The sequence below is a fragment of the Acidovorax sp. FG27 genome (assembly GCF_040365715.1).
In the GTDB taxonomy this organism is placed as follows: Bacteria; Pseudomonadota; Gammaproteobacteria; order Burkholderiales; family Burkholderiaceae_C; genus Paracidovorax.
Genome location: NZ_BAABVY010000010.1, coordinates 54,569 through 110,104 on the forward strand (window position 1 = coordinate 54,569; position 55,536 = coordinate 110,104).

Below are 55,536 nucleotides of genomic sequence, written 5' to 3' on the forward strand. Positions count from 1 at the left end.
GTATTGTGCTATCTAATCAATAGCAAGCGCAGGTATTCGACGCTGCAGGGGAACGCCGGGCCGCTTCGGGTGTCGCACTGCTGCGGCGGCTGCTGCCCGGATCGCCGCATCGACACCGCCGACCATGAAAGGACCGAGCCATGCCTGAACGCGAACCGACCGACCCCTACCGCCCCCGGCCCCGGCCGGCCTCCGGCTCCTGGGCGCTGCCGGCGGTGCTGGCCGTCGCTGTGGCGGCCGGCGCGGGCTGGTTGTTCTGGTGGCGGCCGGCGCATGCGCCCGTGGCGCCGCCCGTCGCCGCCGCGCCGCAGCCGGAGCCCGCCGCCGTGGCACCGCCTGCCGCCGCGCCCGCATCGGCGCCGCTCGCCGCGGCATCGGGCCCGCAGAACCGGGTCGATGCGCTGGCGCCGCCGGCGGCCGACCTGCCGGCGCTGGCGGATTCCGACGCGCACGTCGCCCGGGCGCTGGGCGACCTGCTGGGCAGCCAGAAGGTGGCCTCCTTCCTGCAGGTGGACGGCTTCGTGCGCCGCGTGGTCGCCACGGTGGACAACCTGGCGCGGCCGCAGGCCGCCTCGCGCCTCTGGCCCGTGCAGCCCGCGCCCGACCGCTTTTTGGTCGAAGGCCCGGCCGACGCGCAGACCCAGACCATCGCCCCGGCCAACGCGGCCCGCTACGGCGCCTTCGTCGCCTTCGCCGAATCGGTGCCCAAGGACGGCGCGGTCAAACTCTATGCGCAGCTCTATCCGCTCTTCCAGGCGGCCTACGAAGAGCTGGGCTACCCCGGCAAATACTTCAACGACCGGCTCGTCGCCGTGCTGGACCACCTCGTCGCCACGCCCGAGCCGCGCGGCCCGCTGCTGGTGCAGCTCACCCGCGTGCAGGGCGAGGTGCCTTCCACCCGGCCCTGGGTGCGCTACGAGTTTGCCGACCCGAAGCTGGAGGCGCTCTCCAGCGGCCAGAAGATGCTGCTGCGCATCGGGCCGGATAACGCCCGCCGGCTCAAGGCCGTGCTGTCGGACGTGCGCAAGCGCGTGGCGACCGGCGGCGCCGTGCCGCGCCCGGCACCGGCCGGCTGACCGGCGCGGGTCAGCCCGGGCCCGGCAGCGGCAGCGCGGTCTTGTAGCGCACCTGTTTCAGCGCGAAGCTGGAACGGATCTTCTCGATGCCGGGAATGGGCGTGAGCTGCTCCAGGATGAAGCGTTCCAGCGCGCCGATGTCCGCCACCGCCACGCGGATGAGGTAGTCCGAGTCGCCGCTCATCAAGTAGCACTCCATCACCTCGTCGTGCTCCGCGATGCGGCGCTCGAAGTCGGCCAGCGCCGTCTTGGCCTGCGACTTCAGGCTGATGTTGATGAACACGTTCAGCCCCAGGCCCAGCGCGGCGGCATTGGCCAGCGCCACGTAGCGGGCGATCACGCCGGCGGCCTCCAGCGCCTTGACGCGGGCCAGGCACGGCGAGGGCGACAGGTGCACGCGGCGGGCCAGCTCCACGTTCGACAGCGATCCGTCGGCCTGCAGCTCCGCCAAAATGCGCAAATCCAGTGCATCGAGTTTCATCTGCCGCATTTTAGGAATGGGGCGGCAGAAGATGCCGCGATCGCGGGTTAATCACAGGCTGCAACAGCCGCTCATGCCGCGCCGCCGCCGATACAGTGGCCGGATGAACGCACCGCTGCCGCTCCAAGCCCTGGCCCTCCCTCCCGAAGCCGCCCCGGACACCGACCCGCAGGAAACCGCCGAATGGCGCGACGCCTTCCTGGCGCTGGTGGCCGCCCACGGCCCGGAGCGCGCCCGCTTCGTGCTCGATGAGCTGGCCGCGCTGGCCCGCCAGCAGCGCACCGGCTGGCAGCCTACGCTGAACACGCCCTATGTGAACACCGTGGCGGTGGAGGCGCAGCCGGTCTTTCCGGGCGACCTCGCCATCGAGGAGCGGCTGGCCTCGCTGATGCGCTGGAACGCGCTGGCGATGGTGGTGCGCGCCAACCAGGCCGAGATGGGCGGATCGAGCGAGCTGGGCGGGCACATCGCCAGCTATGCCAGCGCGGCCGATCTGTTCGAGGCCGGCTTCAACCACTTCTTCCGCGCCCGGGAGGGCACGGCGCCGGGCCAGCACCGGGGCGACCTGGTGTTCTTCCAGCCACACAGCGCGCCGGGCGTCTATGCCCGGGCGTACCTGGAAGGGCGGCTCACCGAACGCGACCTGCAGCACTACCGCCAGGAGATCACCGCGCCGCAAGAGGGCGCGCAGGGCCTTTCGAGCTACCCGCACCCCTGGCTCATGCCCGACTTCTGGCAGTTCCCGACCGGCTCGATGGGCATCGGCCCGATCAGCAGCATCTACCACGCGCGCTTCATGCGCTACCTCACGCACCGCCAGTTGCTCGACTGCCAGCAGCGCAAGGTGTGGGGCGTGTTCGGCGATGGCGAGATGGACGAGCCGGAAAGCATGAGCGCGCTGACGCTGGCCGCCCGCGAGGGGCTGGACAATCTGGTCTGGGTGGTCAACTGCAACCTGCAGCGGCTCGATGGCCCGGTGCGCGGCAACGGCCGCGTCATCGACGAGCTGGAGCGGCTCTTCGCCGGCGCGGGCTGGAACGTGGTCAAGCTGCTCTGGGGCAGCGACTGGGACGGGCTCTTCGCCCGCGACCTCACCGGCACGCTCGCCCGCACGCTGGGCGGCACGGTCGATGGGCAGATGCAGACCTTCGCCGCCAAGGACGGGCGCTTCAACCGCGACCATTTCTTCGGCCAGTCGCCCGAGCTGGTGGCGCTGGCCCAGGGCCTGACCGACGAGCAGATCGACCGCCTGAAGCGCGGCGGCCACGACCTGGTGAAGATCCACGCCGCCTATGCGGCCGCAGCGGCCCATCGCGGCCAGCCCACCGTCATCCTGGCCCACACCAAGAAGGGCTACGGCATGGGCGCGGCGGGGCAGGGCAAGATGACCACGCACAGCCAGAAGAAGTTCGATGGAGGCGACCTGATCGAATTCCGCAACCGCTTCAACCTGCCGCTCACCGACGCGCAGGCCACGGGTCTGGCCTTCTACCGCCCGGCCGAGGACAGCCCGGAGATGCAATACCTGCACACGCGCCGCCAGGCCCTGGGCGGCGCGCTGCCGCGCCGCGAGACGGCCTGCGACACCGTGCCGGTGCCGCCGCTGGCGCAGTACGCGCAGTTCGCGCTGCAGCCGCAGGGCAAGGAGATGAGCACCACCATGGCCTTCGTGCGCATGCTGGGGGCGCTGCTGAAGGACGCGCAGCTGGGCCCGCGCATCGTGCCCATCGTGGCCGACGAGGCGCGCACCTTCGGCATGGCCAACCTCTTCAAGCAGGTGGGCATCTACAGCAGCGTGGGCCAGCGCTACGCGCCGGAAGACATCGGCTCGGTGCTGCCCTACCGCGAGGCGCTCGACGGCCAGATCCTGGAAGAAGGCATCAGCGAGGCCGGCGCCATCGCCAGCTGGACGGCCGCCGCCACCAGCTACAGCGTGCATGGCCTGGCGATGCTGCCGTTCTACATCTACTACTCCATGTTCGGCTTCCAGCGGGTGGGCGACGCCATCTGGGCTGCCGCTGACCAGCGGGCGCGGGGCTTTCTGCTGGGCGCCACGTCGGGCCGCACCACGCTGGGTGGCGAGGGGCTGAAGCACCAGGACGGCTCCAGCCACCTGGTGGCCGCCACCATCCCGAACTGCAAGGCCTACGACCCGGCCTACGCGGGCGAGCTGGCCGTGATCGTGGAGGCCGGCATGCGCCAGATGCTGGTCGAGCAGCAGGACGTCTTCTACTACGTCACGCTCATGAACGAGAACTACGCCCAGCCCGACCTGCCTGCGGACGCGGCCGAGGGCGTGCTGCGCGGTTGCTATGTTTTCAATAGCTGGATGCGTCCGACCGACGGGCGCGAGCGGCCGATTTCGCCTGAAGAATCCGTCACGCTGCTCGGCTCCGGCGCCATCCTGACCGAGGTGGTGCAGGCCGCACGGCAGCTGGCCGCCGAGGGCATTGATGTCACCGTGGTCAGCGTCACCAGCTGGAGCGAGCTGGCCCGCGACGGCATCGCCTGCGAGCAGCGCGCCCTGGCGGGCGAGGCCGCGCCCGGCACGCCCTGGCTGACCCAGGTGCTGGCCGGCACCCGCGGCCCCGTCATCGCCGCGACCGACTACGTGCGGGCCGTGCCGGACAGCGTGCGCGCCTTCGTGCCGGCGGGCCGCCGCTACCTCACGCTGGGCACCGACGGCTTCGGCCGCAGCGATACGCGGGCGGCGCTGCGCCGCTACTTCGGCGTGGAGGCCGCGCACGTCGCGCAGGTGGCGCGGCAGTGCCTGGGCGCAGCGCCGGCCTGATTCCAGGCCAAAAATGGCTCCAGCGCTTGATCTACCGGCGCATCATGCTATGTTTTTGCTAGCATCTTCGGCGCCGTCCGGCCGGCCGACCGAGCGCGTGATGTGCTCCACGAACAACTGCACGGCCTCGGCCGTGTTGTCGCGGCTCCAGACCACGCCCACCGGCCCGAAGCGGATGGCCCGGTCCAGCGGCAGGATGCGCAGCGTGCCGAGCGCCGCCTGGTACTCCGCCATCGCCTCCGAACACACGCCCACGTAGTCGCCCTGGTGCACCAGCGCCTGCAGGGTGGTGATGGCCGCGGTCTCCACCTTGGGCAGCAGCCAGGGCACGCCGCTGTCGAGCAGGGCGGTGTCCATCTGCGAGCGCATCAGCGTGCCCTTCGGCGGCATGATCCAGCTCTCCTGCAGCAGGTCGGCCAGCCGCACGGGGCCGGGCGCGTTCCAGAAGCGGCTGGCGCGGCCCACCACCAGGCAGACGTTGTCTTCGAACAGCTCGCGGTGCTGCAGGCGCGGGTGGTGCGCCCGGGCGTCGAGCGAGCCCACCACCACGTCGAGCTGCTTGTTCTCCAGCCCTTCCAGCAGGTGGCTGAACGGGCTTTCCGACACGGTGACCGAGATGTGCGGGTGCAGCGACTGGAACTGCGCCAGCGCCCCCGGCACGCCGCGCGCCACGCCCGCCCACACGCTGCCGATGTGCAGGCGTGCCGTACGGCCCTCGGCCACCGCGCCCAGCTCCATCTGCGTGCGCGAGATGTCGCCCAGCACGCTCACCGCCAGCCGCTTCATCACAACGCCCGCCGCGGTGAGCTGGATGCGGCGCCCGCGCGTGACCAGCGGCATGCCCACCAGCTCTTCCAGATCGGCCAGCCAGTGCGACATGGCCGATTGCGTCATGTGCATGCGGGCGGCGGCCTCGGTCAGCGTGCCGGCGTCGTCCAGTACCAGGAAGGATTCGAGGTGCCTGATCTTCAGGCGCCGCGCCCAGGCGACTTGTTCGTAGGAAACCATGAGCGAATGCTAATGGAACCATCGGGCGAATTCGCTGGTGCGGCAGGCAGGGGGCTCGAATAATGCAAGGAAGACGGTCGCTCTCCACGCATGGGCGGCTCCATCCTTCCTCTTGCATTGGAGATTGCCCACCATGAATAAACGTTCCTGCCTCGTGAAGATCGCGGCCACCGCGCTGGCCTGGGGTGCCCTGGGCGCGGCGCCGGTGCTGGCCCAGCAGGCCGCCACCGCCGGCTACCCCGGCACGCGGCCCATCCGCCTCGTCGTGTCGCAGCAGGCGGGCGGCAGCTCCGACACCGTGGCGCGCCTCTGGGCCGAGCATGCCGGCAAGGCGCTGGGCGCCAACATCGTGGTGGAGAACAAACCCGGCGCAGGCGGCATCATCGCCGCGCAGCAGGTGCTGGGCCAGCCGGCCGACGGCTACACGCTGATGTTCGGCGGCGTCTCGCAGATGGTACTCAACAAGTTCGTCTACAAGCCGCTGCCCTACGACCCGGAAAAGGACTTCACCGGCGTCGGCATGCTCAGCACCGTGCCCTTCGTGCTGGTCGCCAACCCGGCCACCGGTTTCAAGACGCTGGACGACCTGGTCAAGTACGCCAAGGCGCACCCGGGCCAGCTCAACTTCTCGTCGTCCGGCCTGGGCAATTCGACCCAGCTGGCGGTGGAGCTGCTGCAGAGCAAGCTCGCCATCTCGATGACCCACGTGCCGTTTCGCGGCGAGCCCGACGGCCTGATGGCCACCATCGGCGGGCAGACGCAGGTCATGGCGCCGGTGCTGGGCACGGCCCTGCCGCACATCAAGAGCGGCAAGGTGGTGCCGCTGGTGGTGCTGGCGCCCTCGCGCCTGGCCGAGCTGCCGGACGTGCCGGCCGCCAACGAACTGGGCGTGAAGGACTTCGACACCATGGGCTGGAGCGGCATCGTGGCGCGCGCCGGCACGCCGCCCGCCATCATCGCCAGGCTGCATGAAGGCACGCAGGCCTTCCACGCCAGCCCCGACGTGCAGGCCAAGCTGAAAGGCATGAACGCCATTCCGATGGCCGGCCCCGCCAGCCAGCTGATGGAAGTCGCCCGGCGCGACGCCCAGGCCTGGGGCCCGGCGCTGAACGCGCTGAACCTGAGCGCCCAACGATGACCGCGCTGCAGCACCGGGAGGCAATGGTCTCCTGCCCTCAGCCCGAGGCGGCGGAATCGGGCATCGAGATCCTGCGCGCCGGCGGCAACGCGGTCGATGCCGCCGTGGCCACCGCCCTGGCCCAGACCGTGGTGGACCCGCTGATGTGCGGCATCGCCGGCTTCGGCACGGCGGCCGTCTACATGCAGGGCGCGGGCGGGCCGGCGGCGCACGAATACTTCGACTTCCACGCCCCCGCGCCGCTCGCCTGCCGCGAGGACATGTGGGCCGACCTGCTGGAAGGCGAAACCAGGGACGGCTTCGGCTTCATCCTCGCTGGCCGCGTCAACGACATCGGCCCGCAGTCCATCGCCACGCCGGCCACGCTGAAAGGGCTGGCGGCGATGCACGGCGCCCACGGCCGCCTGCCGTGGAGCGAGGTGGTGGCGCCGGCCATCGCCTGGGCGACGGACGGCTTCTTCGTGCGCCCCGGCATGCACGCCTTCTGGATCGACGAGCCCACCATGGGCCGGGCCAGCAATCTCGACCGCCTGCGCTTCAGCGACGAGGGCAGGGCGCTCTACTGCCGCGCGGATGGCTCGCCCCAACCCATCGGCACGCCGCTCGCCAACCCCGGCATGGCCGGCGTGCTGGCCCAGGTGGCGCAGGAGGGCATCGCGCCGTTCTACGAGGGCGAGCTGGCGCGCCGCATGGTGGCGCACGTGCAGTCGCTGGGCGGCCTGCTGTCGATGGACGACCTGGCGCGCTTTCAGGTGCGCCGCACCGCCCCGCTGGTCGGCAGCTACCGGGGCCGCACCGTCACCACCAACCAGCCGCCGGGCGGCGGCGCCATGCTGCTGCAGATGCTGAACCTGCTGGAGAACTTCGCGCTGGCCGGCATGGAGCACAACGGCCCCGACTACCTGCGCCTGCTCAGCGAAGTGATGAAGCGCGCCACCACCGACAAGGACCGCCACATCGGCGACCCGGCCTTCGTGGAGGTGCCCCTCGAGGCCCTGCTGTCGAAGGACAACGCCGCCCGGTCGGCCGAGGCGATCCGCGCCGGCGAGCGCCACCGCGTCGAGCGCGTGAACCCGGGCGCGCCCGTGCCCCGCGACACCACGCACCTGAGCGTGGTGGACGGCGACGGCAACTGCGTGTCGATGACGCATTCGCTCGCCATGCCTTCGGGCGTCATCACGCCGGGCATGGGTTTCTTCTACAACGGCTGCATGGGCGTGTTCGACCCCCGCCCGGGCCGCGCCGGCAGCATCCAGCCGGGCAAGAGCCGGTTCACGTCGTCGTGCCCGAGCATCGTGTTCGGCGCGGACGGCCGGCCCGAGATCGTGCTGGGCGCGCCCGGCGGCACGCAAATCGCCATGGGCGTGCTGCAGGTGCTGCTGAACATGATCGACCACGGCATGGGCATGCAGGAGGCGGTCTCGGCGCCGCGCTTTTCGTCCACCAGCAATTCCATCGACGTGTGCAACCGCATCCCGCGCCACGTCACGCGTCGGCTGCAGGCCGAGGGATACGAGGTGTTCCGCAACCCGTACAACTACACCATCGGCTGGGTGCACGGCGTGCAGATCGCACCGGACGGCCGCCTGCACGGCGGCGCCGACCCGGGGCGCGACGGCGTGGCCTACCGCACGCGGGTGGCCTGAGACGCCGGGGCGGGGTGGTGGCGGTCAGCCACTCCGTCCACCGACGGTGGGGTCTGAGCCCGTCGAAGCCAGGGCGTGGCCCATGGTGGCCCCCAACCACCCCAGTGAAAGGCCCAACCTGACCCGGCGCGGCGTACCCGGTCAATCGCCGGTGCGGAAGAACGCGTCCAGCAGCGGCATGAGCGTGGGGAATTCTTGCGCGAACCGCTCGCGGCTGACGAAGTAGGCCTCGCAGGCCACGGCGAAGAATTCGGCCGGGGCGGTGGCGCCGTAGCTGTCCAGCCAGGGCTGCTCGCCGCCGAAGCGCTCGGCGATGATGACTTTCTCGCGGAAGGCGTCGTAGGCCGGGGCCCAGGCGTCGCGCCACAGCGTGCGGGCCTCGCGCGCGTCGCCCGCGCCCATGAAGCCGCCGGGCAGCGGCGGGCAGCCGTCGGCATGGCCGCCCTGCATGTCCAGCTTGTGCACGAATTCATGGATGACCACGCTGGTGCCGCTGCCCTGGGCGATGCCGGCGGCGTGGGCCAGGGGCCGGCCGGCGCCGTCCACCGCCGGCCAGCTGAGCATGACGGGGCCGCGTTCCATGGCTTCGCCCAGCAACACCTCGTCGTAGTCGTGCACCACGCCGGCTTCGTCCACCGCCTGGCGGCGCGCCACCGCCTCGCCCGGGTGCACGACGATGCCGACGAAATCGTCGTACCAGGCCAGCGCCTTCGCCGGGTCGCCCCAGTGCAGCAGGGGCAGGCAGGCCTGGGCGGCAATGGCCACGGCCACGGCGTCGGTCACTTCGAAGCCGTGGGCGCCGGTGAATTCCTTGCGCTGCAGGAAGAGGGCGCTCAGGGCGCGCAGCTTGGACTGGTCCTCCGTGCTCAATACCGCGAGGAACGGGTAGCGCCGCACGGTCTGCAGCCAGAGCGGCACGTCGATGTCGGGCACGGGTGCCAGGGTGGCGCGGACGCGGTTGGCCAGGCGGCGCAGGGCGCGGGGAAGGAGTACGGCGGGCATGAAGCCCTAGCTGGGGGCGAGCGCGATGCGTTCCAAGCCCTGGGGGGTGAGGCGCAGCACGCCGGCGCGGGCGGGGGCGGCGTCCAGGTCCCAATCGGTGAGCACGTGGCGGGTGAGGGCGGGAGCCGTGGCGGCGCCCTGGGGGCGCAGCACGTGGTCGGCCGGCAGGTGCGTGTGGCCGTGGATCAGCGCCTCGGCCCGGGCGGCCTGCAGCCAGGTGACCGCCGCGGCGGCGTCCACGTCGCCATAGAAGCCGGTGCCGGACTGCTTGCGCGCTTCGCTTTCGGTGCGCACGCTGCGCCCGAGCGCCCGGCGCTCGGCCAGCGGGCGCGACAGCACCTGGGCCTGCCACTGCGGGTTGCGCGCCGTGGCGCGGAAGCGCTGGTAGTCCACATCACCCAGGCACAGCGCATCGCCGTGCGACAGCAGCCAGCGCCGGCCGGCGAAGCACAGCACCGTGGGGTCGTCCAGCACGGGAATGCCGGTGCGGCGGGAAAACCCTTCCGCCACCAGGAAGTCGCGGTTGCCGTGCATGAAAAAGAGCAGGGTGCGCAGCGCCGTGCGGCGCAGCAGTTCGCCGCAGTCGGCCTCGAAGCTGGCCGGTTCATCCAGCGCATCGTCGCCCGGCCAGACCTCGAACACGTCGCCCAGCAGAAAGACGGCGTCGGCCGGCGTGGCGGCGAGATACCCGGCAAACGCCCGCACCGTGGCGGGGTGAGCCGCGTCCAGGTGCATGTCGGAGACGAAATCCACCATGCGCCAGCCGGCGGGCGCGACGAACTCGCGGGCGTCTGGCACGGGCGGATTCATGGGATGGAAATGGGGAGGCGCTCGCGCCGGGCCAGGGCGGCGTCCCCCGGCGGGGGAAGGCGCGAAGCGACTCAGGGGGGCTTAGACGATCACGGCCTTTTCGATGATCACGTCGTCCTTCGGCACGTCGTCGTGGAAGCCCTTGCGGCCCGTCTTCACGGCCTTGATGGCGTCCACCACTTCGGTGCCCTTGACGACCTTGCCGAACACGGCATAGCCCCAGCCCTGGGCGGAAGGCGCGGTGTGGTTCAGGAAGCCGTTGTCGGCCACGTTGATGAAGAACTGCGCCGTGGCGGAATGCGGGTCGCTGGTGCGGGCCATGGCCACGGTGTAGTTGGCGTTCTTCAGGCCGTTCTGCGCCTCGTTCTGGATCGGCGCGTCGGTGCCCTTCTGGTTCATGCCGGGCTCGAAGCCGCCGCCCTGCACCATGAAGCCGGGGATCACGCGGTGGAAGATGGTGTTGTCGTAGTGGCCCTTCTTCACGTAGGCGAGGAAGTTTTCCACCGACTTGGGCGCCTTCTCGGCGTCCAGCTCGAGGGTGATGACGCCGTGGCCGGCGATGTGGAGTTCGACTTGGGGGTTGCTCATTTCAGGTCCTTTGCGTTCGGGGTCTGCACGGGGCAGTTCTGCGGGTGGAGGGGAGCCGGCGGTCCGCCGGCCGTCACTTCACGACCGTGGCGGAGGTGATGATGACGGGCGTGACGGGCACGTTCTGGTGCGGGCCCTTGTTGCCGGTGGCGACGGCCTTGATCTTGTCCACCACGTCGGTGCCGGACACGACCTTGCCGAACACGGCGTAGCCGTTGCCTTCGCCGTTGGCATTCAGCATGGCGTTGTCCTTCACGTTGATGAAGAACTGCGCCGTGGCCGAATCGGGGTTGTTGGTGCGCGCCATGGCGATGGTGTACGCGTCGTTCTTCAGGCCATTGTTGGCCTCCAGCGCGATCGGTGCCTTGGTGGGCTTTTGCTGCATGTCGGGGGTGAAGCCGCCGCCCTGGATCATGAAGCCGTCGATGACGCGGTGGAACACCGTGCCGTCGTAGTGCTTGTCGTTCACGTAGCTCAAAAAGTTGGCGACCGTCCTGGGGGCCTTGGCCGGGTCCAGCTGCACGGTGATGTCGCCCATCGACGTGGCGATCTTCACGCGGGGCGCGGCCGCGCCCTGCGCGTGGGCGGGTGCTATTGAAATCATAGCTGCCAGCGCAGCACCGGCGAGCGCCAACGCGGTATTTCTTCTGGAAATCATCCAATCACTCCTTCGAAAAAGATCTGCCACTGGTTGCCCTGGCGCATCCAGTACTGGCGTTTGACGGGGCCGGTGCGCGCCCCGGCCGCGACCTCGCCGAACGTGACGACCATGGTGTCGGCCGTGTCGGTCCAGCGCAGGTAGGACTTGTCCTTGAGCTGCAGCTCGCGCCCGCGCAGGGCGCGGGCCTCGGCTTCCAGGCCGCGGCTCCAGTCGGCCAGCGGCATCTTGCCGTAGCTCTCGAAGCCGGGGGCGTAGAAGGCCAGCAGCCGCTGCATGTCGCCCCGCGACTTGGCGCTGCGCCACGCGTCCAGCACGGCCTCGAACTTCTGCCGCTCGGGCTGCAGGCTCTGGGGCTGCACCCACTGCAGCTGGCGGGCGATGACCACCGGCGTGGTGCGCGGCTCCACCGTGCGCAGGATGCGTTCGAGGTCGGGGTTGGACAGGGCCAGGCAGCCGTCGGTGGCCATCGGCGCGCGCGAGAACTGGTCGGGCGGCGTGCCATGCAGCCAGATGCCGCTGCCGGTCTTGCCCCGGCTCAGGTCCAGCGGGCTGGGGTAGTTGATGGGCAGCGCGCCGGCGCCGTAGAAGTCGGACAGCTTGGCCGCGTCGAGCCGGCTGGTGATGTAGTAGATGCCGAGCGGCGTGCGCTGGTCGCCTTCGATGGCCTTTTCGATGCCGAGCTTGCCCACCGAGGCGTAGTAGTCGGCGACCAGCTCCAGGCCCTTGCCGGTGTTCTCGAACAGATAGAGGCGCGAGCGCGATGCGTCCACGGCGATGGCGTGGCGCGAGCGCGGCGCGATCTCCAGGAACTGCGCCGGCACGGCACCGGCGGGCGGGCGGGCGCGCAGGGCGTCGGTGCGCTGGCGGGATTCGGCGCGCAGCTCGCCCAGCACGTCGGCCACGGGGCGCGGCGCCGCGGCGTCGCCCGCCGCACGCGGCGCCGCAGCGTCGCCCGCCGCGAGCGCGGGCACGTCGCCCATCTGCCGCAGCGGCCGCACGCGGGCGGCGAGCAGGTCGCCCAGCGCCAATTGCGCCAGCTGGAAGTTGGGGTAGTCGCGCGCCAGGCTCTCCGCCTTGGCGAGCGCCTCGCGGGTGCGGCCCTCGCCGGTCAGGCGATAGACCTCGACCAGCCGCGTCTCGGCCAGGCCGTCACGCAGCACCGCGGGCGGGGTGGCGGCACGCGCCGTCTTGCCGGGCTTGGCCTGGCCGATGTGGCGCAGCTTCTCGCCCTGCGCGTGCGCGGCAAGGGACGTGGCCGCGAGCGTGAAGGCCAGGCCGGCGGCATGGCGACGCAACGCGCTGCCGCCGGGCACGCCGGAGCGATCCGGCCGTCTAGCGGAAAACATGAAAGTCAGAAACCGGGCAGGAAGAGGGCGCCAGCGCCCGAGATACCGCAGCAACCGGAATCAACCGCCGGTGGACTCGCGCACGATGACCCAGCGGCCGCCGTGGTTGACCAGGTCCAGCGTCTTGCGGCTGTTCACGTTGTAGCTGCCCGAGCTGTAGCCCTGGCGGAACTTGGCCTGGGCCTTGTTGCCGTTGACGGTGACGCGCAGGTCGTTGACCGAGACGTTGATCTTGGCGCGGCCGACGATGCGGTCGCGCCGCTCCTTCTCCCAGGCGGCGCGGGACTGCTTGCCCGGGGCGTAGCTGCTGTCATAGGCACCCAGGTAGCCGGCCATGTCCTGGCTTTCCCAGGCGCTGGCCCACGCGTTGACGGCGCGGATGACGTCCTTCTCGGCAGTCGCCGCCGGTGCGGCAGGCGCGTTGGCGGTCGACGGGGCGGGCGCTGGAGCCGGGGCCGGGGCGGGCGAAGCAGCCGGGGTCGGTGCGGGTGCGGGGGCAGGTGCGGGGGCGGGGGCAGGTGCGGGTGCCGGTGCGGGCGGCGCCGCCTTGGGGGCCGGGGCCGCAGCAGGTGCAGGCGCGGGAGCGGGCGACGCAGCGGGCGCGGGTACAGGTGCAGGGCGGGCGGCCGTGGCGGCGGGGCGCGCGCCACTGGCAGAAGCCGCCTTGCCATCCGCCGAGAACAGGTCGCGGATCAAGGCCAGCTTGGGGCGCACCGAATTGGCGTTGCTGCCATCGAGCTGCAGCGCCTGGTTGTAGGCCTGGCTGGCGAGCTTGGCGTAGATGTCGCCCAGGTTCTCGTGCGCGGTCGAATAGCTGGGGTTGGTGCGGATCGCCATTTCCAGCGCCGTGCGGGCCTTGTCCAGCTGGTTCTGGCTCGCGTAGAGCACGGCCAGGTTGTTGTAGGGCTCGGGCAGCTCCGGATAGTCTTCCGTCAGCCGGGTGAAGGTGGTGACCGCTTCGGCCTGCTTGCCGGAATCGGCCTGCGCCACGCCGCGCAGGAAGCGCAGCTGCGGGTCTCGCGGGTTGGCCGACAGGCGCTGGTCGGCCTTGGCCAGCGCATCGGCCGGCTTGCCCGCGCGCAGCAGCTGGGTGATGTCGGCGTAGTCGTCGGCATGAGCGAGCGGCGCACCCAGCGCGGCGGACAGCGCGATCCAGCGCAGGAGACGGGGAAGGGTGCGAAGGACAGGCTGCATGGGCGTTGCGGGGGAGTTGGAGCGGTGTCAAGCCGTAACGCGGCTTATACTGCGGCGGATTGTAGCTGAGGGGTTTGTCATGCCGGTACGCTGTCGCCGCTCCTGATCGACGCGGCGCACGCGGTGCCGCCGCCGCCTTTCAACAGGCCCGAAACCACCCCTGCGCGCGCCGCTCGCCGCCGCCGGCTGCATCCCCCACACCTCACCGATATCCCATGAGTTTGCGTATCTACAACACGCTGTCGCGTGCGCTGGAAGACTTTGCCCCGCTGGAGGCGGGCCATGTCCGCATGTATGTCTGCGGCATGACCATCTATGACCTGTGCCACATCGGCCACGCCCGCATGATGATGGCGTTCGACGTGGTGCAGCGCTGGCTGAAGAGCAGCGGCTTGCGCGTGACCTACGTGCGCAACATCACCGATATCGACGACAAGATCATCCGCCGCGCCGTGGAGCGCGGCATCACCATCCGCCAGCTGACCGACGAGATGATCGCGGCCATGCACCAGGACATCGGCGCGCTGGGCATCGAGCCGCCTTCGGTGGAGCCGCGCGCCACCGAATACGTGCCGCAGATGCTGGCGCTGATCGGCAACCTGCAGGACAAGGGCCTGGCCTACCAGGGCAGCACCGGCGACATGAACTACGCGGTGCGCAAGTTCCCGGGCTACGGCAAGCTGTCGGGCAAGTCGCTGGACGAATTGCGCGCCGGCGAGCGCGTGGCCGTGCTGGAGGGCAAGGACGATCCGCTCGACTTCGTGCTGTGGAAGTCCGCCAAGCCCGAGGAGCCCCCCGAGGCGAAGTGGGACAGCCCGTTCGGCGCGGGCCGCCCCGGCTGGCACATCGAGTGCTCGGCGATGAGCTGCGCAACGCTGGGCGAGAGCTTCGACATCCACGGCGGCGGGGCCGACCTGCAGTTCCCGCACCACGAAAACGAGATCGCCCAGAGCGAAGGCGCCACGGGCAAGCCGCTGGCGAAGTTCTGGATGCACAACGGCTTCGTGCGGGTGGACAACGAGAAGATGAGCAAGTCGCTCGGCAACTTCTTCACCATCCGCGACGTGCTGGCGAAGTACGACGCCGAGACCGTGCGCTTTTTCATCGTGCGGGCGCACTACCGCAGCGCGCTGAACTACAGCGACGCGCATCTGGACGATGCCCGTGGCGCCCTCAAGCGCCTCTACACCGCGCTGAGCCAGGTGCCCGCCGAAGGCCTGCCGGCCATCGACTGGACCGACCCGTTCGCCGCCCGATTCAAGGCCGCGATGGACGAGGACTTCGGCACGCCCGAGGCCGTGGCCGTGCTGTTCGACCTGGCGGGCGAGGTCAATCGCAACCGCTCGCCCCAGGCCGCCGGCCTGCTGAAGGCGCTGGGTGGCTGCCTGGGGCTGCTGCAGGGCGACCCGCAAGCCTTTCTGAAGGCTGGCGCCGGCCTGCAGGACGCCGACATCCAGGCCCGCATCGCCGCCCGCGCCGCCGCCAAGGCCGCCCGCGACTTCGCCGAAGCCGACCGGATCCGCAACGAGCTGCTGGCCCAGGGCATCGTGCTGAAGGACTCCGCCGCCGGCACCACCTGGGAGGCCGCGCAGTGACGGGTTTCGAGTCAAAACAGCCTCCGGCGCAGGTGGAATAAGCGGTGGCTGCTATCAAGAAAATAGCGGACTATCCGCTGACCCAGCCGCCCGGCGTGCCGGTGCCCGCGTACTGGGCCGAGGCCTGCCGCCACCTGATGAAGAAGGATCGGGTGATGAAGCGCCTGATCCCGCAACTGGGCGACGTCGCGCTCACTCAGCGGGGCGACGCCTTCACGACCCTGGCGCGCAGCATCGTCGGCCAGCAGGTGTCGGTCGCGTCGGCCCAGAAGGTGTGGGACGCCTTCGCCGCGCTGCCGCCCAGCATGACGCCCGCCAACGTGCTCAAGCTCAAGATCGACGACATGCGCGCCGCCGGCCTGTCGGCCCGCAAGGTCGACTATCTGGTGGATCTGGCTGTGCACTTCGACACCGGCCGCCTGCACGTCAAGGACTGGGACGCGATGGACGACGACGCCATCACCCGCGAGCTGGTCGCCATCCGCGGCATCAGCCGCTGGACGGCGGACATGTTCCTCATCTTCCACCTGGCGCGGCCCAACGTCATGCCGCTGGACGACGCCAGCCTCATCAGCGGCATCAGCCAGCATTACTTCTCGGGCGACCCGGTCAGCCGCAGCGACGCGCGCGAAGTGGCCGACGCCTGGAAGCCCTGGTGCAGCGTGGCAAGTTGGTATATTTGGCGATCTCTCGCCCCCTTGCCGGTGGACTACTGATTTCCGTGGTCCGGCGCGCCCGTTGCGGCGTTCCGGGCGCCTCGGGCGCGCACCGCAGACCGACACTGGGCACACCCCGCCCAAGGAGAAACCAATTGGCGAAAAAGACATTTCTGGACTTCGAACAGCCCATCGGCGAGCTCGAGTCCAAGATCGAAGAGCTGCGTTACGTCCAGACCGAAAGCGCGGTCGACATCTCCGAAGAGATCGACCAGCTGAGCAAGAAGAGCCAGCAGCTCACCAAGGACATCTACGGTGACCTCACGCCCTGGCAGATCACCAAGATCGCGCGCCACCCGGAGCGTCCGTACACCATGGACTACCTGCGCGAGATCTTCACCGACTTCGTGGAGATGCACGGCGACCGCCACTTCGCCGACGACCTGTCGATCATCGGCGGCCTGGCGCGCTTCAACGGCCATGCCTGCATGGTCATCGGCCAGCAAAAGGGCCGCGACACCAAGGAGCGCGCCGCCCGCAACTTCGGCATGAGCCGCCCGGAGGGCTACCGCAAGGCCCTGCGCCTAATGAAGACGGCCGAGAAGTTCAAGCTGCCGGTCTTCACCTTCGTGGACACGCCCGGCGCCTACCCGGGCATCGACGCCGAGGAGCGCGGCCAGTCCGAGGCCATCGGCCGCAACATCTTCGAGATGGCGCAGCTGGAAGTGCCCATCATCACCACCGTGATCGGCGAGGGCGGCTCCGGCGGCGCGCTGGCGATCAGCGTGGCCGACCAAGTCATCATGCTGCAGTACTCCATCTATTCGGTCATTAGCCCGGAAGGCTGCGCCTCCATCCTCTGGAAGACGGGCGACAAGGCGCAGGACGCGGCCGACGCCATGGGCATCACCGCGCACCGGCTGAAGGCCCTGGGCCTGGTGGACAAGATCGTGAGCGAGCCGGTCGGCGGCGCACACCGCGACGTCAAGCAGATGGCGGCCTTCCTGAAGCGCGCGCTGGGCGACGCCTTCCGCCAGCTGGCCGACCTGAAACCCAAGGAACTGCTTGACCGCCGTTACGAGCGGCTGCAGAGCTATGGCCGCTTCACCGACACCAAGGCCGAGAGCCGCTGACGCGCACGCCGGTCGGGCGACTGCCGTGCGGCCCTGCGGGGCCGTTTTTCATGGGCGGCTCCGGGGCGCGCCATGCAGCGGCCCACGGCCATGACCCAGTCGTTCGACGCGGCGCTGCAAGCCTTCGCCCCCCAGTTGCCGCTGGGCGTGGGCCTGAGCGGCGGTGCCGATTCGACCGCCCTGCTGCTGGCCTGCCATGCGCGCTGGCCCGGGCAGGTGGTGGCGCTGCACGTGCACCATGGGCTGCAGGCGGCGGCCGACCATTTCGAGGCCCACTGCCGCACGCTGTGCGACGGGCTGGGCGTGCCGCTGCGCGCCGGGCGGGTGAATGCGCGGCCACGGCCGGGCCAGAGCCCGGAAGACGCGGCCCGGCGCGCCCGCTATGCATGTTTCGAGGCGCTGGCGCTTGATCCATCAGCACAGGTTGCTATTAAAGATATAGCAATCGCGCAGCACGCCGACGACCAGGCGGAAACGCTGCTGCTGGCGTTGTCGCGCGGCGCCGGTGCGCCGGGGCTGGCCGCCATGCCGGCGCAGTGGGAGCGCGCCGGCCTCCGCTGGCACCGGCCTCTCCTGCGCGTGGCGGGGCGCGACGTGCGCAGCTGGTTGCAATCCCGGGGCGTGGCCTGGATCGAAGACCCCACCAACGCCGACGAGCGCTACACCCGCAACCGCATCCGCCGGCAACTGCTGCCCGCGCTGGAGGCGGTCTTTCCGCAGTTCCGCGAGACGTTCGCGCGCTCCGCCGCCCATGCGGCGCAGGCCAGCGCGTTGCTGCACGAACTGGCCGAGAGCGACCTGGCCGGCGCCGGCAACCCGCCGCGCATCGACGCCCTGCGCGCCCTGAGCGCGCCGCGCCAGGCTAACCTGCTGCGCCACTGGCTGCGGCAGGCGCACGGGGCCGTGCCGTCCGCCGCGCAACTGGCGGAACTGCAGGCGCAGCTCGCCGACTGCGCTACGCGCGGGCACCGCATCCGCATTCGGGTGGGCGCGGGCTTCGTGGTGCGCAAGGGCTCAGTGCTCGGTTGGTACAATTCCTAGGTTTTGGTATCAACTTCCTTCTGCACGAACCGGCGGCGCGCCAAAACGCCTTTTTCTCCTTTTCCCGCGCCCTGTCAGTCATCGGTTCGTCCTTCCACATATCCAATGGCACTGATCGTTCATAAATACGGCGGCACGTCGATGGGCTCCACGGAGCGCATCCGCAACGTCGCCAAGCGCGTGGCCAAATGGGCTCGGGCCGGCCACCAGATGGTGGTGGTGCCCAGCGCCATGAGCGGCGAGACCAACCGCCTGCTAGGGCTGGCCAAGGACCTGGCGCCCTCACGCGCCACGTCGGCCTATCACCGTGAACTCGACATGCTGGCCGCGACCGGCGAGCAGGCATCGTCGGCGCTGCTGGCCATCGCGCTGCAGGCTGAAGGCATGGAGTCGGTCAGCTACGCCGGCTGGCAGGTGCCCATTCGCACGAACAGCGCCTACACCAAGGCCCGCATCGAATCTATCGACGACCAGCGCGTGCGCGCCGACCTGGCGGCCGGCAAGGTCGTGATCGTCACCGGCTTCCAGGGCATCGACGAGCAGGGTCACATCACCACGCTCGGCCGTGGCGGCTCCGACACGTCGGCCGTGGCCGTCGCCGCCGCCATGAAGGCGGCCGAGTGCCTGATCTATACCGACGTGGATGGCGTTTACACGACCGATCCCCGCGTGGTGCAGGAGGCCCGCCGCCTGGCCACCGTGAGCTTCGAGGAAATGCTGGAGATGGCCAGCCTCGGCAGCAAGGTGCTGCAGATCCGCTCGGTCGAGTTCGCGGGCAAGTACAAGGTGCCGCTGCGCGTGCTGTCGAGCTTTACGCCCTGGGACATCGACATCGACGAAGAAGCCCGCTCCGGCACGCTGATCACTTTTGAGGAAGACGAAAAAATGGAACAAGCCGTCGTATCCGGCATCGCTTTCAACCGCGACGAGGCCAAGGTCTCCGTGCTCGGCGTGCCCGACACGCCCGGCATCGCCTACCAGATCCTGGGCCCCGTGGCCGACGCCAATATCGATGTGGACGTCATCATCCAGAACCTGAGCCGCGACGGCAAAACCGACTTCAGCTTCACGGTGAACCGCGGCGACTACGCCCGCACCGTCGAGCTGTTGAAGGAGAAGGTCTTGGCGCAACTGGGCGCGCAGGAAGTCGTGGGCGACGCGAAGATCTGCAAGGTCAGCATCGTCGGCATCGGCATGCGCAGCCATGTCGGCGTCGCTTCCAAGATGTTCCGCGTCTTGAGCGAAGAGGGCATCAACATCCAGATGATCTCCACCTCGGAAATCAAGACCTCGGTCGTCATCGACGAGAAGTACGTCGAGCTCGCCGTGCGCACGCTGCACAAGGCTTTCGATCTCGACCAGCCCGCCGCGTGATCGGCTGAATGCCTCTGAATCTGAGGCATAATAGCGGGATTGGAAACGTGACCGAGTGGCCGAAGGTGCTCCCCTGCTAAGGGAGTATGGGGTGTAGAGCCTCATCGAGGGTTCGAATCCCTCCGTTTCCGCCACGACAATAAGCCCCAAGTAGGTGATCTGCTTGGGGCTTTTTTCATTTTTTGACCCGCGCTTGAGCGAGCTCGACTTGGTTTGAACCTAACGGTGTTCTTTGCGCTGGCCAAACCTATTTCTAGCGCTTCAATGACTGTCGCCAGTTTGCTGCCGAGGTCTGCGTTCGGGATCCATTTCGCATAGTCCTTCAGCATCAACTGCACGCTGTGCTTGTACTGGTTGGCAATCCGCTGGACCGACACCGAGGTCGAGCCTGGGCATATGCGTGGGTCAGAAAGATGACCTAGGCATGCGCGCCAAGGGCGCCGTCCTGCGTCTGGGGCCGCCGCAAGCTTCCTGGTGATGTGCGAGGGTTATGCGACGGGGTGGTCCATTGAGCTGGCGGTGCGGCAGATGCAGCTCAACACCGCGGTGCTGGTGTGCTTCCCGCAAAGGCGTGGACTACTGATCGCCGCGGGCAAAGGTGCCGCATTCATCGGCTGCCACATCTACCAGCTCAGGAGCGACTGGGACGGCTGCCCCAAGCCGCGCACCTTCGCCGCAGCCGACATCGAGCAACGGGCCCAGCACCTGCCCCCGCATCAAGGCGCAGAAGCGGAGCACGCGCGGCGTGAAGGATGTGGAGGCGCTCGACTGGGCCGGAGCGCGTGCTGAGGCGGATGCCTGGACCGACGCGGAGTGCTGCCGCGTGATCCCGCGGCTGCCCAGCCTGCGCCAACTGGTTGAAGAGCACGCCGGCCTGCTGTCATGGGTCGCCGCCCTGGGCATCAAACAGTCGCCAACCAAGCTACTGGACGTGCAGGCCTGGTGGGCCGGCGGCCGCCCGGCATGCCGGGGCGCAAAGGAGCGGGCAGGGCGCACCTGCAAGGCCTGCCACCGCGTGCGCGAGCGCCCCATGCCGCACTGTCAGGAAGGGTTGCGGATCTCCCGGCAACTCGCCCACCACCTGCACCGCGCGCAGCTCCTTAAGGGACGTGCTGCGCCAACTGCCACGCCGGAACCACTGCGCCGCAAACCGCTGATGCTGTGTGTACTGTGTACCTAGAGCGCAGGCGCATCCAACCGCCATGCCATACGCGAAGCGGTTTCTGGGCGGTGGGGCTGGAATGTTCTGAGGTGTTGTAGGAGTGCGCGCGGATGTGAGAAAGCCCCGAGGCGGTGATGACCGGGGCTTCTGCTGTTGGTGCGCGTGAGTTTGAAAGCGTTATTCACGGAGATCGTTGACGTCGAGCCCGTACTGTTCTGGCCTGCAGCGACTGGGAGATCCGAGGTATGGTCCGTTGGACTGACAGGTAGCGGTGTAGTACCGATACTGCCCGCTGGAGTAGTAGAGCCGGGCGTTCAAAACGCCGTACTCGTCGACCTTCAGGTCTGTGATGCGATAGGACATCCGATCGCCCGCCCATGAACCAGGCTTGTCGCAATTCGCCGCTCCATCAGAGGCAAAACCCTCGCCCGCGGCTCGCAAGTTGCCCGCCAACGTGCAGGTTACAGGGTCCCCGTTAGACCGGAAAGTCCGCTCGGTGATGTAGAGCTCGGTCCTATTGGAAGAAAGCTCGAGATACACCGGCTGGAGGTATACGGATAGTGCCGGGACTTCCACACTGCCGACGAAACCACCGTTGATCCGTACTGAGTGGTCCTCGAATTGGAAGCGGGAGAAGCGTTGAGGGGGCTCTCCTGGCAGGGTGATGGAGCCGGTGGTGGAGGTGTCAAACTCGATGGAAATCGGGCCCGCGACCTGGGCGACCTGGCCGCTGCGTTGAGGCCCGGCCAGTGCCCGGCCGTTCTTGAATTCGCTGAGCTCGCCGGTGAAGATGTTCCCGTCTTTCAATGCTCCGCTTGCCTGCAAAAACATGGAGCTTCCATCAGGCCGGTATCCGAAGTAGGTGACGATGACCGTCCGCCCTCCCTGCCGGTCGATTTGGACGCCGCGCCCAGGCCTGCCGTCGAGTTCAGACCCGATGGTCCACATCCCCTGCTCGGGAAAAAGAGCAAAGGCGTGGGTTGCGCTCAACCACACGGCTGCGGATACGAGGGCATGCTTCAGTTTAGTCATTCAGATTTCCGGGTTTAAACGGGGCAGGCGGGCCGATAGTTACCGCGAGGGTATCGAGGCTGGGTGGACCCAATCAACCGGGGTGTTGTCACCAACGCCGAGTTCGAGGGGCCTGCACCGGGATCTGCTTCCGTCTGCAAACTCAGGGCCTTTGGTAATGCAGGTCCCATGCATGTGCTTCATTTCCACTGCTTGCTGCAGGGGGTCCGCGTCGCTCATGTAGAGCCGAGCCGAGAACATCCCCCGCTCATTCACCTTGAGGTCGACAAGCTGGTACTGCCAGGTCACCGGCGTATACGAGTTCACATCCTTGCAGGTCGCAGTTCCTCTGGATGTAAACGTCTCCCCGGTGGGGCGAAGGTCTCCTGTGTAGCTGCACTCGATGCTTCCTCCGGTGGTAGGAGTCTTCTCTGTCATCGAGAATTTGCCGGGCTGGGCCTGAATGGTCGCAGTGGTATTTGTGTAGAGCGACGAATTGGCTCTGTAAGAGCGATACTCGAATCCGAAATTCAAGCGGGCGAGGTGATCTTCGTACTGGTAACGGCTGAAGCGCTGCGGCTCCTCGCCAGGCAACGTCACGGTGCCGGAACTGGTGCTGTCGAATTTGATGGCGATGGGCCCGACTACCTGGGCCAGTTCGCCGTCCCGTGCTGCGCCTCCGAGGAGTCGGCCGTTCTTGTACTCAGTCAGATTCCCAGAGAAGAACATGCCGTCGGTCATCTTGCCACTGGCCTGCAGAAACATCGACGAGCCGTCGGGACGGTAGCCGATGTACGTGAGGATCAGATAGTCGCCGCCCTGGCGGTCTAACTGAATGCCGCGGCCAGGCTTGCCATTGACCTCTGAACCAATGGACCACATGCCTTGTTGGGGAAGGATGGCGAAAGCAGGCGCTGCCAAGGTGAGCATTGCTGCGGCCAAGCAGGCGCGAGGGAACTTGATCATTCGAGTCTCCAGTGTTGAGGCGGACCTGACACTTTAACGGCGGCGCCTGAAAGAAAACGTACTTGAGATCGCACGATGTCTGCCTGCGCCCGCACTCCCGGAGGCGCCACCCGCATGCTCATGGCCCAGACCACACGGACGCAACATACGCCCCACATCGGAGCCACGCACCGTGGCCGGGGGCGAGCCAGGCAGGAAGCCCGGCTGCGCATTTGGCTACGCATCGACCGCATGCAAGGGCTTCGAGTAGTTGATCGGCATATCCTGATCGCTGCGCAGTGCAACGCCGATAGAGCAGTCGCCCGTGCGCGAAAGGTCCACGCCGCAACTCTAGCCGCTACCCTGAAAGGGTTCAAGGATTCCGTTTTGACGAGAGCCCAGGGCTGGCCGACGCCGGTTGGCGGGTAGGACTGTGCGTAAAAGTGAAGCGACTTTGGCTAGGAAACTAACCTGTCCGTTGAATTTTCACGCCCGTGAAAAATGAAATCCAGGAGCGCGCATGATGGCCGCCCAACCGACATAAAACATCGGACGGAGCGGAATGCAGGCGACGAAGCTCAAGCCCCGTTCATGGCTCTGCTGCGCGACCGCCTGGATCAGCTCGAATTTCCTGGCTTGCATGCGCCCGCTTTGCAGGCCCGAGCGCGGTCGCCAGCGGGGAATGGCGAGCGGACCGGGCCTGAAAGCCAGAGACCACCGGTGCGCTGGAAGGCCACGGCCAGACTACCTCGTCAGGCGACCCGACTACCGCAGTGAATGTAGACGGCCTGCAGCAGTTTCTCCGAATGCTCTTTGGATAAAGTGGGCCAATCCACATCAGAGCCTATGCTGCATGCGGATTCCGCAGAGAGAACAGAGGTTGGAGGCGCCGGAGTGTCAGTCGGGACGGGCCGGATACAGGCCATCGAACACGATGCACCAGTTCACGGCGACAAAAGGATTGCGGATATTGACAGGCAGGTTCTGCCCGGTCACGCCCGTCATTCCAGTCGCTATCTGCGTATTCGGGGTTGCTTCGACGTAAATCCCGGCGTTTTGTGCCGTGCCAAGGGTTCGGCCCGAGGCGGGCGTGGCATGGGTTGCCGGCAGGGTACTAACGCTCGACATCACCGAATGGTTGTGTGCGGGCAAATTACCGGTAAAGAGGGTCTGTTGTTCATCGCCGCCCGCCTGGCCCAAGCTGTACGAACTCAAGCCCGGTCCACTCCCTTCGCCGATGGGTGAACGGCCTTGCATGTCAGGGAGCCGAAAGTTGCTCGATCCATTCCCGCCGTACGTTATTCCAATGACTGCGAACAATGGGGTGTATTGCTGGATGCTCAGAGTCTGCCCCTTGGCGGCGATCGTCCCCCGGGGGCAGAAGGTGCCAGCGGTCGCAAAGAGTTCGCCGACGTATTTTTCTTGGGCGTGGGCGGTGCCGACGCAAAGGCCCGTCAGCACAAAAAAGCTAGCGTGCAGGGCCGCTTGAGCGTGTGTCATGGGATTCTCGTCCGAATGAGTGAGAAGAGTGAGAAGAGGCCGCCGCCTCACTGGGCGGCTATGAAGCAGACATAAGCCAGCGTCTCAGTGGCCTCGAGCCAGCCGCCTGCAATGGCGACGCCATTGGCGGAGCTTTGCGAAGCCACCAATCCCACCGCACGCCCATTGCTGGAGCGGCCATCCAGAAGCAGGGAATAGGTGGCTGTCGACAAAGGCGGCTGGAACTGCACGGTGAACACATTGCCCGCTTTGGTCACCTGAAACTGTGCGCCGCTCACGACGGTGGGCGTGCTGTTGAAGCACCCGTGACGGACAGCGGCGAGCCCCGACACCGAACCGCCTGCCGGGCCGACAGGCCCGGTGGGCCCTGCTGCGCCGGTCGCTCCCGTGTCGCCTTTGGGGCCGGTGGCACCGGTCTGGCCCTGCGGTCCCTGGGGTCCGGTCGGCCCCTGAGCGCCTGTGGCACCCGTAGCACCCGCGGGGCCCTGAGGTCCCGCAGCTCCCCCCACCCCGGGTGAACAGGTGGTCAACTGCCCGGCGGCGTCATGGCAGGTCAAGCGGCTGTTGCCTGGGGTCGCCGGCAAACCCGGCACCTTGACCTCGCCCGTCCCGTCGACTCTGAACCGCTCCTGACCGCCCGGGTCCTTGACGACAAAACCCCCGCCGGGAGGCGGAGTCAGCGATATGTCGGCGGCACAGGCACCCGTCGATAGCATGGTGAGCGCGACGGTGTGGATGAACGTCTGACCGTGAAGCCGGAGAGCAGCGGTGGGGTTCATGGGATCTCACGAATGGGGAGGCCGCTCCTGGCCTGGGCTGTCAATGCAGGGCGGATCGCCTGGGAACAATCCGCACGGCCACTTGACAAGAGCAGGCGGCGATTGGACCCGCGTTCACCTTCGTTTGCAATTGTTCGTCGGGCCGGTCCTGAACGAATTTCGACCTTTCCACAGAACACCACCTGCCCACGCGAAGGGAGCCACGGACAGCGCTGCCGCCATCGACACCCTGCGGCCACGCCATCTTGGTGTGAGAAGAACGGCATTTGCGAGATGCGGCGCCATTCCGCATCTGCCCGATTCGTGAGGTGACGAAGCGACCCGCGTGGGGGACAGGTGCGGAGGCACCGTCCAAGCGTTTCCCAGTCTCCGTGTGGAGGGGTCGAGAAGCCGTCCTCGCAAGGAAAAGCCCCAAGCGATGGCTCGCCCAGGGCTGAGGGGCCGGTTCGTCATCCCGGCCATCGATCCCATACACGGCGTGGGTAGCGTAATCGGGCCAGCGCCCGCGTGAAGGGTCTCACTGATGGGCTACCGCAGCCCGCGTGTTGCGGGCGCGCCAGCGCCTGGAGTCGTCAGCGGCTGCCAGATTTCACCAGCCCGTCGGCATGTTCCTTGTGCCCCTTCAGCGTCGGAATGGTCTTCGCGGCAAAGGCCTTCAGTTCCGCGTCATCTGCGTTCTTGCTGGCCTTTTCGAAAAGCGCGATGTCCGTTTTGTGATCCGCCTGGCCCACTTGCTTGACGAACTGCCTGTCAAAGTCTTTCGCGCCGCCCATCTTCTCGAGCTTGCGTGTCTTGTCCGCCGGCAGCGCGGATGGAAGCGTCGCGCCCTTGGCGGTAGCCAGCGCCTTCAGCTCATCGTTGGCGGCGGTGTGGTCGTTCACGAGCATGTCGCCGTATGACTTCACACCCTCGGAAGTGCCCTTGGCCTTCGCCAGCTTGCCCGCCTCGACTTCATACATGCCGCCCGCGGCGGCCTTGGTGATGAAGTCCTGATCCTTTTTGGATACATCGGCGTGGGCAACACTGGCCAGACCCATGATGGCTGCGGCGACGAAATGGATGGTTTTCATGCGTTCTCCTTGGAAAAAAAACCAGCCTCTGCGCCCACCTGGACGCTTCGCGTGAGCCGGCATGCGTGCCGCTTGCAGGGCCAGTCCTACGCACACGCCGCCCGATCAGGATGCGCTGGCGACGGTCTGGCTGACGGAGCGGCGGGCCGAAGCAGGTGCAAACTCGACACCGAACCAGCCCACAATGCACCCCATGAAAACCATCGACGAGATGCTGAACCTTGATCTGCTGACACACGAACAGCACTCCGAAATCAGTGCGTGGATAGCCCGATCGGCTTCGCCGGACGACATCCTGTCCATGCCCCGCGCGCTGTGGCAGGCGGTGGAGCGCGCCAGTCAGGTCATGGGAGTGAATGAAGACCTGCTTCGTCCGCCGGCGCTGGATGCGGGCAATCTGTTGCCGCAATAGGCATCCGGCCCTGCAGCGACATTGCGCAGGGCCGCTCCAGCCACCGGCACCGGGCGGGGCAGCGATGGCCGGGGCAAGCGGCGCTCATCGGTCGGCGCCGCCGTTCCGTCAGGCCGAACTGAGCCGGCCCAGCGCGAACACCGAGTTCGGCACGTTGCGTGCGGGTAGCTGCGTGCGCACCGACTTGCGCGGGGCGGGGCGCGATTCCCGCTCCGTGGTTTCCCACGCGCTCGCCTGCCACGTCTGCTGCTGGAGCAGATCGGCGACGGTGATCGACTGCAGGTAGTCTTTCACGCGCGAGTGGAACGACGTCCACAGCTCCTCGGTCATTTCCGCCGACGGCAGGGCCTGGCCGTCCGCTGCGGCGTCAGCTGCGTCTGCGGCGGGGCGCGACATGAATTTCTCCGATGCAGCCACGATGTCGGCCACCGACAATTCGTGCGGTCGCCGCGTGAGCGTGTAGCCGCCCCCGGGGCCACGGATGCTGGTCACCAGGCCCGCCCGGCGCAAGGCGCCGAAGATGTCCTCCAGGTACGACAGCGAAATGCCCTGCCGGGCGCTGATGCCCGGCAGGGCCACGGGGCCACCGTGGGAGCGCAGGGCCAGGTCGGTCACGGCGGTCACGGCCATCTTGCCTCGGGTGGTCAAACGCATGATGAAAAACTCCTTGCAATAGCGCTGGCCCAGCATCGCCGCAGGGGTGCGGCATCGGTGGCCGGGCGGGCGTCACGACAGGCACGCCCGGGACCGACGCTGGGTCAGCAGTGCCCGAAGGCACGAAACGAGAAAAAAGGGGAAAAGAGGCGCTGGCGAGCGCAGGGCGTGCAGCCCGAGGGGCCTGTGGCGGCCACGGCGCGCGAGCGCCGCACGGCCGCAGCCCTCAGGCGACGAGGCTGGCGCGGGGGGGCTTGCGCGGCGTCGCGGGGGCGTGCGAAGCGGACTGTGGCGGGTCCACCTGCATCGGCGAATAACTCTCGCCAGGTTGACGCAGGACCGCCGAGGGCGGGGTCAGTTCATCCGGCAGGTCGTGCAGATCGTCCGCCAGGGCATGGCCCGGCCGGTCGGGCACCGTGTCGGCAGGGGCCTGCGCCGGCGACTCGGCGAGAGACGCCAGCGCGGCGTGATGGAACGCGGGTTCGTCGGTGGCCGACATCAGCGACTGAGCAGCGGTGGCGCGCTGGTCCGAACCCAGCGGCGTGGCCACGCCCACGGCCGACACTCCTACGCTGAGGAAGAAGTGCAGAGTGAAGACCGTGATAAACCACCGTAGCATCGTGGGTAAATTATAGCCAGGGAGCCACTCAACCAGCGGCAGCAGGCTCCAGGACGAGGCGATAGCCTACACCTGTCTCCGTCAGCAGATGCCTGGGCTGCGTAGGGTCGGCCTCCAGTTTGCGCCGCAGATGCCCCATGTGGATGCGCAGGTAGTGGCTGCGGTCCACATGGCCCGGACCCCACACGTCGATCAGCAACTGGCGCTGCGTCAGCACCCGGCCGGCGTTCGCCGCCAGCACGGTAAGCATGCGGTACTCGATGGGCGTGAGATGCACCGGCTGCCCGGCCCGCAGCACCGTGCGGGCGGCACGGTCCACCTCCACGTCCCCGAAGACGAGGCGCGGCTCGGGCTCCGCAAGCCCGTCGCTTCGCCAGGGGCGGCGCAGCGTGGCCCGCACGCGCGCCAGCAGCTCGCCGGTGCCGAAGGGCTTGGTCAGATAGTCGTCGGCGCCGGCATCCAGCGCGGCGATCTTGTCGGCCTCGTCCACGCGGGCAGACAGCACGATGATCGCAGCCGGCGACCAGGCGCGCGCGTCGCGGATCAACTCCAGCCCATCGCCGTCGGGCAGGCCCAGGTCGAGCACCACTAGATCCGGCCTGCGGGTGGCCACAGCCGCCAGCCCCGCCTGCAGCGTGGCGGCCTCGTGCACCTGCCAGCCTTCGCTCTCCAGCGCCGAACGCACGAAGCGGCGGATCTGCGGCTCGTCTTCGATCACGATCACGGTACGGGGCGGGTGCATGGCGGGCATTGTCGGCGACCGGCTCAATCGGCCACCATTGAATCGGCCGCCACTGCCGGCGGCTCCCGCCGCGGCAAGGTCAGGTGAAAGAGCGCGCCGCCGCCGGCGGCCGTGTCGGCGGTGATGTCGCCGCCATGCGCCCGTGCGATGGCCTTGCAGATGGCCAGCCCCAGCCCCACGCCAGGAATGGCCGACTCCAGATGCCCCCGCGTGAACTTGTCGAACGGGGTGGCCCCGGGGCCGCGCAGCGAGGCCGGCAGGCCCGGGCCATGGTCGGCCACCGTCAGGTGCAGCAGCGCATCGTCGGTCCACGCACGCACTTCGAAAGGAGGCGCGCCATACTTGGCCGCGTTCTCCAGCAAGTTGACCAGCACGCGCTCCACCAGCACAGCGTCGAATTCGACCAGCGGCAGCTCGGCGGGCACCTGCGTGCGCACCGGCAACCCGCCCAGCGCCGCCTCGCTGGCGCGGATGGCCGAGCCCACCGCTTCTTCCACCGACTGCCAGTCGCGCCGCAATTGCGGTGCGCCGCCCGGCAGGCCGCCGTCCAGCCGGGCCATGTCGAGAAGGTTGGTGACCAGCGCATGCAGCGCCCGGGTCTGCTGGGCGATGGCCCGGGCCGTGTCCGCGTGTTGCGCGGCGGGCTGGCCGGGCAGGCCCTCGGCCAGGCCGCGGAGCACCGTGAGCGGCGTGCGGATGTCGTGCGACAGCGCGCCCAGCAAGGTATTGCGCAGCCGTTCCGATTCCATGTCGACGACCGCCTTCTGCGCGATGTCGACGTAGTGCACCCGCTCCAGGGCGATGGCGATCTGGCGGGCGAGCGTGTCCAGCTGCCGCGCATGCTCCGGCACGGCCAGCAGGCCGGGGTCGGGCAGGGTCAGCGCCAGCACGCCGCGAACGCGCATGGGCGCCTGCAGCGGCACGTAGCGCCAGGCGCGGGCGGACAGCGTCGCCGTGCCCAGCCCGGCGGCCTCGCCGTGGCGAAAGGCCCACTCCGCCACGTCGCCGTCCCAGCCGGGCGGCGGCGCGGCGGGCGGCGCGAGGCGGTCGGCCGTGTCGGTCAGCACCACCACGGCCTGGCCGCCGAAATAGGCCCGGATCGCTTGCTCGCCCAGCGCGGACACCTGCCGCGCTTCCAGGGCGCCCGACAGTTCCCGCGTCAGCTCAAACAGCGAATGCGTGCGCCGCTCGCGTTCGGCGGCTACTCCGGCCGATGAGCGCAGGCCGGCGGTAAGCTGCCCGATCACCAGCCCCACCGCCAGCATGACGGCGAAGGTGACCAGGTACTGTGCGTCGCTCACCGCGAACGACATGCTGGGCGGCACGAAGAAGAAGTCGAACGACAGCACATTCAGCAGGGCTGCCAGCGCGGCGGGCGCACGGCCCCAGCGCAACGCCACGCCCAGCACGCCCAGCAGGAACAGCATGGCGATGTTCACCTGATCCAGCGTGTCGTCCAGCGGCAGGGTCAGCAACGTGAGCCCGATGCTGACCGCCGTGGCGCTGGCGAAGCCCCACCCGGCGGCTGCACGGCGATGCCGGCCCGCGCCGAGCCCGGCGCCGTCGGCCGCGGGCGATGCGGCCGTGGCGCGCGCCAGCGCCCGGTGCTGCGGCGTCGGCGCGACCTGCACGATGTCCACCCCGGGCAGTTGCCGGCTCAGCCGGGTGTGCAGGCTGGGAGCCAGCCACCACCGGCGCCAGGCGGGCAGGGCGGTGGATGCGCGGCCGACCACCAGGGTGGCGCAGTTCAGGCGCGCCGCCTGTTCGGCCAGGCACTGGGGCACGCTGGGCGCGGTGGGCACGGCCGTCTCCGCGCCCAGGCTCTGCGCCAGCTGCAGGGTGGCCAGCGCCTGCTCGCGCCGAGCCGTCGGCAGGCGCCGCTGCGGCACCTCGACATGCACCGCATGCCAGCGCACGTTCAGCTGCCCCGCCAGCCGGGCGGCGGTGCGCACCGTCTGCGCCGAGGCGGGCTCGCTGCCCACGGCGACGAGCAACGCGCCGGAGGTGTTCCAGGCCTGGGCCACGCCGCCCGCCGCGCCGGCGCCGGAATGCTCGACGCGCCAGTCGCGCATGTCGTCTTCCACGTGCTCGGCCGTGCGGCGCAGGGCGATCTCGCGCAGCGCGATCAGGTTGCCGGTGCGAAAGAAGTTGCGGGCGGCCTGCTGCGCCTGCGTGGGCACATAGACCTTGCCGGCCTTCAGGCGGGCCAGCAGTTCGTCGGGCGTCACGTCCACCAGCACGACTTCGTCGGCGTCGTCCAGCACGGCGTCGGGCACCGTTTCGTGCACGCGGATGCCGGTGATGGTGCCCACCGTGCCGTTCAGGCTCTCCAGGTGCTGCACGTTCAGCGCCGTCCACACGTCTATGCCGGCGGCCAGCAGTTCCTGTACGTCCTGCCAGCGCTTGGCGTGGCGCGAGCCGGGCGCGTTGGAGTGGGCCAGCTCATCGACCAGCAGCACCTGCGGCCGGGCCGCGAGGGCGGCGTCCAGGTCCAGCTCGTACAGCGTGCGGCCCCGGTAGGGCACCTCCCGCAGCGGCAGCACCGCCAGGCCGTCCAGCAGCGCGGCGGTTTCGGCGCGGCCATGGGTTTCGATGACGCCCACCCGCACATCGCGGCCCGCCTGGCGCTCGCGCTGCGCCGCGCTCAGCATCGACCAGGTCTTGCCCACGCCCGCATTGGCGCCGAAGTAGATGCGCAGCCGCCCCGTGCGCTGCTGGGCCTCTTCGGCGCGCAGCTGGGCGATCAGGGCGTCGGGGTCGGGACGGTCGATGTCGGGCATGTGGCGCAATGATGACTCAGCGCGCGCCGCGCGCCGCCGCCCCGGCCTGGGCCAGTGCCAGGTTCAGCGCCAGCACGTTCACGCGTGGCTCGCCGATCAGGCCCCAGAGCGGCGCCTCGGTATGGCGCTCGACCAGCGCCTGCACCGTGGCCTCGGGCAGGCCCCGCAGCCGCGCCACGCGGGCGGCCTGGTAACGGGCCGCGGCGGGCGTGATGTGCGGATCGAGGCCGCTGGCCGACGCGGTTACCAGATCGACCGGCACCGGGGCCGTGTTGCCGGGGTCGGCCGCCCGCAGGGCCTGCACGCGGGCCTCCACCGCTTCGGTCAGCGCGGGGTTCAGCGGCCCCTGGTTCGACCCGCCCGAGGCCGCGCCGTTGTTGGGCATGGGCGCGGTGGCCGAGGGGCGACCCCAGAAGTTGCGCGGGTCGGCGAACGGCTGGCCGATGAGCGCGGAGCCGACCGTGCGGTCATCGCGCTCCACCAGGCTGCCCTGGGCCTGCCACGGGAACAGCGCCTGCACGGCGGCGGTGACGGCAGCGGGGTAGAGCAGCCCGGTGAAGCCGCTCAGCAGCGCCAGCAGCACCAAGGCGGGACGAAGGCTGGACTGAAAAAAGGTGGTGAACATGGAAATGGCTCCCGGGTGTGGATTTAGAAGGTGTGAATGAATCCGGCGCGCCCGAGCGGGCCGCACAAACGCGTCCCGTCAAGGCGCAAAGCGCAGCCATAGCTCGAGCTATGGCGAGCATTTGTAACGCTGAAGGGGCGTGTTTTTGCGGTGCGAGCGGGCATGACGGGTTCGTTCATACCTTCTCAGGCGAGGCCGGCGGCTGCCAGAAGCATGTCGATCAGCTTGATGCCGACGAACGGCACGATGAGCCCGCCCAGGCCGTAGATGGCCAGGTTGCGGCGCAGCAGGGCCGCTGCGCCGACCGGCCGGTAGCGCACCCCCTTCAGCGCCAGCGGAATCAGGAACACGATGATCAGCGCGTTGAAGACCACCGCCGACAGGATGGCCGACGAAGGGCTGGCCAGCCGCATAACGTTCAGCGCGTCGAGCTGCGGGTAGGTCGCGGCGAACAGCGCCGGCACGATGGCGAAATACTTCGCCACGTCGTTGGCGATGGAGAAGGTGGTGAGCGAGCCGCGCGTCATCAGCAGGGCCTTGCCCGTCTCCACCACCTCCAGCAGCTTGGTCGGGTTGGAATCCAGGTCCACCATGTTGCCGGCCTCCTTGGCCGCCTGCGTGCCGCTGCCCATGGCGACGGCCACGTCGGCCTGCGCCAGCGCGGGCGCGTCGTTGGTGCCGTCGCCCGTCATGGCGACCAGGTGGCCGTCTGCCTGGTACTTGCGGATGCGGGCCAGCTTGTCCTCGGGCGTGGCCTCGGCCAGAAAGTCGTCTACCCCGGCCTCGGCCGCGATGGCGGCGGCCGTGAGCCGGTTGTCGCCGGTGATCATCACCGTCTGGATGCCCATGCGGCGCAGCTCGGCAAAGCGGTCCTTGATGCCGGCCTTGACCACGTCCTTGAGCTCGACGATGCCCAGCACGCGCCCGCCTTCGGCCACCGCCAGCGGCGTGCTGCCGCGCCGGGCCACGTCGTCGGCCGTGGCCTGCACCGCCGCAGGCACCGGGCCGCCCAGCGACTCGACGTGGCGCAGCACCGCATGCACCGCGCCCTTGCGCACGGCGACGGCGGCAGCGCCGGGGCCGGCGGCCGGCAGGTCCACCCCGCTCATGCGGGTCTGGGCGGTGAAAGGCACGAAGACGGCATCGGCCGGCGCCTCGGCGCGCACACCCGCCTGGTGGGCGAGCGCGACGATGCTGCGGCCCTCGGGTGTTTCGTCGGACAGCGAAGCCAGCAGCGCCGCGCGGGCGAGCTGAGCGCCGTCGCAGCCCGGCGCCGGCATGAAGGCGCTGGCCTGGCGGTTGCCGTGCGTGATGGTGCCGGTCTTGTCCAGCAGCAGCACGTCCACGTCGCCCGCTGCCTCCACCGCCCGGCCGGAGGTGGCGATCACGTTGGCCTGCATCATGCGGCTCATGCCGGCCACGCCCACGGCCGACAGCAGCCCGCCGATGGTGGTGGGGATCAGGCACACCAGCAGGGCGATCAGCGCGGCCAGCGGCACGGCGCTGCCGGCGCCCGCGGCCTGCACGCCGAAGAGCGAAAACGGCAGCAGCGTGGCGGTGACCACCAGGAACACGATGGTGAGCGCCACCAGCAGGATGGTGAGCGCGATCTCGTTGGGCGTCTTCTGGCGCCGTGCCCCTTCCACCATGCCGATCATGCGGTCGAGGAACGACTCGCCCGGGTTCACCGCGATGCGCACGATGAGCCAGTCCGACAGCACCCGCGTGCCGCCCGTCACGGCGGAGAAGTCGCCGCCCGACTCGCGAACCACCGGAGCGGACTCGCCGGTGATGGCGCTCTCGTCCACCGATGCCACGCCGTCCACCACCTCGCCATCCAGCGGAATGACGTCGCCGGTTTCCACCAGCACCATGTCGCCGCGGCGCAGGTCGCTGGCCTGGGCGGGCAGCCAGGCGCGGTCGGCGCTGGGCCAGCCGGCCTTGAGCTTCTTGGCCCAGGTGTCCTTGCGCAGCCCCTTGAGCGACGCCGCCTGCGCCTTGCTGCGGCCTTCGGCCAGCGCCTCGGCGAAGTTGGCGAACAGCACGGTGAACCAGAGGCCCAGCGCCACCGCCAGCACGAAGCGGGGCGACATGCCGCTGGCCTGGGCTGCCTGCGGCGCGGCAAGCGCCTGCGCCCAGAGCAGCGTGGTCATGATGCTGCCCACATAGACCACGAACATCACCGGGTTGCGCCATTGCGCCGCCGGGTGGAGCTTGGTGAGGGCGCCGATCAGTGCCGGCTTGAGCAGGGCCGCGTCCAGCAGCGAGGGTGCCGAGGGTTTCAGCGACGCGGGCAGGGGCGCTCCGGCAGCCGTGGCGCCGGGCGTGGAGGAGGGTAGGGGATGGGACATGCTTGTCTTTCTTGGTGCGCTTCAGGCCGCCTGGCCGGAAGCGGACGGGCAGGGCGATCAGCGGGCGGGCCAGAGCATCAGGTGCTCGACCACCGGCCCCAGCGCCAGCGAGGGCACATAGTTCAGCAGGCCGACCAGCAGCACGGTGGCCACCAGCAGCGCCACGAACAGCGGGCCATGCGTGGGCAGCGTGCCGCTGGTGACGGGCAGGCGCTGCTTGGCCGCCAGCGCGCCGGCGATCGCCAGCACCGGCACGATCACGCCGAAGCGCCCCAGCCACATCGCCACGCCCAGCAGCGCGTTGTAGAAAGGTGTGTTGGCCGACAGGCCGGCGAAGGCGCTGCCGTTGTTGTTGGCGGCCGAGGTGAAGGCGTAGAGCACCTCGGAAAAGCCGTGCGCCCCGGGGTTGGCGATGCCGGCGGTGCCCGCGCCGGTACTCACCGCCACGGCCGTGCCCAGCAGCACCACGATAGGCGTGACCAGAATGGCCAGCGACACCAGCTTCATCTCGCGCACCTCGATCTTCTTGCCGAGGTATTCCGGCGTGCGGCCGATCATCAGCCCGGCGATGAACACCGCCAGAATGGCGAACACCAGCATGCCGTAGAGCCCGCTGCCGACGCCGCCGAAGACCACCTCGCCCAGCTGCATCAGCACCAGCGGCACCAGCCCGCCCAGCGGCGTGAGCGAATCGTGCATGGTGTTCACCGCGCCGCACGACGCCGCCGTCGTCACCGCCGCGAACAGCGCCGACGCGGTGATGCCGAAGCGCACTTCCTTGCCTTCCATGTTGCCGCCAGCGGCCAGCGCGCTCGCCGTCTGGTCCACGCCCAGGCGGGTCAGCAGCGGGTTGCCCGCCTGCTCGGCAGCGGTGATGGCGACGACGGCGGCCACGAACAGCACCGTCATCGCAGCCAGCAGCGCCCAGCCCTGGCGCGCGTCGCCCACCACGCGGCCGAAGGCGAAACACAGGGCCGTGGGGATGAGGAAGATGGCCAGCATCTCCATGAAGTTGGCCAGCGCCGTCGGGTTCTCGTACGGGTGGGCCGAATTGGCGTTGAAGAAGCCGCCCCCATTCGTGCCCAGCATCTTGATGGCCTCCTGCGACGCCACCGGGCCCATGGCGATGGTCTGGGTGTCGCTGCGCGCCGCCTCGGTGATGGGTGCGCCGGCCGCATCCAGCACGGGCTGGCCTGCGGCGTCCAGGCGCGGCGCCTGGTAGACGGTGGTCTCCAGCGTGCTCACCGTGGCGTCGGGTCGGAAGTTCTGGATCACGCCCTGGCCCGCCAGCAGCAGCGCGGTGGCGAACGACAGCGGCAGCAGCACCCAGAGGGTGATGCGCGTCACGTCGGCCCAGAAGTTGCCGACCAGCCCCTGCTTGTCCGCACGCCGGCCGGCAAAGCCGCGCGAGAGCGCGAACACCACCGCGATGCCGGTCGCGGCGGAGAGGAAGTTCTGCACCGTCAGGCCCAGCATCTGGGTGAGGTGGCTCATGGTGGCCTCGCCCGCATAGCCCTGCCAGTTGGTGTTGGCGACGAAGCTCACCGCAGTGTTGAAGGCCGAGTCGGGCGCCACCGCGGCGCGTTGCATCGGGTTCAGCGGCAGCCGGTCCTGCACGCGCTGCAGCGCATAGAGCAGCAGCGTGCCGACACCGTTGAAGGCGATCAGGTTCAGTGCGTAGCGGTGCCAGGGCATGGCCACGCCGGGCTGCACGCCGGCCAGGCGGTAGAGCGGCGCCTCGATGCGCTCGAGCAGGCGCGGCATGCGGCCTTCGCACAGCGCGGCCAGCAGGCGGCCAAGCGGCCAAGCCAGCAGCGCCAGCACAGCCAGGAAGAGGGCGAGCAGCCCCCAGGCGGATGCGGTCATGTCAGAACTCCTCCGCGCAGATCAGCGCGAACACGAGGTAGGCGAACAGCAGCACCGCCACCATGCCGGCCAGGCCATACAGCACGTCGGTGGCCATCACGCACGCTCCCCGGCAGGCGCGGCCGATCGGTACAGCCACCAGGCCACCTCGGCCGCCACCACCCACAGCACCGCTATAGCGGCCAGCCAGATCGCATCCATCGCATCGCTTTCGTTGTCCAACATGGCGGCGATTCTGGAAATTCGGGCGCAAAGACGGTGCAGAGATGCCGGGGCGCGATGTAAAAAAGCCATAAAGGCCGCGCATGCATGCCTGACCGACTGACATGCTATTGATTTGATAGCTGGCTGCGCAGGTGGGATGGGCGCTGGCGGCCTGAAACACCCTCAAAACAGGTGGCAAGCAGCGCGCCACGCCGGACAAGACATGCCTATACAGGTTGGCCCGCGTCTTGCATAGATGACCGCGCAGCCGCAGCGCTGCACCGGCCGGGTGCACGGCGCACGGCACGTGCGTCAACTATCACCGGCAGTACGTGGTGTTTTCCCTGTATAGACAGCAGTGCGGCGCGCGCATCATTCCGCCGCGGTGGACATTCGATGGATCTCAAAGGAGCTGATCACATGAACCGAACGATGGGTTGCAAGATGGCGTCGCTGATGGCGGCGGGGGTGTGTCTGCTGGGCGCGGCCACGGCCGCGCAGGCGCAGGACACGAAGATCGCGCTGGGCATGTCGGGCTGGACGGGCTTCGCTCCGCTCACCCTGGCCGACAAGGCGGGCCTCTTCAAGAAGAACGGCCTGGACGTGGAGCTCAAGATGATTCCGCAGAAGGACCGCCACCTGGCGCTGGCTTCCAAGGCCATCCAGTGCGCGGCCACCACGGTGGAAACCCACGTCGCCTGGAACACCAACGGCGTGCCCATCGTGCAGATCTTCCAGATGGACAAGTCCTACGGCGCCGACGGCATCGCCGTGCGCAATGACGTCAAGAGCTTCGCCGACCTGAAGGGCAAGACCATCGCCGTCAGCGCCCCGGGCACCGCGCCGTACTTCGGCCTGGCCTGGATGCTGTCGAAGAACGGCATGAGACTGAAGGACGTGAAGACCGTGTCGCTGGAGCCGCAGCCGGCGGCGCAGGCCTTCGTGGCCGGCCAGAACGATGCCGCCATGACCTACGAGCCGTACCTCTCCACCGTGCGCGCCAACCCGCAGGCCGGCAAGATCCTGGCCACCACCATCGACTACCCGATGGTGATGGACACCGTGGGCTGCGCGCCCGACTGGCTCAAGGCCAACCCCAAGGCTGCGCAGGCGCTCACGCAGTCGTACTTCGACGCGCTGGAGATGATCAAGAGCGACCCGGCCAAGGCCAACGAGATCATGGGCGCGGCCGTCAAGCAGACGGGCGAGGCCTTCGCCAAGTCGTCGGCCTTCCTGCGCTGGCAGGACAAGGCGGCCAACCAGAAGTTCTTCGCGGGTGAGCTGCAGCAGTTCATGAAGGACGCCGCCGCCGTGTTGCTGGAGGCGGGCGTCATCCGCAAGCAGCCGGACAACTTCACCGCCATGTTCGACGACAGCTTCATCAAGTGATGGCCGAGCTGCGTTCGACCTCCGCCCGCCGCGCGCTGCGCCCGCTCGAGCCCGTGGGCGCGGCCACGCGCTGGCTGCTGGGCACGGCCTTCTTCGTGCTCTTCTTCGCCGTGTGGGCGGTGGCCACGCTGGGCGGCTTCGTGTCGCCCACCTTCCTGGCGAGCCCCGTCACCATGGTGCAGGAAGGCTGGCTGCTGTTCACGCAGTTCAACTTCCTGCACGACATCGGCATGACGGTTTGGCGGGTGCTGGGTGGCTTCATCCTGGCGGCCATCGTCGCGGTGCCGCTCGGCATCGGCATGGGCGCGCACAAGGGCTTCGAGGCCTTCCTCGAGCCCTTCGTCTCGTTCTGCCGCTACCTGCCGGCCTCGGCCTTCATTCCGCTGCTGATCCTGTGGGCGGGGCTGGGCGAGCTGCAGAAGCTGCTGGTGATCTTCATCGGCTCGGTGTTCCAGATCATCCTGATGGTCGCCGTCATCGTGGGCAGCGCGCGCCGCGACCTCGTCGAGGCGGCCTACACCCTCGGCGCCACGCCCACGGGCATCGTGCGCCGCGTGCTCATTCCCGGCGCCGCGCCCGACATCGCCGAGACGCTGCGCCTCGTGCTGGGCTGGGCCTGGACGTACGTGATCGTGGCGGAGCTGATCGGCTCGTCGTCGGGCATCGGCCACATGATCACCGACAGCCAGGCGCTGCTGAACACGGGGCAGATCATCTTCGGCATCATCGTGATCGGCGTCATCGGGCTGGTGTCCGATGCGCTGTTCAAGGCGCTTAACCGCCGCCTCTTCGCCTGGAGCACCATCTGATGAGCGAGCTATCCATCCAGGGCGTGTCGCGCACCTTCACATCTGCCAAGGGCCCGGCCACGCAGGCGCTGCTGCCGGTCGACTTCCACGTGGCCGACAACGATTTCGTGACCATCCTCGGCCCCTCGGGTTGCGGCAAGTCGACCATGCTGCGCATCGTGGCGGGCCTGGACCACCCCACCAGCGGGCAAGTGCTGCTGGACGGCCGCCCCGTGGACGGCCCCGGCGCCGACCGGGGCATGGTGTTCCAGAGCTACACGCTGTTCCCCTGGCTCACCATCGAGCAGAACATCCGCTTCGGCCTGCGCGAGCGCGGCATGGCAGAAAGCGCGCAGAAGGAGCGGGCGGCGTACTTCATCGCCAAGGTGGGGTTGCGCGGCTTCGAGCAGCACTATCCCAAGCAGCTCTCGGGCGGCATGCAGCAGCGCACGGCCATCGCCCGGGCGCTGGCCAACGACCCGAAGATCCTGCTGATGGACGAACCCTTCGGCGCGCTCGACAACCAGACCCGCGTGCTGATGCAGGAGCTGCTGCTCGGCATCTGGGAGGCCGAGCGCAAGACCGTGATGTTCGTCACCCACGACATCGACGAAGCCATCTTCATGGCCAACCGCGTGGCCGTGTTCAGCGCCCGGCCCGGGCGCATCAAGACCGAGCTGGCCGTGAACCTGCCGCACCCGCGGCACTACACGATCAAGACGTCGCCCGAGTTCATGCAGCTCAAGGCGCGGCTGACAGAAGAGATCCGCGCCGAGTCGATGGCCGCGGATGCGCACTGACGATGCCTCGCCCCAGGCCCGCGCCATGAAGACATCCGAACGCCCACGCACCGCCAAGGCCCCCGAAGCGCCGGCCGTGGCGCTCTACCAGCAGGTCAAGGACCACATCGTGCGCCGCATCCAGGACGGCTCCTGGCGCGCGGGCGACCGCCTGCCGTCCGAGAACGAGCTGGTGCAGCAGTTCGGCATGTCGCGCATGACCGTGAACCGCGCGCTGCGCGAGCTGATGGAGCAGGGCCGCATCGTGCGCGTGGCGGGCGTGGGCAGCTTCGTCGCGGAAGACAAGCCCCAGTCCACGCTGCTGCAGATCGCCAATCTGGCCAGCGAGATCCGCCAGCGCGGGCATGACTACCGCTGCGACGTGCTGACGGTGGAACGCGTCGCCGCGCCGCTGGACATCGCCGCCGCGCTCGATCTGCGCACCGGCGAATCGGTGTTCCATTCGCTCTGCTTGCACCGCGAGGACGGCGTGCCCGTGCAGCTGGAAGACCGCTACGTCAACCCCCGCGCCGTGCCGGAGTTCGGCGCGCAGGACTTCACCCGCCTGCAGCCTTCCGAATACCTGGTGCGCAACGTGCCGTTCGATCAGATGGAGCACGTGGTCGATGCCGTGCTGGCCACGCCGGAGCAGGCCCGCCTGCTGGACATGGCGACCACCGACCCCTGCCTGCTGCTCACGCGGCGCACCTGGTCGCGGGGCATGCCGGTCACGATCGTGCGCTGCCTGCACCCGGGCTCGCGATACCGGCTGGGCAGCCGCATCAGGGCGGACGGGCACCCACTGGTGGGTTGATCGCGGCAGGGCTGCTACCTGTCTATACAAGATGAGCTTTCCGTGGTCCAATCGGCGCATCGACTCCTGAAACCAAGCGTATTTTTCTCAAACATAGTTGTATAGACAGGATGCACACATGACTGCCACCCCGACTTCCATCGTGCTTCGCCCGGGCCATGTCACGCTGGCCGATCTGCGCGCCATCGCCGCCGGCGGTGTGCGGCTGACGCTGGATGCGGCCGCGCTGCCCGCAATGCAGGCGGCCCAGGCGGCGGTGGGCGGCATCGTGGAGGCCGACGAGGTGGTCTATGGCATCAACACCGGCTTCGGCAAGCTGGCCAGCACCAAGATCGCGCATGACCGGCTGGCCGAGCTGCAGCGCAACCTGGTGCTGTCGCACAGCGTGGGCACGGGCGAGGCGCTGGGCGACGACGTGGTGCGCATGGTGCTCGCCACCAAGGCCATCAGCCTGGCGCGTGGCCACTCGGGCGTGCGCCCGGCGCTGGTCGATGCGCTGCTGGCGCTGGCCAACGCCGACGTGCTGCCGGTGATTCCCGCCAAGGGCTCGGTCGGCGCCTCGGGCGACCTGGCGCCCCTGGCGCACCTGGCCTGCGTGCTGATCGGCGAGGGATTCGCCAAGGTCGGCGGGCAGGTGGTGTCCGGAAGCGAGGCCATGGCGTCCATCGGCCTCGCGCCCTTCGTGCTCGGCCCCAAGGAAGGGCTGGCGCTGCTCAACGGCACGCAGGTCTCCACCGCGCTCGCGCTGGCCGGCCTGTTCGGCGCCGAAAGCGTGTTCGCCGCCGGGCTGGTGGCCGGCTGCCTGACGCTCGAAGCCATCAAGGGCTCGGTCAAGCCGTTCGATGCGCGCATCCACGAAGCGCGTGGCCAGGCCGGGCAGATCGCCGTCGCTGCGGCGGTGCGCGGCCTGCTGGAAGGCAGCGCCATCGACCCGTCCCACCCGAACTGCGGCCGCGTGCAGGATCCGTATTCCATCCGCTGCGTGCCGCAGGTGATGGGCGCCTGCCTGGACAACCTGACCCATGCCGCCCGCGTGCTGCAGATCGAGGCCAATGCCGCGTCGGACAACCCGCTGGTCTTCACGGACACGGGCGAGGTCATCTCCGGCGGCAACTTCCACGCCGAGCCGGTCGCCTTCGCGGCCGACATCTTGGCGCTGGCGCTGGCCGAGATCGGCGCCATGTCCGAGCGCCGCCTGGCGCTGCTGCTCGACACGGGGCTCTCGGGCCTGCCGGCCTTTCTCATCCGCGACAGCGGCGTCAACTCGGGCTTCATGATCGCGCAGGTCACCGCCGCCGCGCTGGCAGCCGAAAACCAGTGCCTTGCCAACCCGAGCAGCGTGACCAGCCTGCCCACCTCGGCCAACCAGGAAGACCATGTCTCCATGGCCACATACGCCGCCCGCCGGCTGCTGGACATGGCCCGCAACACGGGCGTCATCGTGGGCATCGAGGCCATGGCGGCCGCGCAGGGCATGGAGTTCGACAGATCGTTGAAAAGCTCGGTGCTGGTCGAGGCGCAGTTCGCCGCCATCCGCGCGCGCGTCGATTTTCTCGAGCAGGACCGCTACCTCGCGCCCGACATCGAGGCCATGCGCATCTGGGCGCAAGAGGGCTCGTGGCCCGACCCACTCGTCGCCTGCCTGCCCAGCTACCAGTGATCGCCCGACCCAGTCATAGCCTGACCGTACCGCCCCTTTTTCCAGGAAGGACCAATGCCATGAACGCCAACGTCGCCATGCTCTCCACCGCCGCATCTTCGCCCGCCGACCCGCGCCACGACCCCACCCGCGTCATCCGCGCACCCCGGGGCAGCCAGCTCCACTGCAAGAACTGGCTGGCCGAGGCCGCGTACCGCATGCTGCAGAACAACCTCGATCCGGACGTGGCCGAGAACCCGCAGTCGCTGGTGGTGTATGGCGGCATCGGCCGCGCCGCACGCAACTGGGAATGCTTCGACCAGATCCTGTCGTCGCTGAAAGATCTGGAGGCCGACGAGTCGCTGCTGATCCAGTCCGGCAAGCCGGTGGGCGTGTTCAAGACGCACGAGAACGCCCCGCGCGTGCTGCTGGCCAATTCCAACCTGGTGCCCAAGTGGGGCAACTGGGAGCACTTCAACGAACTGGACCGCAAGGGCCTCTTCATGTACGGCCAGATGACCGCCGGCAGCTGGATCTACATCGGCAGCCAGGGCATCGTGCAGGGCACGTTCGAGACCTTCGTCGAGGCCGGCCGCCAGCACTACGGCAACGACCTGTCGGGCAAGTGGATCCTGACGGCCGGGCTGGGCGGAATGGGCGGCGCGCAGCCGCTCGCCGCCACGCTGGCCGGCGCCTGCTCGCTGACCATCGAATGCAAGCAGAGCAGCATCGACTTTCGCCTGCGCACCCGCTACGTGGACAAGCAGGCCCGGGACATCGACGACGCGCTGGCGCTCATCGCGCACCACACGGCGAAAAAGGAAGCGGTCTCCATCGCCCTGCTGGGCAACGCGGCCGAGGTGCTGCCGGAGCTGGTGCGCCGCGCGAAGGCCGGTGGCCCGAAGCCCGACATCGTGACCGACCAGACCTCCGCGCATGACCTGGTCAACGGCTACCTGCCGGTGGGCTGGACGGTGCCGCAGTGGCAGGCCGCCGCGGCCGACCCGGCCCAGCACGCCCGCCTGGTGCAGGCGGCGGCCGAGGGCTGCGCCGTGCACGTGCAGGCCATGCTCGACCTCCAGGCACTGGGCGTGCCCACGGTCGACTACGGCAACAACATCCGCCAGGTGGCCTTCGACCAGGGTGTGAAGAACGCCTTCGATTTCCCAGGTTTCGTGCCGGCCTACATCCGCCCGCTGTTCTGCGAGGGCAAGGGCCCGTTCCGCTGGGTGGCCCTGTCGGGCGACCCGGAAGACATCTACAAGACCGACGCCAAGATCAAGGAGCTGTTCCCCGAGAACAAGCACACCCACCGCTGGCTCGACATGGCCCGCGAGCGCATCGCCTTCCAGGGCCTGCCCGCGCGCATCTGCTGGCTGGGCCTGGGCGAGCGCCACCAGGCGGCGCTGGCCTTCAACGAGATGGTGAAGAACGGCGAGCTCAAGGCCCCCATCGTCATCGGCCGCGACCACCTGGACACCGGCTCCGTCGCCAGCCCCAACCGCGAGACCGAGGCCATGAAGGACGGCACTGACGCCGTGAGCGACTGGCCGCTGCTGAACGCGCTGCTCAACACCGCCGGCGGCGCCACCTGGGTCAGCCTGCACCACGGCGGCGGCGTGGGCATGGGCTATTCGCAGCATGCCGGCGTGGTGATCGTGGCCGATGGCACGCCCGAGGCCGCGGCGCGCCTGGCCCGGGTGTTGTGGAACGACCCAGCCAGCGGCGTGATGCGCCACGCCGACGCGGGCTACGACATCGCCATCGCCACGGCGAAACGGCACGGGTTGAAGCTACCGATGGTGAAGTGACGGTGGAGAGTGACGGTGGGTTGGGCCCGGCCGGGAGGCGAGGGCGGGCGTTTCCCCGTCAGCGTTAAAAAAGGGAGTGGCGGTCTCAGATCATGGGAATGAGGGGCTAGGTATGCAGGCGCAGAGCTTTGATACTGACGGCGTGATCCAGACCGCCCACGCCCCCGTGCCGACTGCAGACCGCGTGCTGCAGGTGCTGGCCGTGCTGGCCCAGCAGGGCCAGGCCATGTCGGCCGCCGAGCTGATGGAGCAGACGGGCCTGGCCCGCAGCACGCTCTACCGCCAACTGGCGCGGCTCAAGCGCTGGGGCTTCGTGCTGGAGACCGATGGCAGCTATGCCCCGGGGCCGCTGGGCCTGCAGCTGGCGCTGGGGTTCGACCTCGCGTCGCACCTGGTGCGCCAGGCGCGGCAGGACATGGTCGATCTGGCGCGGCAGTCCGGCGAAAGCGTCGGCCTCGTCGTCGCGGTGAACGACCAGGCCATCTGCCTGGACATGGTGGAGAGCCAGCAGTCCCTGCGCTGCTCGTTCGAGAAGGGTCGCAGCGTGCCGCTGCGCGCGGGCGCGTCGGCCAAGTGCCTGTGGGCGCACCTTACCGCAGCCAGCCGTGATGCCTTGCTGGACGCCCACCACGGCATGCAGACGGCGGAGCGCGAGGCGGCGGCGGCAGAACTCCAGGCGATCCGCGCCGCCGGCTTCGCCGTCTCGTCCGGCGAGGTGGACCCGGGCGTGTGGGGCTGCAGCGTGCCGCTGTTCGGCGCATCGCGCCAGGCCGCCGGCGCCATCACGCTGATGGCACCCATCTTGCGAGCCCAGGGGCAGGAACCGGCCCTGATCCGCATGGCCGTGGTGGCCGCGGCGCGCATTTCGCGGCAACTGGTGCTGCACTGACACCGCCCGGCCGCGCCAGCCCATGGGTTCCCGTCCCCCTTTCTCTTTCCCTCGTTCTCCCTTCCCGCCCACCTTCCTCGCATCTGCAAAGAAAGCCCTCCCATGAACATCCGCCGCCATTTCCTGCTGTCGTCCGTTGCTGTCCTGGCCTGCATGGCCGGCAGCGTGCAAGCCCAGGGCAATGCCCTGCGCGTGGGCACCGACGCTACCTTTCCGCCGATGGAATTCGTCGAGAACGGCAAGCGCACCGGCTTCGACGTCGAGCTGGTGGAAGCCGTCGCCAAGACCCTGGGCCGGCCGGTCGAGTGGGTGGACATCGACTTCAAGGGCCTGATCCCCGGCCTCATCTCCAAGCGCTTCGACATGGCGGTGTCCGCCATCTACATCACCGACGAGCGCAAGAAGGTGGTGGACTTCACCGAGCCCTACTACGCGGGCGGCCTGGTGGTGATGGTCAAGGACGGCAACACCAGCATCAAGACGCCTGCGGACCTGGACGGCAAGAAGGTGTCGGTGCAGGTCGGCACCAAGTCGGTGGCTTTCCTGACCGAGAAGTATCCCAAGGTGCAGCGTGTCGAGGTGGAAAAGAACCAGGAGATGTTCAACCTCGTAGACATCGGCCGCGCCGATGCCGCCGTCACCGGCAAGCCCGCCGCCTACCAGTACACCCGCACCCGTCCCGGCCTGCGCGTGCTGGGCGAGCAGCTCACCACCGAGGAATACGGCATGGCGCTGCGCAAGGACACGCCGGAGCTGACCCGGGCCGTGAACGGCGCCATCGCGAAGCTCAAGGCCGACGGCACCTACGACGCCATCGTCAAGAAGTGGTTCAGCGGCAGCGCCGCGGCCAGCAAGTAAGACGGGCCGCTCGAGCCAACGACCGGCTGAATGATGGAACTCGACTTCTCTCCCGTCTGGGCGGGCATTCCGCAGCTGCTGCAGGGCGCGCTGGTCACGGTGGAGATCACCGCCGCCGCGCTGCTGCTGGGCTGCGTGCTGGGGTTGCTGGTGGGCATCGGCCGCCTCAACCCGAAGACCCGCATCGTCTACGGACTCTGCACGGCCTATGTGGCCGTGATCCGCGGCACGCCGTTGCTGGTGCAGCTCTTCATCCTGTTCTTCGGCCTGCCGCAGTTCGGCATCCTGCTGCCGGCCTTCGTGTGCGGGGTGCTGGGGCTGGGCATCTATTCGGGGGCCTATGTCTCCGAGATCGTGCGCGGCGCCATCCAGTCCATCGACCGGGGGCAAATGGAGGCCGCGCGATCCATCGGAATGTCGTCGGGCATGGCGATGCGCACCGTGATCCTGCCGCAGGCCGTGGTGCGCATGATTCCGCCGCTGGGCAACGAATTCATCGCGCTCATCAAGAATTCGGCGCTGGTGTCGCTGCTCACCATCCACGACGTCATGCACGAAGGGCAGAAGATCATCAGCGTGTCGTACCGCTCGCTGGAGGTGTACCTGGCCATCGCCGTCGTGTACTTCGTGCTGACGGGCCTGACCACGCTGGCCCTGCGCCGCATCGAATTGCGCCTGCGCGCGGGAGGGATGGTGCAATGACCGCGATCGACGCAACGACGACGACTACGACCACTACGACGACTGCCGGCCCGCTGGTGCGCGTGCGGGGCCTGCGCAAGGCCTACGGCTCCCACGTGGTGCTGAACGGCATCGACTTCGACGTGCAGCCGTCGCAGGTGGTGGTGGTGATCGGGCCCAGCGGCTCGGGCAAGAGCACCTTCCTGCGCTGCTGCAACGGCCTGGAGCAGCCCCAGGGCGGGCGCATCGACATCTGCGGGCGCACGCTGGTCGACGAGGGCCGGGTGCTGCCCGAGCGCGAGCTCAACGGGCTGCGCGAAGAAGTGGGCATGGTGTTCCAGTCGTTCAACCTGTTCCCGCATCTCTCGGTGATGGACAACGTGACGCTGGGGCCGCGCAAGCTGCACGGCGTGCCGCGTGCCCGGGCGGAAGCCGAGGCCCGCGCATTGCTCGACAAGGTGGGCCTGGGCCACAAGGCCGAGGCCATGCCGGCCAGCCTCTCGGGCGGGCAGAAGCAGCGGGTGGCCATTGCGCGGGCGCTGGCCATGAAGCCCCGGGTGATGCTGTTCGACGAGCCCACCTCGGCCCTGGACCCCGAGCTGGTGGGCGAGGTGCTGCAGGTGATGAAGCTGCTGGCGCGTGAAGGCATGACCATGATCGTCGTCACGCACGAGATGGACTTCGCACGCGAGGTGGGCGACGTGGTCGTGGTGATGGACGGCGGCGGCATCATCGAGGCCGGCCCGCCCGCCACCATCTTCACCCGCCCGACCCAGGAGCGCACGCGCTCCTTCCTGCAGGCCGTGCTGACGCGCGCCTGAACCCACGCCGGAGACGACGCCCATGGTCATCACGCCCCACGCCCTGCACGACGCCTTGCGCCAGCGGGTGCGCGAGCAGGTCACACCCGCCCTGGTGGCGGACTTCGCGCGCGACGGCGCGGTGTGCATCCGGCAACTGCTCACGCCGGCCGAAGTGGCGCTGCTGCGGGGCGGCATCGACGCCAACCTGGCCGCGCCCAGCCCGCGCGCGAAGATCGCGAGCCGCCCGGACGACCCGGGCCGCTTCTTCGAGGACTTCTGCAACTGGCAGGACAACCCCGCCTACGGCCGCTTCATCGCCGAGACGCCTGTGGCGCTGGCCGCGCAGCGGCTGATGCAGTCGCGCAGCGTGCGGCTCTACCACGACCACGTGCTGGTCAAGGAGCCCGGCACGCGCCAGCGCACCCCCTGGCACCAGGACCAGCCCTACTACAACATCGACGGCCTGCAGAACGTGAGCTGCTGGATCCCCGTGGATGCGGTGCCGCGCGCCAGCACGCTGGAATTCGTCGCCGGCTCGCACCGAGGGCCGTGGCTCATGCCGCGCAGCTTCATGGACCAGCAGGCGAAGTGGTTCCCCGAAGGCAGCCTGCAGGATCTGCCCGACGTGGAGGCCGACCGCGGCGCGTTCGACATCCTGGGCTGGGAGATCGAGCCCGGCGACGTGGTGTGCTTTCACATGCTGGCGCTGCATGCGGCCGGCGGCTTCGAGGGGCCGGGCCGGCGGCGGGTGTTCTCGGTGCGCTTTCTGGGCGACGACGTGCGCCACGCGCCCCGCCCCTGGAAGACCTCGCCCGATTTCCCCGGCCTGGCCGACCAACTGCCCGCCGGCGCGCCCATGGCACACCCGCTGTTCCCGCTGCTGGCGGGCGACGAACAACCTCGGACACCCTGATCCATGGCATTGCACCGTTTCGACCTGAACGACATCGCGCCCACCCCCTGGAAGAACGGCGGCGGCACCACGCGTGAGATCGCCTGCTGGCCCCCGGGTGCCGGCATGGGCGACTTCGGCTGGCGCGTGAGCGTGGCCACGGTCGCCCAGGCCGGCCCGTTCTCGGCCTTTCCGGGGGTGGACCGGCAGATCATGTGGCTGTCCGGCGGCGGCCTGCAGCTGCGGTCGGCCGACGGTGCGATCGACCAGCTCCTGCAGGCGCCGTGGCGGCCCTTCGCGTTCGCGGGCGAAACCGCGCTCGACTGCACACTGGCCGGCGGGGTGTCGCAGGACTTCAACCTCATGCTGCGGCGCGGCGCCTGGCGCGGCGACCTCGAGGTCGTGCACCAGCGCGTGCAGCCGGGCTCAAGCCCGGCCGGGCTCTGCATGGTGCTGGCCGGCACCTGGCGGCAGGGCGGGGCGGCGCTGCGGCCCGGCCAGGGCGTGTGGTGGAGCAAGGCGACGGCGGCGCAGCCGCTGGCGCCGGAACCGGCGGCGCAGGGCGCCGGCGCGCCTCCCGCGCTCGCCTGGATCGCGCTGCATCCTGAAAATTGAACAAAATCGGCCGCTGGCGCCCGTCGATCAAGCGCCGGCAGCTATTGAAAATGTAGCAAATGGAGTCTCCCATGTCCCCGTTCTCCGCAGCGTCCCTGCCCAGCGCCGACGGCATCTGGGCCGATGTGCGCCTGGCAGACGGCCTGGCGCAGCCCGACGTGCCGGTGCCGCCGGGCGAGGCCGCCGCCATCGTCGTGCAGCAGGGGCTGATGCGCTGGGTCGGCCCCGCCGCCGCGCTGCCCGATGCCTTCGTCGGCCTGCCGCGCCGGGCTGGGCAGGGCCGGCTGGCCACGCCGGGCCTGGTCGACTGCCACACCCACCTGGTGTATGGCGGCCAGCGCGCCAACGAGTTCGCCATGCGCCTGGCGGGCGCCAGCTATGAAGAGGTGGCGCGCGCGGGCGGCGGCATCGTGTCGTCGGTGCGGGCGACCCGCGCCGCCACCGAAGACGAACTCTTCGCCCAGGCCGCGCCGCGCCTGCAGGCCCTGCTGGACGAGGGCGTCTGCGCGGTGGAGATCAAGTCCGGCTACGGCCTGGCGCTGGAGCATGAACGCAAGCAGCTGCGCGTGGCCCGTCGGCTGGGCGAGGCCTTCGGCGTGACGGTGCGCACCACCTTCCTGGGCGCCCACGCGCTGCCGCCCGAATACGCCGGCCGCAGCCAGGACTACATCGACCTCGTCTGCGGCAGCATGCTGCCGGCGCTGGCCGGCGAAGGCCTGGTGGACGCGGTGGACGTGTTCTGCGAGCGCATCGCCTTCACGCTGGCGGAAACCGAGCAGGTCTTCCAGGCCGCGCAGCGCCTGGGGCTGCCGGTCAAGCTGCATGCCGAGCAACTCTCCGACATGGGCGGCGCCCAGCTGGCGGCGCGCTACGGGGCGCTGTCGTGCGACCACATCGAGCACCTGTCGGCCCAGGGCATCGCCGCCATGCGCGCCGCCGGCACGGTGGCCGTGCTGCTGCCCGGCGCCTACTACACGCTGCGCGACACGCACCTGCCGCCCATCCAGGCACTGCGCGATGCGGGCGTTCCGATGGCCGTCTCCACCGACCACAACCCCGGCACCTCGCCCGCACTGAGCCTGCGCCTCATGGCCAACATGGCCTGCACGCTGTTCCGGTTCACCGTGCCCGAGGCGCTGGCCGGCATCACCACCCACGCCGCGCATGCGCTGGGCCTGCAGGCATCGCATGGGCTGATCGCTTCCGGCCGCCCCGCCCATTTCGTGCTCTGGCCCGTGGCCGAGGCGGCCGAGATCGCCTATTGGTTCGGCGACCGGCCGGCCTGCACCGTGGTGCGCCAGGGCCGCGTGGCGCGGGGCGGCTGAAGGCCCATGCGGCCGCAAGGAGAACGAAGACACATGCCTGCCTCCCTCGACATTTCCTCCGATCCACTCGGCCACGCGCCGCCCCCCGGCGGCGGCGCCCTGTTCGCCGCCCACGCCTTGCTGCCGCAGGGGTGGGCGCGCGACGTGCTGCTGCAGTGGGACGCGGCCGGCACGCTGCAATCGGTGCAGCCCGGCGCCCAGCCCGGCGGCGCGGACCTGGCGCCCGGGCCGCTCATCCCCGGCATGCCCAACCTGCATTCGCATGCTTTCCAGCGGGCCTTTGCCGGGCTGACGGAATACCGGGGCGAAAGCCAGGACAGCTTCTGGAGCTGGCGCAACCTGATGTACCGCTTCGCCGCTCGCATCACGCCCGAGTCGCTGGAGGCCATCGCCACCTGGCTCTACGTGGAGATGCTGGAGGCCGGCTACACCTCGGTCTGCGAGTTCCATTACGTGCACCACGACCAGGACGGCACCCCCTACGCCGACGACGCCACGCTGGCGCACGCGCTGCTGCGCGCAGCGCGCACGGCCGGCATCGGCATCACGCTGTTGCCCGTGCTCTACCAGACCAGCGGCTTCGGCGCCACGCCGCCCCGCCAGGACCAGTCGCGGTTCATCCGGTCCACCGACTCGATGCTATCGTTATTGGAGCGCCTGGCCCCCGTGGTACGGGCGCAGGGCGCCTGTCTGGGCCTGGCTCCGCACTCGCTGCGGGCCGTGCCGCCCGATGGCCTGCGTGCCGCGCTGGCGGGGCTGGCCGCCCTCGATGCGCACGCGCCCATCCACATCCACATCGCCGAGCAGACGCAGGAGGTGGACGACTGCCTGGCCTGGAGCGGCCAGCGGCCGGTGCAGTGGCTGCTGGACCATGCCGCCGTCGATGCGCGGTGGTGCCTGGTGCATGCCACCCACATGACGCCCGATGAATACGCCGCCGCCGCCCGCACCGGCGCCGTGGCGGGGCTGTGCCCCACCACCGAGGCCAACCTGGGCGACGGCCTGTTCGACGTGCCGCTCTGGCGCCAGCACGGCGGCCGGTGGGGCGTGGGCTCCGACAGCCACGCCTGCGTCAACGCGGCCGAGGAACTGATGCTGCTCGAATACGGCCAGCGGCTGGCCACCCGCCAGCGCAACGTGCTGGCCACCACGGCCCAGCCGCAGGTGGCCACCGCGATGACGCTGCAGGCTGTGCAGGGCGGGGCGCAGGCGGCCGGGCGCCCCGTGGCGGGCCTCGCCGTCGGCCAGCAGGCCGACTGGGTCGCGCTCGATGGCAGCCATATCGCGCTGCAGGGGCTGCCGGTGGAAAGCCAGCTGGGCGCCCATGTGTTCGGCAGCCACCGCACTTGCGCCGTGCACGGCGTGTGGGTGGCCGGCCGGCAGCGCGTGCAGGCCGGCCGCCACCCGCTGCACTCCCCGGCGGCCGAGGCGTTCGTGCGTGCGCGCGGCGCCACCATTCATACTGGCTGATCTTTTCCGATGCCCTGCGCCGACCCGTTTCGGCCACCCTTGCGAATCCATGACCGACATCCAAACCGCTACCGCTTCCATTCCTCCGTTCACCTTCCACCAGGGCACCGCGCCGCTGCTCGTGTCCATGCCCCACGTCGGCACCCATGTGCCGCCGTCGATCGCCAAGCGCTTCACCGACGAAGCGCGGCAGGTGCCCGATACCGACTGGCATCTGGAGCGCCTGTACGCATTCGCCCGCGAACTGGGCGCGTCCATCCTCGTCGCCACGCATTCGCGTTACGTGATCGACTTGAACCGCCCGCCGGATGGCGCCAGCCTCTACCCCGGCCAGAGCGTGACGGGCCTGTGCCCGGTCGACACCTTCGACGACACGCCCATCTACGCGCAGGGCGACGTGCCGGACGCGGCCGAGACGGCTGCAAGGCGCGACGCGGTCTGGGCGCCGTACCACGCGCAACTGGCGAGCGAGCTGGAACGCATCCGCGCCGCTCACGGCGTCGCGGTGCTGTGGGACGCGCATTCCATCCGGTCCGTGCTGCCGCGCTTCTTCGACGGCCGGCTGCCCGACCTGAACCTGGGAACGGCCGACGGCGCCAGCTGCGCGCCCGAGCTGGCCCGGCCGCTTCTGGCCATCGGCGAGGCGAGCGGCTTTTCCGCCGTGCTCAACGGGCGTTTCAAGGGCGGGCACATCACCCGTCAGTACGGCCGCCCGGCCGAGAACGTGCACGCGGTGCAGCTGGAGATGACACAGGCCAGCTACATGCAGGAGGCACTGCCCTTCGACTACCTGCCCGAGGTGGCTGCGCGGGTGCAACCCACGCTGCAACGCATGCTCGAAGCCGCGCTGCAGTTCGCGCAGTCGAACGCCCGACGCTGAGCCCGGCCTGGCTCGGTACCGTCGCCGCCGGTGCCGGTTATGCGTGCCGGGTTGCTGATCACCTGATTTCGGCCGCCCGAGTCGTTTACATCCGCTAACATTAGCGCATGCATGAATTGCAAACCGCTTCAGGCAACCCGACGTCCGCGCCCGCCACGGCCGGCGACGCGGCGCCGCCCTGGGGCTGGGCCGAGACGTTCTGCATGCCGGTGTTCAGGCCCGGAACCCGCGTGCGCATGGGCGGCACGTGGCAGACGGTGAGCCATGTGATGCTGCGGCGCCTGGAGCTCGCCATCTACCTGGTGGGCCAGGAAAAGCCGGTGGACCCGGACAAGCTGGAACTCGAGCCGACCACCTTCACGACGCGGCGGGTGGCACCGCCGCAGGTGCAGCCGCAGTGATTGCCGGCCTGGCGTAACCGGCTGACCTTTGGGGGAGTGTCAGGCGTGGAGCCGGCGCGCCATCGCCTCGCCCAGGCGCGTATGCCGCAAGGGCACCCAGCCGGGCTCGAACTGGACCGCCCCGCGCTGGAACAGCAGCACCACGGTGGAGCCGAGCATGAAGCGCCCCATCTCCTCGCCCTGGCCGAGGGTGATCTCCCGGTCGGCGTAGTCCCAGCGCACCAGCCGCCCCGGGCGCGGGGGGTTGACCTGGCCGTGCCACACCGTCGCCATGCTGCCCACGATGGTCGCGCCCACCAGCACCAGGGCCATGCGGCCCAGCGGGGTGTCGAAGAGGCAGACCACCCGCTCGTTGCGGGCGAAGAGCCCCGGCACGCCGCGCGCCGTCAGCGGGTTGACCGAAAACAGATCGCCCGGCACATGCACCATGGACAGCAGCCGCCCGGCGCAGGGCATGTGGATGCGGTGGTAGTCGCGCGGGCTCAGGTAGATGGTGGCGAAGCTGCCGTCGTCGAATGGCGCCGCCATCGCTGCGTCGCCGCCCAGCAGCGCCGTGGTCGAATAGTGGTGGCCCTTGGCCTGGAAGATCTGGTCGTGGGCGATGGGGCCCATCTGGCTCACCGCGCCATCCACCGGGCAGACCACGTCCGCCTGGGCCAGCGGGCGGGCGCCCGGGCGCAGGGCGCGGGTGAAGAAGTCGTTGAAGGTGGCGTAGCTGGTGATGTCGGGGTTGGCCGCCTCCTGCATGTCCACGCCGTATTGCGCCACGAACCGCCGGATCGCCGAGGTGGTGAAGCGGCCCGCTTGGGCGGAGGCGAAACGCCCGGCGATCAGGGTGAGCGCCTGCTTGGGCAGCAGGTACTGGGGGAGGACGGCGAGGCGGTCAGACACGTGGGAGAAATCCTTGGGGGTGGGCGGCCCATTCTAGGGGCGCGCCCGGGCAGGCGAGGGCGGCGCTCTCCTGCATGGCGCTCTCCAGCGTAGCGCGGTACAATCGACAGGCTAATGCACAGCCGATTGCCTGTCCATTGAAGCCGTCGCCCCCGGGCCCTTTCGCCTGCTGCGCCCCGGGTGCCGCGACTCCCCTGCATGCCATGCCCGCGCTGCCGAGCCATTCGACAGGCACGGCGGCCCGCCGTGAGCTCCAACCCGCATGCAGGTGCACCCCAGAATAATCGTTATTGGAATCCGACTAGAAACATGGCAAAAGAAGAACTGATTGAGATGCAGGGCTCCGTGACGGAAGTGCTGCCCGACTCGCGCTTTCGCGTCACGCTGGACAACGGCCACCAGCTCATCGCCTACACCGGCGGCAAGATGCGCAAGCACCACATCCGCATCCTGGCGGGCGACAAGGTGTCGCTCGAGCTCTCCCCTTACGACCTGACCAAGGGCCGCATCACCTTCCGTCATCTGGCCGGTCGCGGCCCGGGTCCGTCCAGCCGTTGATGCGGGCCTGCTGCGAAAAATATCGCGGCAACTGCTGCGAATTGGCCAGAAGGGCTCTTTTTGCAGGTTAGAATTCGATTTGTCGGAGCGTAGCGCAGCCTGGTAGCGCATCTGCTTTGGGAGCAGAGGGTCGCGAGTTCGAATCCCGCCGCTCCGACCATTGATTCAAGGGGTTGTACCGCAAGGTGCAACCCCTTTGTCATTTCCGGCTCCGCCATCGCACCCTGCACCCGCACCGCATGCCTTCGGTTCCTGCTGCCTCGCCCCTGCCATCGCCAGCCGCTGCCCAGCGGCTGGAGGGTGTCGATGCATTGCGTGGCGTCGCCATGCTGTGGATGACGGTGTTCCATTTCTGCTTCGACCTGAGCCATTTCGGCTACTGGGTGCAGAACTTCCGCTTCGACCCTGTCTGGACCGTGCAGCGCACGCTCATCGTGAGCATGTTCCTCGCCTGCGCGGGGCTGGGCCAGGCGCTGGCCCATGCGCAGGGCCTGGGCTGGCGGCGGTTCGGCCGGCGGTGGGCGCAGGTGGCGGGCGCGGCGCTGCTGGTCACGGCCGGCTCGGCCTGGATGTTTCCGCGCACCTACATCTATTTCGGCGTGCTGCACGGCATGGCCGTGATGCTGCTGATCGCCCGGCTGAGCGCCCCGGCGGGCCGCTGGCTGTGGCCTGCGGGGCTGATCGCGCTGCTGCTGCCCACCGTGGCCGGCTGGGCGCTGGCCGGGCCGCTGGCCTGCGCGGCCGATCTCTTCGACAGCCGGGCGCTCAATTGGCTGGGGCTCGTCACCCACAAGCCCGCCACGGAAGACTACGTGCCGGTGCTGCCCTGGCTGGGCGTGATGTGGTGGGGCATGGCGGCAGGCCAGTGGCTGCTGCGCCATCGCCCGCACTGGCTGGCCTGGAACGCCCCCCGGGGGTTGCGCTGGCTGCCCGCGCTGGGGCGGCACAGCCTGGTCTACTACCTGCTGCACCAGCCGGTGATGATCGGCGCGCTCATGGCCTGGGGCCAGCTGGCGCGCTGAACCGCGAGCCGCGCTGCTTTTTCAGCGCCTGACCTGCAGCGCGCCCGGGTTCACGATGTTGGTCGGCGTGCCGCGGATGTAGTTCACCACGTTGTCGAATGCGGCGCCGAAATAGAGCTCGTAGCTGTCCTGCTCGACGTAGCCGATGTGGGGCGTGCAGATGCAGTTCTCCAGCCGCAGCAGGGCATGGCCCTGCAGGATGGGCTCGCTCTCGAACACATCCACCGCCGCCATGCCGGGCCGGCCCCGGTTGAGCGCCGCGATGAGCGCATCGGGCTGGATCAGCTCCGCGCGCGAGGTGTTGACGATGAGCGACGTGGGCTTCATCGCCGACAGGTCCTCCAGCGTGACGATGCCGCGGGTCTCGTCGTTCAGGCGCAGATGCAGGGACACCACGTCGCACTCCGAGAAGAACTCCTCGCGCGTGCGCGCCACCTGCAGGCCGTCGCCCAGCGCCTGCGCGCGCGAGGCCTCCCGGCCCCACACCCGCACGTTCATGCCGAAGGCGCGGCCGTAGCCCGCAACGATCTGCCCGATGCGGCCGTAGCCCCAGATGCCCAGCGTCTTGCCGCGCAGCACGGTGCCTATGCCGAAGTTGGGCGGCATCGAGGCTGAGCGCAGGCCCGACTGCTGCCAGGCGCCGTGCTTCAGGTTGGCGATGTACTGCGGCAGGCGGCGCATGGCCGCCATGATGAGCGCCCAGGTCAGCTCGGCCGGTGCCACCGGGGAACCCACGCCTTCGGCCACGGCGATGCCGCGCTCGGTGCAGGC

Annotated in this window: 54 protein-coding genes and 2 tRNA genes (1 of these 56 running past the window's edge); 31 read left to right on the forward strand and 25 right to left on the reverse strand. The window is 69.2% G+C overall.

Translation table 11 applies throughout. The annotated features are described in order from the left end of the window. Positions 1-140 precede the first annotated feature (140 nt). Positions 141-1,076: a DUF3014 domain-containing protein gene (locus ABWV53_RS14110; RefSeq protein ID WP_353366775.1), complete on the forward strand. Its 936-nt coding sequence runs from the start codon at positions 141-143 to the stop codon at positions 1,074-1,076. Between the two features lie 10 nt (positions 1,077-1,086). Here the strand turns inward: ABWV53_RS14110 and ABWV53_RS14115 are convergent, their stop codons facing one another. Then, the gene (locus tag ABWV53_RS14115; protein WP_353366776.1) at positions 1,087-1,557 is read right to left on the reverse strand and encodes an Lrp/AsnC family transcriptional regulator; all 471 of its coding nucleotides are present in this window, start codon (positions 1,555-1,557) and stop codon (positions 1,087-1,089) included. A gap of 103 nt (positions 1,558-1,660) precedes the next feature. On the opposite strand from ABWV53_RS14115, the gene mdeB reads away from it, so the two are divergent. Continuing rightward, the gene (gene mdeB, locus ABWV53_RS14120) at positions 1,661-4,348 is read left to right on the forward strand and encodes an alpha-ketoglutarate dehydrogenase (protein WP_353366777.1); all 2,688 of its coding nucleotides are present in this window, start codon (positions 1,661-1,663) and stop codon (positions 4,346-4,348) included. Positions 4,349-4,390: 42 nt separating this feature from the next. Here the strand turns inward: mdeB and ABWV53_RS14125 are convergent, their stop codons facing one another. Further along, complete coding sequence (locus tag ABWV53_RS14125) at positions 4,391-5,356, reverse strand: LysR family transcriptional regulator (protein ID WP_353366778.1); 966 nt, start codon at positions 5,354-5,356, stop codon at positions 4,391-4,393. 133 nt (positions 5,357-5,489) lie between these two features. Here ABWV53_RS14125 and ABWV53_RS14130 point away from each other — a divergent pair, with 133 nt between their 5' ends. Both ABWV53_RS14130 and ABWV53_RS14135 read left to right on the forward strand, forming a co-directional pair. Then, a complete protein-coding gene (locus ABWV53_RS14130; protein WP_353366779.1) occupies positions 5,490-6,494 on the forward strand; it encodes a Bug family tripartite tricarboxylate transporter substrate binding protein in 1,005 nt (334 codons plus the stop codon). Positions 6,495-6,517: 23 nt separating this feature from the next. Next, the gene (locus ABWV53_RS14135; protein ID WP_353366780.1) at positions 6,518-8,140 is read left to right on the forward strand and encodes a gamma-glutamyltransferase family protein; all 1,623 of its coding nucleotides are present in this window, start codon (positions 6,518-6,520) and stop codon (positions 8,138-8,140) included. Positions 8,141-8,281: 141 nt separating this feature from the next. Here the strand turns inward: ABWV53_RS14135 and ABWV53_RS14140 are convergent, their stop codons facing one another. The 6 genes from ABWV53_RS14140 to ABWV53_RS14165 form a co-directional block, all read right to left on the reverse strand. Then, on the reverse strand, positions 8,282-9,142 hold the full coding sequence (locus ABWV53_RS14140) for a M90 family metallopeptidase (protein WP_353366781.1): 861 nt from the start codon (positions 9,140-9,142) through the stop codon (positions 8,282-8,284). A gap of 6 nt (positions 9,143-9,148) precedes the next feature. Then, positions 9,149-9,952: a UDP-2,3-diacylglucosamine diphosphatase gene (locus ABWV53_RS14145; protein WP_353366782.1), complete on the reverse strand. Its 804-nt coding sequence runs from the start codon at positions 9,950-9,952 to the stop codon at positions 9,149-9,151. An 81-nt stretch (positions 9,953-10,033) separates the two neighbouring features. After that, positions 10,034-10,540, reverse strand: a complete 507-nt coding sequence (locus ABWV53_RS14150) for a peptidylprolyl isomerase (RefSeq protein WP_353366783.1) — start codon at positions 10,538-10,540, stop codon at positions 10,034-10,036. A 73-nt stretch (positions 10,541-10,613) separates the two neighbouring features. Beyond that, positions 10,614-11,198: a peptidylprolyl isomerase gene (locus ABWV53_RS14155; protein ID WP_353366784.1), complete on the reverse strand. Its 585-nt coding sequence runs from the start codon at positions 11,196-11,198 to the stop codon at positions 10,614-10,616. Then, positions 11,195-12,547, reverse strand: a complete 1,353-nt coding sequence (locus tag ABWV53_RS14160) for a L,D-transpeptidase family protein (RefSeq protein ID WP_353366785.1) — start codon at positions 12,545-12,547, stop codon at positions 11,195-11,197. Before ABWV53_RS14160 ends, ABWV53_RS14155 begins: the two co-directional genes overlap by 4 nt. 60 nt (positions 12,548-12,607) lie before the next feature. Beyond that, the gene (locus ABWV53_RS14165) at positions 12,608-13,741 is read right to left on the reverse strand and encodes a tetratricopeptide repeat protein (protein ID WP_353366786.1); all 1,134 of its coding nucleotides are present in this window, start codon (positions 13,739-13,741) and stop codon (positions 12,608-12,610) included. A gap of 215 nt (positions 13,742-13,956) precedes the next feature. On the opposite strand from ABWV53_RS14165, the gene cysS reads away from it, so the two are divergent. From cysS to ABWV53_RS14200, 7 genes are all read left to right on the forward strand, one after another. Next, positions 13,957-15,336 (forward strand): cysteine--tRNA ligase, encoded by a 1,380-nt coding sequence (cysS, locus tag ABWV53_RS14170; RefSeq protein ID WP_353366787.1) that lies wholly within the window; start codon positions 13,957-13,959, stop codon positions 15,334-15,336. Positions 15,337-15,380: 44 nt separating this feature from the next. After that, the gene (locus ABWV53_RS14175; protein ID WP_056663674.1) at positions 15,381-16,052 is read left to right on the forward strand and encodes a DNA-3-methyladenine glycosylase family protein; all 672 of its coding nucleotides are present in this window, start codon (positions 15,381-15,383) and stop codon (positions 16,050-16,052) included. A gap of 95 nt (positions 16,053-16,147) precedes the next feature. Next, positions 16,148-17,125 (forward strand): acetyl-CoA carboxylase carboxyltransferase subunit alpha, encoded by a 978-nt coding sequence (locus tag ABWV53_RS14180; protein ID WP_353366788.1) that lies wholly within the window; start codon positions 16,148-16,150, stop codon positions 17,123-17,125. 90 nt (positions 17,126-17,215) lie between these two features. After that, a complete protein-coding gene (gene tilS / locus ABWV53_RS14185) occupies positions 17,216-18,166 on the forward strand; it encodes a tRNA lysidine(34) synthetase TilS (protein WP_353366789.1) in 951 nt (316 codons plus the stop codon). Positions 18,167-18,271: 105 nt separating this feature from the next. Beyond that, positions 18,272-19,540 (forward strand): aspartate kinase, encoded by a 1,269-nt coding sequence (locus ABWV53_RS14190; RefSeq protein WP_353366790.1) that lies wholly within the window; start codon positions 18,272-18,274, stop codon positions 19,538-19,540. Between the two features lie 41 nt (positions 19,541-19,581). Next, positions 19,582-19,674 (forward strand) — tRNA-Ser (locus tag ABWV53_RS14195). Positions 19,675-20,285: 611 nt separating this feature from the next. After that, the gene (locus ABWV53_RS14200; protein ID WP_353366791.1) at positions 20,286-20,720 is read left to right on the forward strand and encodes a hypothetical protein; all 435 of its coding nucleotides are present in this window, start codon (positions 20,286-20,288) and stop codon (positions 20,718-20,720) included. A gap of 159 nt (positions 20,721-20,879) precedes the next feature. Here ABWV53_RS14200 and ABWV53_RS14205 read toward each other — a convergent pair whose 3' ends face one another. The 6 genes from ABWV53_RS14205 to ABWV53_RS14230 all read right to left on the reverse strand — a co-directional run bounded on the left by ABWV53_RS14205 (position 20,880) and on the right by ABWV53_RS14230 (position 26,007). After that, positions 20,880-21,734 carry a hypothetical protein gene (locus tag ABWV53_RS14205; protein ID WP_353366792.1) on the reverse strand — a complete coding sequence of 285 codons (855 nt, stop codon included), beginning with the start codon at positions 21,732-21,734 and terminating at the stop codon, positions 20,880-20,882. 39 nt (positions 21,735-21,773) lie between these two features. Continuing rightward, complete coding sequence (locus ABWV53_RS14210) at positions 21,774-22,679, reverse strand: hypothetical protein (RefSeq protein WP_353366793.1); 906 nt, start codon at positions 22,677-22,679, stop codon at positions 21,774-21,776. A 465-nt stretch (positions 22,680-23,144) separates the two neighbouring features. Further along, positions 23,145-23,300 (reverse strand): hypothetical protein, encoded by a 156-nt coding sequence (locus ABWV53_RS14215; protein WP_353366794.1) that lies wholly within the window; start codon positions 23,298-23,300, stop codon positions 23,145-23,147. A gap of 255 nt (positions 23,301-23,555) precedes the next feature. Further along, on the reverse strand, positions 23,556-24,158 hold the full coding sequence (locus ABWV53_RS14220; protein ID WP_353366795.1) for a phage tail protein: 603 nt from the start codon (positions 24,156-24,158) through the stop codon (positions 23,556-23,558). Positions 24,159-24,205: 47 nt separating this feature from the next. Beyond that, positions 24,206-24,937 (reverse strand): hypothetical protein, encoded by a 732-nt coding sequence (locus tag ABWV53_RS14225; protein WP_353366796.1) that lies wholly within the window; start codon positions 24,935-24,937, stop codon positions 24,206-24,208. 572 nt (positions 24,938-25,509) lie between these two features. Beyond that, complete coding sequence (locus tag ABWV53_RS14230; RefSeq protein WP_353366797.1) at positions 25,510-26,007, reverse strand: DUF4142 domain-containing protein; 498 nt, start codon at positions 26,005-26,007, stop codon at positions 25,510-25,512. 193 nt (positions 26,008-26,200) lie between these two features. Here ABWV53_RS14230 and ABWV53_RS14235 point away from each other — a divergent pair, with 193 nt between their 5' ends. Beyond that, a complete protein-coding gene (locus tag ABWV53_RS14235) occupies positions 26,201-26,419 on the forward strand; it encodes a hypothetical protein (RefSeq protein WP_353366798.1) in 219 nt (72 codons plus the stop codon). Between the two features lie 108 nt (positions 26,420-26,527). Here ABWV53_RS14235 and ABWV53_RS14240 read toward each other — a convergent pair whose 3' ends face one another. The 9 genes from ABWV53_RS14240 to ABWV53_RS14280 all read right to left on the reverse strand — a co-directional run bounded on the left by ABWV53_RS14240 (position 26,528) and on the right by ABWV53_RS14280 (position 36,281). After that, the gene (locus ABWV53_RS14240) at positions 26,528-27,073 is read right to left on the reverse strand and encodes an Rrf2 family transcriptional regulator (RefSeq protein WP_353366799.1); all 546 of its coding nucleotides are present in this window, start codon (positions 27,071-27,073) and stop codon (positions 26,528-26,530) included. Between the two features lie 226 nt (positions 27,074-27,299). Beyond that, positions 27,300-27,692, reverse strand: coding sequence for a hypothetical protein (locus tag ABWV53_RS14245; protein WP_353366800.1), 393 nt, complete (start codon positions 27,690-27,692; stop codon positions 27,300-27,302). 28 nt (positions 27,693-27,720) lie between these two features. After that, on the reverse strand, positions 27,721-28,434 hold the full coding sequence (kdpE, locus tag ABWV53_RS14250) for a two-component system response regulator KdpE (RefSeq protein WP_353366801.1): 714 nt from the start codon (positions 28,432-28,434) through the stop codon (positions 27,721-27,723). A gap of 23 nt (positions 28,435-28,457) precedes the next feature. After that, positions 28,458-31,214 carry a DUF4118 domain-containing protein gene (locus ABWV53_RS14255; protein WP_353366802.1) on the reverse strand — a complete coding sequence of 919 codons (2,757 nt, stop codon included), beginning with the start codon at positions 31,212-31,214 and terminating at the stop codon, positions 28,458-28,460. A 16-nt stretch (positions 31,215-31,230) separates the two neighbouring features. Continuing rightward, a complete protein-coding gene (kdpC, locus tag ABWV53_RS14260) occupies positions 31,231-31,839 on the reverse strand; it encodes a potassium-transporting ATPase subunit KdpC (RefSeq protein ID WP_353366803.1) in 609 nt (202 codons plus the stop codon). Positions 31,840-32,024: 185 nt separating this feature from the next. Beyond that, a complete protein-coding gene (kdpB, locus tag ABWV53_RS14265; protein ID WP_353366804.1) occupies positions 32,025-34,190 on the reverse strand; it encodes a potassium-transporting ATPase subunit KdpB in 2,166 nt (721 codons plus the stop codon). Positions 34,191-34,247: 57 nt separating this feature from the next. Continuing rightward, the gene (gene kdpA / locus ABWV53_RS14270; RefSeq protein WP_353366805.1) at positions 34,248-36,056 is read right to left on the reverse strand and encodes a potassium-transporting ATPase subunit KdpA; all 1,809 of its coding nucleotides are present in this window, start codon (positions 36,054-36,056) and stop codon (positions 34,248-34,250) included. Between the two features lies 1 nt (position 36,057). Then, positions 36,058-36,153, reverse strand: a complete 96-nt coding sequence (locus tag ABWV53_RS14275; RefSeq protein ID WP_353366970.1) for a potassium-transporting ATPase subunit F — start codon at positions 36,151-36,153, stop codon at positions 36,058-36,060. Further along, the gene (locus ABWV53_RS14280; protein ID WP_353366806.1) at positions 36,153-36,281 is read right to left on the reverse strand and encodes a hypothetical protein; all 129 of its coding nucleotides are present in this window, start codon (positions 36,279-36,281) and stop codon (positions 36,153-36,155) included. Before ABWV53_RS14280 ends, ABWV53_RS14275 begins: the two co-directional genes overlap by 1 nt. 399 nt (positions 36,282-36,680) lie before the next feature. Here ABWV53_RS14280 and ABWV53_RS14285 point away from each other — a divergent pair, with 399 nt between their 5' ends. The 16 genes from ABWV53_RS14285 (at position 36,681) to ABWV53_RS14360 (ending at position 52,294) form a co-directional block, all read left to right on the forward strand. Beyond that, a complete protein-coding gene (locus tag ABWV53_RS14285) occupies positions 36,681-37,649 on the forward strand; it encodes an ABC transporter substrate-binding protein (RefSeq protein WP_353366807.1) in 969 nt (322 codons plus the stop codon). Further along, a complete protein-coding gene (locus tag ABWV53_RS14290; RefSeq protein ID WP_353366808.1) occupies positions 37,649-38,458 on the forward strand; it encodes an ABC transporter permease in 810 nt (269 codons plus the stop codon). The genes ABWV53_RS14285 and ABWV53_RS14290 overlap by 1 nt, the downstream gene beginning before the upstream one ends. Then, positions 38,458-39,237 carry an ABC transporter ATP-binding protein gene (locus ABWV53_RS14295; protein ID WP_353366809.1) on the forward strand — a complete coding sequence of 260 codons (780 nt, stop codon included), beginning with the start codon at positions 38,458-38,460 and terminating at the stop codon, positions 39,235-39,237. The genes ABWV53_RS14290 and ABWV53_RS14295 overlap by 1 nt, the downstream gene beginning before the upstream one ends. Positions 39,238-39,262: 25 nt before the next feature. Beyond that, entirely contained in the window at positions 39,263-40,030 is a 768-nt protein-coding gene (gene hutC / locus ABWV53_RS14300; protein ID WP_353366810.1) for a histidine utilization transcriptional repressor HutC, read from the forward strand. A gap of 118 nt (positions 40,031-40,148) precedes the next feature. Continuing rightward, on the forward strand, positions 40,149-41,690 hold the full coding sequence (hutH, locus tag ABWV53_RS14305) for a histidine ammonia-lyase (protein ID WP_353366811.1): 1,542 nt from the start codon (positions 40,149-40,151) through the stop codon (positions 41,688-41,690). Positions 41,691-41,749: 59 nt separating this feature from the next. Then, entirely contained in the window at positions 41,750-43,480 is a 1,731-nt protein-coding gene (gene hutU, locus ABWV53_RS14310; RefSeq protein ID WP_353366812.1) for a urocanate hydratase, read from the forward strand. A 112-nt stretch (positions 43,481-43,592) separates the two neighbouring features. Continuing rightward, entirely contained in the window at positions 43,593-44,369 is a 777-nt protein-coding gene (locus tag ABWV53_RS14315) for an IclR family transcriptional regulator (protein ID WP_353366813.1), read from the forward strand. A 102-nt stretch (positions 44,370-44,471) separates the two neighbouring features. Beyond that, the gene (locus ABWV53_RS14320) at positions 44,472-45,227 is read left to right on the forward strand and encodes a glutamine ABC transporter substrate-binding protein (RefSeq protein ID WP_353366814.1); all 756 of its coding nucleotides are present in this window, start codon (positions 44,472-44,474) and stop codon (positions 45,225-45,227) included. 33 nt (positions 45,228-45,260) lie between these two features. Continuing rightward, positions 45,261-45,929 carry an amino acid ABC transporter permease gene (locus ABWV53_RS14325; RefSeq protein WP_353366971.1) on the forward strand — a complete coding sequence of 223 codons (669 nt, stop codon included), beginning with the start codon at positions 45,261-45,263 and terminating at the stop codon, positions 45,927-45,929. Next, positions 45,926-46,729 (forward strand): amino acid ABC transporter ATP-binding protein, encoded by an 804-nt coding sequence (locus ABWV53_RS14330; RefSeq protein WP_353366815.1) that lies wholly within the window; start codon positions 45,926-45,928, stop codon positions 46,727-46,729. Before ABWV53_RS14325 ends, ABWV53_RS14330 begins: the two co-directional genes overlap by 4 nt. Before the next feature lie 22 nt (positions 46,730-46,751). Beyond that, on the forward strand, positions 46,752-47,624 hold the full coding sequence (locus ABWV53_RS14335) for a phytanoyl-CoA dioxygenase family protein (protein WP_353366816.1): 873 nt from the start codon (positions 46,752-46,754) through the stop codon (positions 47,622-47,624). Positions 47,625-47,633: 9 nt separating this feature from the next. Beyond that, positions 47,634-48,218 (forward strand): HutD/Ves family protein, encoded by a 585-nt coding sequence (locus ABWV53_RS14340; protein WP_353366972.1) that lies wholly within the window; start codon positions 47,634-47,636, stop codon positions 48,216-48,218. 71 nt (positions 48,219-48,289) lie between these two features. Beyond that, complete coding sequence (gene hutI, locus ABWV53_RS14345) at positions 48,290-49,543, forward strand: imidazolonepropionase (protein ID WP_353366817.1); 1,254 nt, start codon at positions 48,290-48,292, stop codon at positions 49,541-49,543. Positions 49,544-49,576: 33 nt separating this feature from the next. Continuing rightward, positions 49,577-51,013: a formimidoylglutamate deiminase gene (locus ABWV53_RS14350; protein ID WP_353366818.1), complete on the forward strand. Its 1,437-nt coding sequence runs from the start codon at positions 49,577-49,579 to the stop codon at positions 51,011-51,013. A gap of 49 nt (positions 51,014-51,062) precedes the next feature. Then, positions 51,063-51,893 (forward strand): N-formylglutamate deformylase, encoded by an 831-nt coding sequence (gene hutG / locus ABWV53_RS14355; protein ID WP_353366819.1) that lies wholly within the window; start codon positions 51,063-51,065, stop codon positions 51,891-51,893. 107 nt (positions 51,894-52,000) lie between these two features. Beyond that, on the forward strand, positions 52,001-52,294 hold the full coding sequence (locus ABWV53_RS14360) for a hypothetical protein (protein WP_502903905.1): 294 nt from the start codon (positions 52,001-52,003) through the stop codon (positions 52,292-52,294). 39 nt (positions 52,295-52,333) lie between these two features. Here ABWV53_RS14360 and asd read toward each other — a convergent pair whose 3' ends face one another. Beyond that, entirely contained in the window at positions 52,334-53,185 is an 852-nt protein-coding gene (asd, locus tag ABWV53_RS14365) for an archaetidylserine decarboxylase (RefSeq protein WP_353366820.1), read from the reverse strand. Between the two features lie 309 nt (positions 53,186-53,494). Between asd and infA the strand changes: the two genes are divergently transcribed. The 3 genes from infA (at position 53,495) to ABWV53_RS14380 (ending at position 54,765) form a co-directional block, all read left to right on the forward strand. Further along, positions 53,495-53,743 (forward strand): translation initiation factor IF-1, encoded by a 249-nt coding sequence (gene infA, locus ABWV53_RS14370; protein ID WP_056663735.1) that lies wholly within the window; start codon positions 53,495-53,497, stop codon positions 53,741-53,743. Between the two features lie 83 nt (positions 53,744-53,826). Further along, positions 53,827-53,903 (forward strand) — tRNA-Pro (locus ABWV53_RS14375). 79 nt (positions 53,904-53,982) lie between these two features. Continuing rightward, a complete protein-coding gene (locus tag ABWV53_RS14380) occupies positions 53,983-54,765 on the forward strand; it encodes an acetyltransferase domain-containing protein (protein ID WP_353366821.1) in 783 nt (260 codons plus the stop codon). 21 nt (positions 54,766-54,786) lie between these two features. Here the strand turns inward: ABWV53_RS14380 and ABWV53_RS14385 are convergent, their stop codons facing one another. After that, on the reverse strand, positions 54,787-55,536 hold the 3' portion of the coding sequence (locus tag ABWV53_RS14385) for a D-2-hydroxyacid dehydrogenase family protein (protein WP_353366822.1). 258 nt of this gene lie beyond the right edge of the window; the window shows 750 of its 1,008 coding nt (coding positions 259-1,008); the start codon falls outside the window, past its right edge — the gene reads right to left on this strand; it ends in the stop codon at positions 54,787-54,789.

Coding starts and splice junctions, on each gene's coding strand:
- ABWV53_RS14110 (WP_353366775.1), top strand. CDS start 141: ATGCCTGAACGCGAACCGACCGACCCCTACCGCCCCCGGCCCCGGCCG.
- ABWV53_RS14115 (WP_353366776.1), bottom strand. CDS start 1,557: ATGAAACTCGATGCACTGGATTTGCGCATTTTGGCGGAGCTGCAGGCC.
- mdeB (WP_353366777.1), top strand. CDS start 1,661: ATGAACGCACCGCTGCCGCTCCAAGCCCTGGCCCTCCCTCCCGAAGCC.
- ABWV53_RS14125 (WP_353366778.1), bottom strand. CDS start 5,356: ATGGTTTCCTACGAACAAGTCGCCTGGGCGCGGCGCCTGAAGATCAGG.
- ABWV53_RS14130 (WP_353366779.1), top strand. CDS start 5,490: ATGAATAAACGTTCCTGCCTCGTGAAGATCGCGGCCACCGCGCTGGCC.
- ABWV53_RS14135 (WP_353366780.1), top strand. CDS start 6,518: ATGGTCTCCTGCCCTCAGCCCGAGGCGGCGGAATCGGGCATCGAGATC.
- ABWV53_RS14140 (WP_353366781.1), bottom strand. CDS start 9,142: ATGCCCGCCGTACTCCTTCCCCGCGCCCTGCGCCGCCTGGCCAACCGC.
- ABWV53_RS14145 (WP_353366782.1), bottom strand. CDS start 9,952: ATGAATCCGCCCGTGCCAGACGCCCGCGAGTTCGTCGCGCCCGCCGGC.
- ABWV53_RS14150 (WP_353366783.1), bottom strand. CDS start 10,540: ATGAGCAACCCCCAAGTCGAACTCCACATCGCCGGCCACGGCGTCATC.
- ABWV53_RS14155 (WP_353366784.1), bottom strand. CDS start 11,198: ATGATTTCCAGAAGAAATACCGCGTTGGCGCTCGCCGGTGCTGCGCTG.
- ABWV53_RS14160 (WP_353366785.1), bottom strand. CDS start 12,547: ATGTTTTCCGCTAGACGGCCGGATCGCTCCGGCGTGCCCGGCGGCAGC.
- ABWV53_RS14165 (WP_353366786.1), bottom strand. CDS start 13,741: ATGCAGCCTGTCCTTCGCACCCTTCCCCGTCTCCTGCGCTGGATCGCG.
- cysS (WP_353366787.1), top strand. CDS start 13,957: ATGAGTTTGCGTATCTACAACACGCTGTCGCGTGCGCTGGAAGACTTT.
- tilS (WP_353366789.1), top strand. CDS start 17,216: ATGACCCAGTCGTTCGACGCGGCGCTGCAAGCCTTCGCCCCCCAGTTG.
- ABWV53_RS14190 (WP_353366790.1), top strand. CDS start 18,272: ATGGCACTGATCGTTCATAAATACGGCGGCACGTCGATGGGCTCCACG.
- ABWV53_RS14205 (WP_353366792.1), bottom strand. CDS start 21,734: ATGACTAAACTGAAGCATGCCCTCGTATCCGCAGCCGTGTGGTTGAGC.
- ABWV53_RS14210 (WP_353366793.1), bottom strand. CDS start 22,679: ATGATCAAGTTCCCTCGCGCCTGCTTGGCCGCAGCAATGCTCACCTTG.
- ABWV53_RS14215 (WP_353366794.1), bottom strand. CDS start 23,300: ATGCAAGCCAGGAAATTCGAGCTGATCCAGGCGGTCGCGCAGCAGAGC.
- ABWV53_RS14220 (WP_353366795.1), bottom strand. CDS start 24,158: ATGACACACGCTCAAGCGGCCCTGCACGCTAGCTTTTTTGTGCTGACG.
- ABWV53_RS14225 (WP_353366796.1), bottom strand. CDS start 24,937: ATGAACCCCACCGCTGCTCTCCGGCTTCACGGTCAGACGTTCATCCAC.
- ABWV53_RS14230 (WP_353366797.1), bottom strand. CDS start 26,007: ATGAAAACCATCCATTTCGTCGCCGCAGCCATCATGGGTCTGGCCAGT.
- ABWV53_RS14235 (WP_353366798.1), top strand. CDS start 26,201: ATGAAAACCATCGACGAGATGCTGAACCTTGATCTGCTGACACACGAA.
- ABWV53_RS14240 (WP_353366799.1), bottom strand. CDS start 27,073: ATGCGTTTGACCACCCGAGGCAAGATGGCCGTGACCGCCGTGACCGAC.
- ABWV53_RS14245 (WP_353366800.1), bottom strand. CDS start 27,692: ATGCTACGGTGGTTTATCACGGTCTTCACTCTGCACTTCTTCCTCAGC.
- kdpE (WP_353366801.1), bottom strand. CDS start 28,434: ATGCACCCGCCCCGTACCGTGATCGTGATCGAAGACGAGCCGCAGATC.
- ABWV53_RS14255 (WP_353366802.1), bottom strand. CDS start 31,214: ATGCCCGACATCGACCGTCCCGACCCCGACGCCCTGATCGCCCAGCTG.
- kdpC (WP_353366803.1), bottom strand. CDS start 31,839: ATGTTCACCACCTTTTTTCAGTCCAGCCTTCGTCCCGCCTTGGTGCTG.
- kdpB (WP_353366804.1), bottom strand. CDS start 34,190: ATGTCCCATCCCCTACCCTCCTCCACGCCCGGCGCCACGGCTGCCGGA.
- kdpA (WP_353366805.1), bottom strand. CDS start 36,056: ATGACCGCATCCGCCTGGGGGCTGCTCGCCCTCTTCCTGGCTGTGCTG.
- ABWV53_RS14275 (WP_353366970.1), bottom strand. CDS start 36,153: ATGGCCACCGACGTGCTGTATGGCCTGGCCGGCATGGTGGCGGTGCTG.
- ABWV53_RS14280 (WP_353366806.1), bottom strand. CDS start 36,281: ATGTTGGACAACGAAAGCGATGCGATGGATGCGATCTGGCTGGCCGCT.
- ABWV53_RS14285 (WP_353366807.1), top strand. CDS start 36,681: ATGAACCGAACGATGGGTTGCAAGATGGCGTCGCTGATGGCGGCGGGG.
- ABWV53_RS14290 (WP_353366808.1), top strand. CDS start 37,649: ATGGCCGAGCTGCGTTCGACCTCCGCCCGCCGCGCGCTGCGCCCGCTC.
- ABWV53_RS14295 (WP_353366809.1), top strand. CDS start 38,458: ATGAGCGAGCTATCCATCCAGGGCGTGTCGCGCACCTTCACATCTGCC.
- hutC (WP_353366810.1), top strand. CDS start 39,263: ATGAAGACATCCGAACGCCCACGCACCGCCAAGGCCCCCGAAGCGCCG.
- hutH (WP_353366811.1), top strand. CDS start 40,149: ATGACTGCCACCCCGACTTCCATCGTGCTTCGCCCGGGCCATGTCACG.
- hutU (WP_353366812.1), top strand. CDS start 41,750: ATGAACGCCAACGTCGCCATGCTCTCCACCGCCGCATCTTCGCCCGCC.
- ABWV53_RS14315 (WP_353366813.1), top strand. CDS start 43,593: ATGCAGGCGCAGAGCTTTGATACTGACGGCGTGATCCAGACCGCCCAC.
- ABWV53_RS14320 (WP_353366814.1), top strand. CDS start 44,472: ATGAACATCCGCCGCCATTTCCTGCTGTCGTCCGTTGCTGTCCTGGCC.
- ABWV53_RS14325 (WP_353366971.1), top strand. CDS start 45,261: ATGGAACTCGACTTCTCTCCCGTCTGGGCGGGCATTCCGCAGCTGCTG.
- ABWV53_RS14330 (WP_353366815.1), top strand. CDS start 45,926: ATGACCGCGATCGACGCAACGACGACGACTACGACCACTACGACGACT.
- ABWV53_RS14335 (WP_353366816.1), top strand. CDS start 46,752: ATGGTCATCACGCCCCACGCCCTGCACGACGCCTTGCGCCAGCGGGTG.
- hutI (WP_353366817.1), top strand. CDS start 48,290: ATGTCCCCGTTCTCCGCAGCGTCCCTGCCCAGCGCCGACGGCATCTGG.
- ABWV53_RS14350 (WP_353366818.1), top strand. CDS start 49,577: ATGCCTGCCTCCCTCGACATTTCCTCCGATCCACTCGGCCACGCGCCG.
- hutG (WP_353366819.1), top strand. CDS start 51,063: ATGACCGACATCCAAACCGCTACCGCTTCCATTCCTCCGTTCACCTTC.
- ABWV53_RS14360 (WP_502903905.1), top strand. CDS start 52,001: ATGCATGAATTGCAAACCGCTTCAGGCAACCCGACGTCCGCGCCCGCC.
- infA (WP_056663735.1), top strand. CDS start 53,495: ATGGCAAAAGAAGAACTGATTGAGATGCAGGGCTCCGTGACGGAAGTG.
- ABWV53_RS14380 (WP_353366821.1), top strand. CDS start 53,983: ATGCCTTCGGTTCCTGCTGCCTCGCCCCTGCCATCGCCAGCCGCTGCC.